Here is a 57,671-nt window from a genome sequence, read left to right as displayed (position 1 = left end):
ATCCGATGAGCCCGGACCCCCCGTAGCTGAAAAACGGCAGGGGGATCCCGATGGTTGGCAGCACCCCGATCACCATGCCGATATTGATAAAATAGTGGATCAGCAGGATGGAGATCACCCCGTAGCCGTACATCCGGCTAAAGGGGTTTTTCTGTCGTTCCGACAAGTAGACCAGCCGCAACAGCAGGATGGTGAAGAGGATCACCACTGTGGCCGTGCCGATAAAGCCCCATTCCTCGCCTACCGTGGTGAAAATATAATCGGTGTGCTGTTCAGGAACGAAATCGCCCTTGGTCCGGGTGCCCTCCAGGAACCCCTTCCCGAAAAACCCGCCGGATTCGATGGCCTTCTCGGACTGGTACGTATTGTAACCGATGGTTTTGCGGATTTCCTCGAGTTTGTCGGGGTCTTTTTCCAGGCGCAACCAGAGGCTGAAACGGTCGCGGTGCCGTTGTTCGAACACGTTCTCAAAAACGAAGTTTACGGAGAGGGAGAGGACGATGGCGGCTGCATAGACGCCAACCAGCGGGAAGACCGGTACCTTCAGAGACGGCTTTTTCACCATGAAGAACCCGATGATCAGTAATGCCAGGCCGATAGCCACCCACACGGTGCCGAACATGAGCGTGCAGACAAATACGAGGATGGCTGCCAGGGCCAGGCCCAGGTAGCCGAGCGGCAGGCCCTCCCGGAACAAAACAAAGACGAGGGAGAAGAATACCAGGGCGCTTCCGGGGTCGGGTTGCGGGATAATCAGCAGGGCCGGGATGGCGATGATCAGCAGGGCAAACAACTGGTGCCTGCGCTGCTTGATGTCCGTCTGGATATCGCTCAGGTATTTGGCCAGGGCCAGGGCGGTGGCGGCCTTGGCGAGTTCGGAAGGCTGCAGGTTGAAGAAGCCCAGGTTGTACCAGGAGGTGGCGCCTGCAATGGTTTTTCCAAACACGAACAGGCCCAGGAGCAGTACCAGGGAGACCACATAGAATACGCTGGAGAACCGTTCGTAAAAACTGGCCTCCAGGGCCATGATAACGGGGATGATCCCCAGGGAGAGGAGGATAAAGACCATTTGCTTGCCGTACAACTGGCCCATATCGAAAATCGAGCTCTCGGTTTCGTTAAATGTGCTGGAATAGATGTTCACCCAGCCGATGGCCACCAGGAGCAGGAACAGGAACACCGTCAGCCAGTCTACCCTCCGGAGGGCCCCGCTACCAGACATATTCGTTGATCTCAAATTCCTCCCCGCTGTACGGCTTGGCGTATTCGTGCTCCAGCGTCTTCTCGAGCATCCGTTTTTCCAGGTCCGTCCGGCTGATTTCGCCCTTGAGGTATTTTTCGATCAGCAGGGAGGCGATGTGGCCGGCATAGCGCGCCCCGTAGTACCCGTGTTCTATGTAGACGGCCAGGGCAATTTTTGGATTGTCCACCGGGGCAAAGGCGACGAAAATGGAGTGGTCGGTGAGCTGGGTCCGCACCCCGTCTATTTTTGTGTAGTTCTCTACAGTCCCGGTTTTCCCGGCGATGTCCACCCCCGGGATTCTCAGCCATTTGGCCGTGCCTTTTTCGTAGACGTCTGCCATCCCCCGGATCACCGGTTCAAAATGCTGGGGGTCGATTGTCGTGTAATGTTTTTCGGTGAATTTCGGGATATCGATGGACTGCCCCCCCACTGCCTTGATCAGATGGGGCGTGTAAAACCAGCCGCGATTCGCAATGGCCGCGGTCATGTTGGCCAGTTGGATGGGCGTGGCAGCTACCTCGCCCTGCCCGATGGAGTTGGAAATGATATAGGTGGAACTCCACCTTCCGTCCCCGTACACCCGGTCGTAGTATTCCTTGTTGGGAATCCGTCCCCTCGCCCCGGTGGGGAGGTCGTACCCCAAAAAGTCCCCGAGGCCGAAGCTCCTCATATGCTTCTCCCAGACGTCCATGGCGGCATCCGTGGTTTCGAAATTGTCGTAGAATTTCCGGAAGGTCCCCGCAAAATAGGCGTTGCAGGATTTGTAGATGCCGCTATTCATCGTCCGCAGGCCACCCCCGCAGTGGCACCCCCGCAACTTGTTGCCCACGTAAAAGCCGTTGTAGCACCGGAAGGTGGTTTCCGGGGAAATCACCCCTTCCTGCAGGGCGACCAGCGCATTGAGGGTCTTAAACGGCGACCCGGGCGAGGGTTGCGCCAGGATGGCCCGGTCCCAGGTAGGCTTGGAGATGGTGTCGTAATGCAGGGCGCTGTAATTCTTGGAGCGCTCCCGTCCCACCAACAGGGCGGGGTCGTAGGTAGGCCCGGAAATCAGGGCCAGGACTTCGCCCGTGGCGGGTTCGATGGCGACGATGCCGCCCCGCTTGCCGTTCATCAGGCGTTCCCCGTATTCCTGCAACTGCTTGTCCAGGGTAATGCGGATTTCCGTACCCGGCTGGGGCAGCGTATCCAGCGCCCCGTCCTTGTAAGGGCCGATCTCCCTGTTAAACCGGTCTTTCTGGATGACTTTTACGCCTTTACGGCCGCGCAGGATTTCCTCGTATTGTTTCTCGATGCCGGTCCGCCCCGTGAGTTCGCCCTGTTCGTAATACGGGTTCTTTTGCAGGTCCCATTCGTTGACCTCGCTGATATACCCGAGTACATTGGCCGCAGCCTTTGTCCGATAGTCCCTCAGGGAGCGCTTCTCGATGTAGAACCCCTTGTATTTCCGCATCTTTTCCTGCAGCCCGGCATAGTCCTCCTTAGACAACTGGGGCACCATTACCGAGGGCAGGCGGGGAGAGTACACCCGGGCCTTTTCCAGCTGGGAGACAAACCGATCCCGGTCGATTCCCAGCAGGGAGCAGAATTCCAGGGTATCCAGGGGCTCCACCTCCCGGGGGATCACCATCACGTCATACGCGGGCTGGTTGGCCACCAAAAGCTCGCCGTTCCGGTCGTAGATGTAGCCCCGTTCCGGGTAGTCGTATACCACCTTGATGGCCGGGTCTTCCAGGATCTGGTCCGGGGAAAAACGGAAAAGCTGCAAATAGGACAGCCTGCCGATAAAAGTCAGCCCGATCAGGATAATGATGGAAGACAGAACCAGCTTCTTCATCTTCGGCGGATGCGGTTATTAATTAGTATCTATTGCGGGTGGCAGCGAGGTTTCGGATCACTCCCTTCGGATGGCAAACAAAGTTGCCAGCAACACCGAGAACACGAACGTGCTGAGCCCCGTGAGAACCACCCGTTTCAAAATTAACAGCAAATTCGACAAACTAAAAATTTCGAACGCAAAGAATACCAGGTGGTGTACCACTACCAATAACGCTAAAAACGTGAATTGTTGTACCCGGGTGGAGTTGGAAAGGCGGAAATTCTGGAATTCCATGTTGACCCCGAAAACAAACCGCATGAGCGGATATCGGAGGAAGGCCGTTGTCAGGGCGGCAATCGTATGCAGGGCCATGGTGTCCGAGAACAGGTCTACCGCAAAGCCCAGCAGGAAGGCGGCCAGTACGAGCGTGGTGCGGTTTTCCCGGACGGGGTACCAGTAGAGGAACAGGACATAGACCATCGGATTGACATACCCGAAGAGGTTCATGCGGTTAAAGACCAGTACCTGGACCAGGACCAGCGCAATGAATCGGATACCGGTAAGCAGGTAGTTATAAGTCATTGGCCACGTCGGATTCCAGTTGGAGGATTTCATCCCGATCCCGGTTGCGGATCAGGTAGACTTGTTTCAGGTTGGTCATGTCGTTGAACAGCCGGACGTCAATCTGGTAAAAGCTCTGCGATTCGGTCAGGGAGAATGCCTCGATGGTGCCGATCGGGATGTTTTCCGGGAAGATACTCGACATGGCCCCGGTGACAATCGTATCCCCTTCGCGAAGCGGCACCAAACGGGGGATGTCCTCGAGTTGCACGAGTTGGTAATCCCGGCCGTCCCAGGTCAGCGAGCCAAAGTAATCCGTCCCGGCGATCTTGGCGTTGATATTCGATTTGGCATTGAGGATACTCTGAACCGAGGCGTAGTTCCTGCTGGCTTTTTCCACAATCCCGAGGATGCCCCGGGAGGTGATCACCCCCATGTCCTGGGAGACGCTGTCCGAGCGCCCCTTGTCGATGGTGATGTAGTTGTTCGCCTCGGAATAGCTGTTTTTGATGATGGAGGCAGTCATCACCTGATAGTGTAATTCGGCAGTATCCAATTCCATGGAATCCCGGGTTTCGGTATTGAACAACAGCATGCGCAACCTGCGGTTCTCCTCCAGGAGCTTGTCGTTCTCCTGCTCCAGCCCAAAGTAATCCGTCACGGAGTTGGAGGCATTGTAAACCGACCCGGTGAGCCAGTTGGCCGAGTTGAAGTATCGGGAACGGTGCAGGGCGTTGTTTTGAGCGGTTAGCAAAAGGGCTACAGCCAGCAGGAACAGGTAAAGCAGGGAGGATCGGTTCCGGAGGATGAAATTGATTATCCGCTGCATGCTGCTTTATTGAACTGCCGGGGCCCGGCCCCGGCCCGTTTTATTTGATGAGGATGCTTTTGTAGCGCTCCAGGTTTTTCAGGGCGATCCCGGTGCCCCGGACCACGGCGCGGAGCGGGTCCTCGGCAATGTAGACCGGCAGGTCCGTTTTCTGGGAAAGCCGCCGGTCGAGCCCGCGGAGCATCGAACCGCCACCTGCCAGGTAGATCCCGGTGTTGTAGATATCCGCCGCCAGCTCGGGCGGGGTTTGCGACAGGGTTTCCATCACGGCGTCTTCCACACGCAGGATCGACTTGTCGAGCGCCTTGGCGATTTCCCGGTAGGAAATCGATACCTGTTTGGGTTTCCCGGTCAGCAGGTCGCGGCCCTGTACGGACATCTCGTCCGGGGGCGACTGCAGGTCTTCCGTAGCCGACCCGATTTGGATTTTAATGTTCTCGGCCGTGCTCTCCCCCACATAGAGGTTGTGCTGCGTCCGCATGTAATAGATAATGTCGTTGGTAAAGACGTCCCCGGCAATTTTAACCGATTTGTCGCAGACGATCCCCCCGAGGGCAATCACGGCAATTTCGGTGGTCCCCCCTCCGATGTCGACGATCATGTTCCCCTTGGGCTGCATGATATCCAGTCCGATCCCGATGGCAGCCGCCATGGGCTCATGGATCAGGTAGACCTCCTTGCCGTTGACCCGCTCGGCGGATTCTTTGACGGCGCGCATCTCCACTTCGGTAATCCCCGACGGGATACAGATAACCATGCGCAGGGCAGGCGGGAACCATTTCTTCTTCAGGGCCGGGATGTTCTTGATGAACATATTGATCATCTTCTCCGAGGCGTCAAAATCGGCGATAACCCCGTCCTTGAGCGGCCGGATGGTCTTGATGTTCTCATGGGTTTTCCCCTGCATCATGTTCGCCTCTCGGCCCACTGCGATGATTTTCCCGGAAATCCGGTCCCGGGCCACGATGGAGGGGCTGTCCACCACCACCTTGTCGTCGTGTATGATCAGGGTGTTGGCGGTACCGAGGTCAATGGCTATTTCCTCGGTCAAGAAATCAAAAAAACCCATTGGCTAGCTGTTTGGTTTCCCGTCGAACGGGCAAATTTTATCGATAAAAGTAGTAAAATTAATGCTTAAAATGACGCGTGCCGGTCATTACCATCGCAATTCCATTTTCGTTGCAATAATCGATACTCAACTGGTCCTTGATTGAGCCCCCCGGCTGGATCACGGCAGTTACCCCGGCCTTCCCGGCAATTTCCACACAATCCGGGAACGGGAAGAAGGCATCGCTGGCCATCACGGCCCCCTGGAGGTCAAAGCCAAAGCTGCCAGCCTTGTGGATGGCCTGGTTCAGGGCGTCCACGCGGGAAGTCTGGCCGGTTCCGCTGGCGCAGAGTTGCCGGTTTTTTGCCAGGACAATTGTATTGGACTTCGTATGCTTGCAGATGCGGGATGCAAAAAGCAAATCGTCCAGCTCGGAGGAGGTGGGGCGTTTCCCGGTTACGTAGTCCAGGTCTTCGGCCTGGTCGGTTTTGGAATCTTTGTCCTGGTAGAGGATGCCGTTCAGGCAGGTGCGGACCTGGCCTTCAGGCAGCGGCAGGGGTTTCTGAACCAGGAGGATCCGGTTTTTCTTCCCTTTCAGGATGGCCAGGGCATCCGCATCAAACGCGGGGGCGATGACCACTTCGCAGAAGAGTTCGTGGACCTGGGTGGCCGTGTCGGCATCCATCGGGCGGTTGCAGATCAGGATGCCCCCGAAGGCGGATACGGGGTCGCCTGCCAGGGCATCCCGGTAGGCATCGCTGAGCGTGTCCCGGGTGGCCAGGCCGCAGGCGTTGTTGTGTTTCAGGATCGCAAAGGTGGGGTCGTCTTCCCGGAATTCCTCCATCAGGTTCACCGCTGCATCGATATCCAGGAGGTTGTTGTAGGAGAGTGCCTTGCCGTGCAGCTGGTCAAAGAGGGCCTCGAAATCCCCGTAAAAAATGCCCTGTTGGTGCGGGTTTTCCCCATAGCGCAAAACGCGCCCTTCCGGGACGCTGATTTTCAGGGATTGCTTCCCCGCCTCCCGGTTGAAGTAATTGAAGATGGCCGTATCGTAATGGGAAGAAACCTGAAACGCGTTGGCTGCAAAGGCCTGCCGTTGTTCCAGGGTAGTGGTTCCGCCGCCTTCCTCGAGCACCTCCAGCAGGGGGGCGTAATCGGACATGGCCGACACGCAGAGAACGTCTTTGTAGTTCTTGGCGGCCGCCCGGATGAGCGAGATGCCCCCGATGTCGATTTTTTCGATGATCTCCTGGCGGGAGCCCCCGTCGGCAACTGTTTTTTCGAATGGATAGAGGTCCACGATCACGATGTCCATCCGGGGAATCTCATACTGTTCCAGTTGCTCCCTGTCGGATTCCAGTTCGCGCCTGCCGAGGATGCCTCCGAAGACTTTCGGGTGGAGCGTTTTAACCCGGCCGCCGAGGATGGAGGGGTAGCCTGTGACATCTTCTACAGCCGTAACGGGGATGCCCAGTTTCCGGATAAATGCCTCAGTGCCGCCCGTGGAATACAGGGCGATGCCGAGTTCGTGCAATTTGCGGACCACGGGTTCGAGCCCGTCCTTGTGAAAAACCGAGACCAGGGCCGAAGCCGCTTTTCGGGAAGTACTCATCTGTGCTGGATTATAAGGGTTTAGGTGAGCAAAAGTACGTTCTTTGCCTTGAACATGCCGGCCGGTTTATCAACAAAACCGGGAAAGTTTTAAAGAATGCGCAAGCCTCCGGAGCCAGCGAAGGCCTCACAGGATCCGGGATACTTCCGCACAGATCGTTTCCAGGAATTTTTCGTCTTCCGGGCCAAAGGGGTCCGGGGTGTGGGAATCGATATCGATCTGCCCGATATTTTCCCCGTCCACAAAGATGGGCACGACGATTTCCGCCTTAACATGGATGCTGCAGGCGATATAGTTGTCCTGGGCGCCGACGTCCGGCACCACGAAATTTTCGTTGCTCAGGGCTACCTGCCCGCAAATTCCCTTGCCAAAAGGGATGATCGTATGGTCCGTAGGGTCCCCTGCATAGGGGCCCAGTTTCAGTTCGGGCCGGTCCCCGTTCCGGAAGTAGAAGCCCACCCAGTCGTAGTGCGGGACGCAGTCCTGCAGCAAGTCGCAGACTCCCTGCAAACGGGCTATCGGCGGTTGATTTGTATCCCGGAGGATTTCCAGGGCATCTTGCAATAGGGATTCGTTCATTGGGCTTGCTGATTAAAGGCCGACAAGTTACAAAATCGGGTATAAAAAAACCGGCAGATCGGGCTGCCGGTTTTTGTGAATTCCCAAAGGGGAATGGTTTCAGTCGGAAACGGGTTACATCATGCCGGGCATGCCGCCGCCTCCGCCCATGGGCGGTCCGGCAGGGGCGTCCTCCTTGATGTCCGTCAGGGCGCATTCGGTGGTCAGGATCATGCCTGCAACCGATGCGGCATTTTCCAGGGCAATACGCGTCACCTTCTTGGGATCGATGATCCCGGCCTTCATCATTTCCACGTATTTCTCGCTCTTGGCGTCGTAGCCAAAGTCTCCTTTCCCCTCGTGTACCTTGGCAACTACCACGGAGCCTTCGCCCCCGGCGTTTTCCACGATGGTGCGAAGCGGGGACTCGATGGCCCGGGCGACAATCTGCAGCCCGGTGGCTTCGTCGGCGTTTTCGGTTTTCACCTTGGACAGTACCGAAAAGGCGCGTACCAGGGCAACGCCCCCACCGGCGACAATGCCTTCCTCAACGGCGGCACGGGTGGCGTGCAACGCGTCGTCCACACGGTCCTTCTTCTCTTTCATCTCCACTTCGGAAGCGGCCCCTACGTAGAGGACGGCCACCCCGCCGGCCAGTTTGGCCAGGCGTTCCTGCAGTTTCTCGCGGTCGTAGTCCGAGGTAGTGGTCTCGATCTGCGATTTGATCTGGTTGACACGGGCCTTGATGTCCTTGGCAGAACCGGAACCGTTGACAATCGTCGTATTGTCCTTGTCAATGGAGACCTTTTCGCAGGTGCCGAGCATATCCAGGCTGGCGTTTTCAAGGGTGAAGCCGCGCTCCTCAGAGATTACGGTTCCGCCCGTCAATATGGCGATATCTTCCAGCATGGCTTTGCGGCGGTCGCCGAATCCGGGAGCCTTCACAGCGGCGATCTTCAGGCTGCCGCGCAGTTTGTTGACCACCAGGGTGGCCAGGGCTTCCCCATCCACATCCTCTGCGATGATCAGCAGGGGCTTTCCGGACTGTGCTACCGGTTCCAGCACGGGCAGCAGGTCCTTCATGGTGGAAATCTTCTTGTCAAAGAGCAGGATGTACGGGTTGTCCAGCTCGGAGATCATCTTCTCGGAGTCCGTTACGAAATACGGGGAGAGGTATCCGCGGTCGAATTGCATTCCCTCTACCACGTCCACATACGTGTCGGTTCCTTTGGCCTCCTCAACGGTAATCACCCCTTCCTTGCCAACTTTGTTGAACGCCTCGGCGATCAGTTCCCCGATCGTCTCGTCGTTGTTGGAGGAAATGGCGGCTACCTGCTTGATCTTTTCGCTGGAGTCGCCTACTTTTTTGGCTTGCTTGGCAAGGTTCTCGACGATTGCCTCTACGGCCTTGTCAATACCGCGCTTGAGGTCCATGGGGTTGGCGCCGGCTGCCACGTTCTTGAGGCCTTCCTTGACGATGGATTGTGCCAGGACAGTGGCAGTAGTGGTTCCGTCGCCTGCCAGGTCATTGGTTTTGGAGGCAACCTCCTTGACCATCTGGGCACCCATGTTCTCCAGGGCATCTTCCAGTTCGATTTCCTTAGCTACGGTAACCCCGTCCTTGGTGACCACCGGGGCCCCGAAGGATTTGCTGATGATTACGTTCCGGCCTTTTGGCCCGAGGGTTACTTTAACGGCGTTGGCCAGGGCGTCTACCCCGCGCTTCAGCCCGTCCCTTGCTTCAATATCAAAAGTTATGTCTTTTGCCATAATGCGAATGTTGATTTTTGGATTCAGCCGGAGTCGGCCCCGCGGGCCGGCCGGCCGTGGTGTTTAATTTATATGATTGCTAAAATATCGCTCTCGCGCATCATGAGGTAGTCGGCCCCGTCGAATTTCAGCTCGGTGCCGGAGTACTTGCCGTACAATACGGTGTCGCCCACCGAAACGGTCATTTTTTCGTCCTTGGTGCCCGGGCCTACCGCAACGACTTTGCCTTTCTGCGGTTTTTCCTTTGCCGTGTCCGGGATAATGATCCCCGAGGCCGTCTTGGTTTCGGCTTCCATGGGTGCTACAAGGACCCGGTCCGCCAGTGGTTTGATGTTTACTTTAGCCATATTGATCGATTTTTTAGATTTTAAGTTTCGCCCTTCCACAGGGCAGAAATTGTGCCATGCGGCAAAAACTGACAGTTTGTGAAATGAAAAATGCCAGCTTGTCATACAAACTGGCATTTCCCATAGTTTCGGGTGTGTTTTTACTGTAGCGTATCGAGCGGGCTGGCAGGTTCGCCGGCCGGCGCTTCGGGGATGGACTCCAGGTCCCCCTCGGGTACAGCTTCAATGCCGTCTTCCTGCAGGAGTCTCGATTCGGCCTCCTGGAAATTGGTTTTCAGGGTCACATTGGAGAGCAGGATCAGGACGATCAGGACCGTCGCCAGCGTCCAGGTACTCTTGTCCAGGAAGTCGCCGGTTTTCTTGACCCCGCCAACCACCTGGTTCCCGCCACCGCCAAAGGAGGAGGAGAGGCCCCCGCCTTTCGGGTTCTGTACCATGATCACCAGCATCAGCAGCAGGCAGACGATAATGATCAGGACCAGGAATATGGAAAATGTGCTCATTATTTCTTGGGTTTATCTTTCCGCAGTTTTTCCACCGCTTTAATTTGGTCCGCAAAGAAACCACTTTTTTCCGGATATTTCAAACTTAAGATCCGGTAGGCCTGTATCGCTTTTTTGTGCTTTCCCTGTTCCAGGTAAACCCGGGCCAGGGTCTCGGTCATCAGCTCTTCCTTGTCGATTTTAACGGACTGGGAAATGTTTACTTTTTCCGCTTCGGCGGCTGCCTGCGGGACGATTTTCGGGTTGTCCCGGATAAAGCGGTCTATCCGGTCGAATTTCTGTTTCCGCGACGCGTCTTCAGCCGGTTTCGGGTCGGGATTCGCCGGCGACGCGGCGTCACCCCCCGGGGCTTTGGACGCTGCGTCCTCATCCCCTGCAGCGGGGGTAGTTGGCTCTTTGCGCTTGCCGGGCCCCAGGCTGGTGATCTGCAGCCACTCCGAGAAGGAATAGCGCTCTCCCTTGTGAAAGTCCAGGGGGCGGCCCATCCCCAGTTTTTCACGGGCCGCTACCCGATCGGCCTCCAGTTCCCTGTCTACCTCCGGGTCTTTGGAGCGGAAGAGTTTCGGGTCGAGGATTTGTTCGGCTTCCGCGGTGGACCGGGGTAGTGCCCCGTCTTCCCCCTCGTCCACCATCCCGGCATCCCTTCCGGGTTCAGGGGCCACCTCCTCGGATTCGATTTCCCGATCCGACAGGGAAGTCTTGCCCGAAATCGCATCCGCAATTTCATTTTGCAGGAAGGCTTCGGAAGTGATGAAATCGAAGAGTACTTCCCGGTCGGCCGTACAGGCAGCCGTGACTTTCAGGGCCTGGTTGTATTTGTAGCTGTTGAGGTTCCGCAGCCCCTTGAGGTGGAGGGCCCGGGCCGCCTGGAACCAGGGGTAGGTTTTCAGGACTTCTTCGAGCTGCCGGGTCTGGACGGGGGTTTTTAATTTCCCGGGTTGCTGCAGCAGGTATGTGAAATCGGGTACTTGCATCTCCTACCAGTTAGCGAGGGATCGGGTGAATATGTCCTGGTTGATCCGCTCAAAGATCTCCTGGTGGGCGGCGTCCCGGATGCTGGCCAGCTGGGTGGCAGCCGGGTAATCGTAGAAGAAGGAAAACCGCTGTTCAAAGTCCACGTTGTCTTTGGTTCGGTTGAAAAAGCGCACGTTGACGGTCATCGTCAGCCGGTTTTGGGCAGCGCGTTGCTCCGCAGTGGCAGACATGGGCTGCACGCGGTACTCGACGATTTCCCCCTCGTAAACCAAATCGGCATTGGAGCCTACCAGGTCCAGGTTGGTCTGGTTGAGGATCAGGTCCTGGAGGGAAAGCGTGTAGTCCCGGTCGAGCCCCGGGTGGAAAACCGACCCGGGGCTCTGGGTGGCGTAATTCTGGAAATAGTTCACCTGAAAAGTCTCCGCTTCGCCGACGTCCCCCCCGGTAAAGGAGTAGGCCCCGCAACCCAAAAGTGCCAGGGCCAGGAGGGCCAGGCCAAATTGCTTCATCCGCTTCATGCTAGAGGTCGTATTGCTTGATCTTGCGGTAGAGGGTCCGCTCGGAAATCCCCAGCTCGGCAGCCGCGGCTTTGCGCTTGCCTTTGTTCCGCTCCAGGGATTTTGCGATCAGTTCGATTTCCTTTTCCTGTAAAGATAGGGTTTCTTCCTCTTCGATTTCCTCCGCAAAATGGTACTTGTCCTGGGGTGGGGCGGCAGGGGGTGTGCGCTCGGGTTCCTGGCCGGCAGGGGGCAGGATGGCCACGGCGGTTTCCTCATCCAGGATCTCCCCGTCCTCGGACCCGTAAATCTTGCGGATCAGTTGTTCCTGTTCTTCCTGGACTTTTTCACTGTTGTCGTGTTTGAGCATTTCCAGGGTGAGCTTCTTCAGGTCGTTCAGGTCCGACTTCATGTCAAAGAGTACCTTGTAGAGGATTTCCCGCTCGTTGGAGAAGTCGCCTTCGCGCCGCCGTTGTTCCACCACGGCCGGAAGCCGGCTCCCGCCGGATTCGGGCAGGTAGGACCGGAGCGTCTCCGCCGACACGGAGCGGTCTTTCTCCAAAACGGAAATCTGCTCGGCGATATTCCGGAGCTGCCGGATGTTTCCCGGCCAGCGGTAATTCTCCAGTACGGGCACGGCGTCGTCTTCCAGGCGGATGGTCGGCATCTTGTATTTCTGCCCGAAATCCGAGGCGAATTTCCGGAACAGCAGGTGGATGTCGTTCCGGCGGTCGCGCAGGGCGGGGATATGGATTTCCACGGTGCTCAGCCGGTAGAACAGGTCTTCGCGGAACTTTTCCTTTTCGATGGCTTCCCGCATATTCATATTGGTCGCGGCCACAATCCGCACGTCCGTGGACTGGACCCGGGAAGACCCCACTTTCAGGAATTCCCCGTTCTCCAACACCCGCAGCAGCCGCACCTGGGTGGTCAGCGGCAGTTCGCCCACCTCGTCCAGGAAAATCGTCCCCCCGTCGGCCACTTCAAAGTAGCCGCTCCGGGTCTGGGTGGCCCCGGTAAACGCCCCTTTCTCGTGCCCGAAAAGTTCGCTGTCTATGGTGCCTTCGGGGATGGCCCCGCAGTTTACCGCAATATACTTGGCGTGCTTGCGGTGGGAGAGCGAATGGATGATCTTGGGGATGGATTCCTTTCCCACGCCGCTTTCGCCCGTGACCAGCACGGAGATATCCGTGGGGGCAACCTGGATCGCTTTTTCCAGGGCCCGGTTGAGCTTTACATCGTTGCCGATCAGCTCAAAACGCTGTTTGATGGCTTGTACGTTCTCCATTTCAGTTCATATTGGAATAACCGGTTGCCGTACCCAGGAGCGTGGCCGAAGTGCAATCCTCGATTCGCACATTGACGAATTCGCCCACCCGGTAGTTTTCTTTCGGGAAAACCACCACGGTATTCTGGGTATTCCGCCCCATCCAGTGGGCATCCGATTTGCGGGAGGGGCCTTCGATAAGCACTTCCTCCACGCGGCCGATATGCGCCTGGTTGCGCTCCAGGCTGTGCGCCTGCTGCTTGTCGATGATTTCCCGCAGTCGCCGTTTCTTCACCGCATCGGGGACGTCGTCCGCCATTTTCCGGGCTGCCAGCGTTCCGGGCCGCTCCGAATAGGCAAACATGAAGCCGAAGTCGTATTTTACATAGTCCATCAGGGACAGGGTCTGCTGGTGGTCTTCCTCCGTTTCCGTCGGGAAGCCGGCAATCATGTCCTGGCTGATGCCGCAATCCGGGATGAGCCGCCGGATATTGTCGATGAGCCCGAAATATTCCTCCCGGGTATGCAAACGGTTCATGGCTTTCAGGATCCGGTCGCTACCGCTTTGCACGGGCAGGTGGATATAGTTGCAGATATTGTCGAAGCGGGCCATCGTCTCAATGACGTCCAGGGTCATATCCTGGGGGTTCGATGTCGAAAAGCGGAACCGCATGCCCGGGTAGGCCGTGGCGGCCATCTCCAGCAACCCGGCAAAATTCACGGCTGTGGCTTGCTGCATGGGGCTCGCCTTGTCAAAATCCTTTTTGAGGCCCCCTCCGTACCAGAGGTAACTGTCTACGTTCTGCCCCAACAGGGTCACCTCCTTATAGCCATTGGCCCACAAATCCCCGACCTCCCGGAGGATGGATTGCGGATCCCGGCTGCGTTCCCGGCCGCGGGTAAACGGGACCACGCAGAACGTGCACATATTGTCGCACCCCCGGGTGATGGAAACAAAGGCGGTAACCCCGTTGCTGCCCAGGCGGACCGGCGATACATCCGCATAGGTTTCCTCTTTGGAGAGGATGACATTTACGGCGTTCTGCCCGCTGTCCACTTCCCGCACCAGGTTGGGGAGGTCCTTGTAGGCATCCGGGCCCACCACCATGTCCACGATCTTTTCCTCCTCCAGGAACTGGCTCTTCAGCCGTTCGGCCATACAGCCGAGCACCCCCACCTTGACGCCGGGGTTGCTCTTTTTCAGGCCGTTGAAGTGGACGAGCCGCTTGCGGACGGTTTGTTCGGCCTTTTCCCGGATGGAGCAGGTATTGACCAGGATCAGGTCTGCTTCCTCCAGGCGGCTGGTCGTATTGAATCCTTCCTGGCCCAGGATGGACGCGACGATTTCGCTGTCCGAAAAATTCATCTGGCAGCCGTAACTCTCGATATACAGTTTGCGGGCATTCCCATCCTTGCCCCGCATTTCCAGGGCCGTTCCCTGTTCCGCTTCATTTATTGTCTTTTCCATGCATCTGAATTTCCTTCTCACCGGAAGGGCAGCAAAGATACTAGGAACTTGGGAATATGACAATTTGGCAGCGTTTAAAATTTCCTAAAAAAACGCAACCTGAAACGCCCCTGCGTATCTTTGGGATAACAGCCCTTTAAACCAATTGCCCGATGAAAACCTCCCGCCTCCTTCTGATCCTGGCAGGCTTCCTCCTGCTGAATTCCTGTGAAAAAGACAATGATTCCGAATTCGCCGACTACCTGGTGGCCACCCCGCTGACGATGTCCGTGGAACAGTTCGAAGCGGCGGTGGACATCTTCCCGCCCCAACCCCTGACAGTTTCCGGAAAAATCTACGCCTTCGGCGACCGGATCTTCGTCAACGAACCCTTCAAGGGAGTCCACCTGATCGACAACCGGGACCCCTCGGCCCCCCGGAAGACCGGGTTTATCAATATTCCCGGGAATGTCGATATCGCCGTCAGGGACAACTACCTGTTTGCCGACAGCCTCTCGGACCTGGTGGTGCTCGACATTTCCAACCCGGACAACATCCGTCCGGTGGCCCGGTTAAAGGGCGTCCTGCAGGACCACGTGCCCTGGCCGTTTGAGGCAGACATCGTGGAGTACGACGGTTGGAATGCCCAGGATGAGATCCTGGTGGGTTGGGAAATGCGGACCGAGCGGCTGTCGGTTTCCGAGGTCGAAGGCAGGAACCGGGGGCAGGTAGATTTCCTGGAAGCGGCCGCGGACAATGCCTCCGGGACCGGACAGGGCGGTTCCCTGGCGCGGTTCAAGATCGTTGAAGACTTCCTTTACGCCGTGGACAGCCACACCATTAATGTATTCGATATTTCCAACCTCGAAGCGCCGGTGGCCGGGGACGACGTATTTGCAGGGTTCGATATCGAGACCATTTTTAACCGGGGGGATCACCTCTTTCTGGGCAGTATGCGCGGGATGTACATTTTCGATATTTCCAACCCTGCAGCTCCGGCCTTCGTCTCAGAATTCCAGCACGGCACGGCCTGCGACCCGGTGGTGGTGGACGGGGACTACGCCTTTGTAACCCTGCGGGGCGGGAATGGCTGCGGTGCCACGGAAAGCGGTTTGTTTATTGTGGACATCAGCGATATCCACACCCCAGAGCTCCTCATCAGCTATCCGATGGACGAGCCGTACGGCCTGGGTATCCGGGGCGAGCAGCTTTTTATTTGTGACGGGGCCTCCGGCCTGAAAGTCTACGACAAGTCCAACGTGACGGACCTGCAGCAACTGGCCGTATTCGACGATGTGAATCCGTACGATGTGATCCCGCTCGAGGACCACCTGCTGATGGTGGGGGAGGGATTGCTCAGCCAATACCGCTACACGGAAGCGGGCCTCGAATTCCTCAGCGCGCTGTCCCTGGCTGATTGAGAGTACCCTATCGCTCTGTGCCCGGAAACGATGACGTTTCGCAAATGATTTACCTCTCCTGTTCGCCCCGGAGTTGCTTCCCGAATTGTTCGGCAAACTGGTAACCGAACCTATAGGGAGGGTAAACAGCTGCAGCTTTACTGGGGCAACTCTCACAAGATATAATATATTGATATATCCTGTAAGGCCGGGTTTGGTTTGCGGCCCTTCGGGAAAGGATACCCGCCGCCGGGAATGTCATTTTCCGCATCCCCCGATACGGCCGGCAGGTGCGGATATTAAAAAATTCGGCTACTTTTGTGATCCTAATTTATAAGGAATGGCAAAAAACCTGGTAATCGTGGAGTCGCCTGCAAAGGCAAAAACCATTGAAAAATTCCTGGGGAAGGACTTCAAGGTAACCTCCAGTTTCGGGCATATTGCCGACCTGCCCTCGCGGGAACTCGGGGTGGATGTAGACAAGGACTTCAGTCCGAAATACGTGGTCGATAAGGAGAAGAAGGCACTGGTCAAGAAGTTGAAGGAACTCGCCTCGAAGGCGGAAACCATCTGGCTGGCCAGCGATGAGGACCGGGAAGGGGAGGCCATTTCCTGGCACCTGGCCGAGACCCTGAAACTGGACGCCGACAAGACCCGGAGGATTGTCTTTAATTCCATTACCAAATCGGCTATCCAGAAGGCCATTGAGAACCCGAGGAAAATCAACTACGACCTGGTCAACGCCCAGCAGGCGCGGCGGATCCTGGACCGTCTGGTAGGGTATGAATTGTCGCCCGTCCTCTGGAAGAAAATCAAGCCGGGCCTCTCCGCTGGCCGGGTGCAGTCGGTGGCCGTACGCCTGATTGTGGAACGGGAGCGGGCCATCGAGGAATTCGAACCGCAGAGCAGCTTCAAGGTTGCCGCCGAATTCCGGACGGAAAACGGGGCCACCCTGCCCGCCAAACTCAATGAGAGCTTCGATACCGAAGCGGAGGCTCAGGAATTCCTGGCGGGGCTGGCCAACGCCTCCTTTGCCGTGGACAGCCTGGACACCAAACCTGCTAAGAAATCCCCGGCTGCGCCGTTTACCACTTCCACCCTCCAGCAGGAAGCTTCCCGCAAACTCTATTTTTCGGTCTCCCGTACCATGCAGGTCGCCCAGCGGCTCTACGAAGCGGGGCTTATTACCTACATGCGTACGGACAGCGTGAGTTTGTCCGGGGAGGCCATTGCGGCTGCCAAGGAAGAAATTGTAGGGAATTACGGGGAAAAGTACAGCAAAGTCCGGAAGTTCCAGTCAAAATCCAAAGGGGCCCAGGAGGCGCACGAGGCCATCCGTCCCACCGATATGGGGCTGCAGCGCCCCAACGTAGAGCGCGACCAGGCCCGGTTATACGAGCTGATCCGCATGCGGACCCTGGCCTCGCAGATGAGTGACGCCCAGCTGGAGCGCACCCAGGTAAAGATCCGCAACGACCGGGACGACCGCCTCTTCAGCGCGAACGGGGAGGTGATTAAATTTGACGGGTTCCTGAAAGTGTATCTGGAAGGCAAAGACGAAGAGGACGCCGAAGAACAGGACGGCATGCTCCCGGCCATGCAGGTAGACGAGGCGCTGACCAACAACTACATCACAGCCACCCAGCGGTTTACCCGACCGCCGTACCGGTATACGGAGGCTTCCCTGGTCAAAAAGCTGGAGGAACTCGGGATTGGCCGCCCCTCCACGTATGCCCCGACCATTTCCACGATCCAGAATCGCGGGTATGTCGAAAAAGGCACAGTGGACGGCACGGAGCGGGAGTACCTGCAACTCACCCTGGAAGGAGGCGGCGTGAAGCGGAAGGAATTGAGCGAAACCGTGGGATCGGACAAGGGCAAGCTCGTGCCGACGGATATCGGGATGATCGTCAACGATTTCCTGGTGAGCCATTTTGCCAATATCCTGGATTACAATTTTACCGCCAAGGTGGAAAAGGACTTTGACGACATTGCCACAGGGGAGGAAGACTGGCAGGATGTGCTTCGGGATTTCTATAAGGATTTCCACCCGAATGTGCTCGATGTCGAGGAGAATGCAGACCGCGCCAGCGGGGAACGCGTTTTGGGAACCGACCCGGAGACCGGGCGGCAGGTGGCCGTGCGTTTGGGCCGGTTTGGCCCCATGGTACAGATCGGGACAGCGGACGAGGAGGAGAAGCCCCAGTTTGCCAGTTTGCTCCCGGACCAGTCCCTGGCCACCATCACCTATGACGAGGCGATGGAGTTATTTAAGCTGCCCCGGAAACTGGGCACCTTTGAAGGGGATGAGGTGGAGGCCAATGTGGGCCGGTATGGCCCGTATGTGCGCTACGGCAAAAAATTCGTTTCCCTGGACGAGGGTGAAAGCGTCTTTGACGTGGACATGGAGCGGGCTGCCGAGCTGATCCGCGCCAAGAAAAAACAGGACGCCCCGATTGCCTCCTATGAGGATAAGCCGGTGACCAAGGGCAAGGGCCGGTTTGGGCCGTTCATCAAATGGGACGGCATGTTTATCAACGTTCCCAAGAAATACGATTTCGACAACCTGAGCCAGGCGGATATCGAAGAACTGATCGAAGCCAAGAAGAAGAAAGAGGCCGAGAAGCTCGTCCGGGAGTGGCCCGAGGAGGACATCCGGATTGAGAAGGGCCGCTGGGGACGCCATACGGTGATCAAGGGCCGCAAAAAGGTAGACTTGTCCAAGGACGTGGACCCGCAGGCGGTGACTCTCGAGGAAGCACAGGAACTGCTCAGCAAGAAGAAAACGCGTAAAAAATCCTAAAAACAGACCCGGGGTTCTATGGCATTCGATTTCTTACTTCCGGTTCCCCAGCGCGTATTGGCCCACTGTGAATTGCTGCCCGCCCAGGCACTGGGACGCACCATTTACAAGCATACGGAAAAGGAGGGGTTGCCCGTCCTGGCAGGGGCCACCTTTGCCCTCCTGGGCGTGTACGAATCCCGCAATGCCTTTATCAAGAAAACGAGCCGCCTGGAACTCGAGGAGATCCGCATGCAGTTTTACCGGCTTATGGAGGGGAACTGGAATGGCACCATCATCGATTTGGGGGACATCGACGAGGGGGAGACCGTTAAAGACACCTATTTTGTGGTCCGGGAAATCATCGCCGAGCTGCTCGAGGAGAAGATCATCCCGATTGTGATCGGCGCTACCCAGGATATTACATACCCGGCCTACCGGGCCTTTGACAAGATTATCGACATGGTCAACCTGGTGGCCGTGGACAGCCGTTTCGACTTCGGGGCGGAGGAGGAACTGATCTCCTCCAATTCCTATATGAGCAAGATCATCACGGACAAGCCCAACAACCTGTTTAATTTTTCGAATATCGGGTACCAGAGTTATTTCAATGCCCAGGAGGAGATCGACCTGATGGAGCGGCTGTTTTTCGACGCCTACCGCCTGGGGGAAATTACCTCCGACGTGGGCCTGGCCGAACCGGTGTTGCGCAATGCGCACCTTGTCAGTATTGACGCCCGGGCCATCCGGGCCTCCGAAATGGGTCTGCCCGACACGTTTTCGCCCAACGGTTTCACGGGGAGGGAGATCTGTGCCATTGCCCGGTATGCGGGTATGGGCGACAAGATTTCCGCCTTCGGGATCTTTGAGATGGAAAACAACGTCCAGTCCTTCCAGCTGGTCGCCCAGATTATCTGGTATTTCATGGAAGGCCACAACTTCCGGGTGGACGAACAACCGGACAGCGGCAGCAAGGATTTCAACAAGTTCATCGTCCCCTGCCAATCCGAACAACTTCACTTCTACAACAGTACGCTTACGGGGCGCTGGTGGGTGGAGGTCCCAAACCTCCTCGGCGCGCATACTAAACCCGATTCGCCGGCGTTATTACCATGCACCGAACAGGACTATCTGGACGCCTGCGATCAGAATATTCCGGACCGGTGGTTTAAAGCCTATAAAAAAGGTTTTAACTAAAGCCGTTTAATTGCACGAGATTAGGCCGGTACGTACAATAAATTATTCAATTTTCTGTTTTAGTGAATAATCGAAGATAGTACCGTACAGTCTTAACCGAAATTAACCTAAAGTATGAAGAAGCTATTGTTAACGTCTATAGCGTTTGTTTTTTTGCTCAGCAGCTGCGGTTCCAAATCCAAAGGGGAACTGGTAGGCGTTAAAGGCAAAAAGTGGTACCCGGAAAAACCCTACGGGATGGAACTGATTCCCAGGGGTGCTTTCATTATGGGAAAGAGTGAAGAAGACATGGCCAATGTAATGAACGCTCCTACCAAAACAGTTACTGTCCGGTCCTTTTATATGGACGATACGGAAATTACCAATAGCGAGTACCGGCAGTTTGTAGAGTGGGTCAAGGATTCCATTGTACGGACCAAGCTGGCCATCCTGGCCGACGAGCTGGGGATGGGTCCGGAGGATGACGGAATCGGCCGTTACGCCTTTAAGGATGCAGATACTGCCAACCTCTCGGTTTATGACAAGTACATGCTCGATAACTACGCCGGTTTTGGCGAGGACTATTACGAGGGCCGCGCCCTGAACAAGGACGAGGACCTGATCTGGGATACCCGGGATTACCCGGACGTCTATTACGCAGAGGTGATGGATTCCATGTACCTCCCGGAGGAAGAAACCTACAACGGGCAGCGGACTATCGACGTGACGAAACTCAACTACAAGTATACCTGGATGGATATCGAAGCTGCCGCCCGCGCCAAGGAAGGCCGCCGGAAGGACTTCATCCGTCAGGAAATCACCGCGATCTACCCGGATACCACGGTATGGATCCGCGATTTTGAATACTCCTATAATGAACCGATGCACAACGATTACTTCTGGCACGATGCCTACAGCGACTATCCGGTTGTAGGGGTATCCTGGAGCCAGGCCAAGGCGTTCTGCAACTGGCGGACCAAATTCAAGAACGACGACCAGCGTGCCCGCGGCAAGCAATTCGTCAACCAGTTCCGCCTCCCGACGGAGGCCGAATGGGAATACGCGGCCCGCGGAGGCATCGAAGGGGGTACGTATCCCTGGGGTGGCCCGTACGTGATCAGCGACACGGGTTGCTTTATGGCGAATTTCAAGCCCCAGCGCGGGGACTATGCGGCCGATGCCGCCCTTTACACCGTGGAGGCCAAATCTTATGAACCCAACGATTTCAACCTGTACAATATGGCCGGTAATGTATCGGAGTGGACAAACTCCAGCTACTACCCGGGGTCCTATGAATACGCTTCAACCATGAACCCGAATGCCGACAGCCAGAACAATACGCGGAAAGTGATCCGGGGCGGTTCCTGGAAAGACGTGGCGTATTTCCTGCAGGTGAGTACCCGGGATTACGAATACAAGGATTCCGCCCGAAGCTACATTGGCTTCCGGACCGTCCAGGATTACATGGGGGAGGAAGATTCCACCCAGTAAACCGCTTTTTAACACCATGCTTATCAAACCTTAACCCAATACTTATTTAACTTTAAACTTCTTTTAAATTCTTAATTATGGCACAGTCAAAATCAACAAAAAAGCTCTTTAACATGGCCTACGGCCTGGGTGCTTCGGTGGTAATCATCGGGGCGCTGTTCAAGATCCTGCACTGGGAATTCGGCCCGCTTACCGGTGGGTTGCTCCTCGCAGTCGGTCTGATCACGGAAGCCCTCATTTTTGCAATCAGCGCATTTGAGCCGGTGGACGACGAATACGATTGGTCTTTGGTCTACCCGGAACTCGCCGGAGCCCAGAGCAACAACCGTAAGAAACAAGCCGAAGAAGCCCAAGAGGCGGAAGGACTCCTCTCCAGGAAACTGGATGAGCTCCTCAAGGAAGCCAACATCGACGCCAGCCTGTTCAGCAGCCTGGGCGAGAGCATCCGCAACTTCGAAGGCGCTGCCAAGGGGATTGCCCCTACGGCCGATGCTATTGAGCACACCAAGAAATACTCCGAAGAACTTTCCCAGGCCGCTTCCCAGATGGAATCGCTCAACAGCCTGTACAAAGTTCAGCTCGAGAGTGCCAGCCGCCAGGCTTCCATCAACGAGGAAGTGGTGCAGAACGCCGGTGCCCTCAAAGAGCAAATGGAGTCCCTGGCCAGCAACCTGTCTTCGCTTAACGGCGTTTACGGCGGCATGCTGACTGCCATGAACAGAAACTAATTAGGTTGTCGTTCTAAATCCCAAATCAAAGTAACTGTTAACAACTAATTAGATATAATGGCATCAGGAAAACAAACGCCACGTCAGAAGATGATCAACCTTATGTACTTGATCTTCATTGCGATGCTGGCATTGAATATGAGCAAGGAAGTGCTGGCTGCCTTCGGTCTTATGAACGAAAAGCTGGAGACTTCCAATTCCAAGGCCACCGAAAACAACGAAGCGTTTTTGGCGAGCCTGGAAACCAAAGCGTCGGAGGACGCTGCCAAATATGCGGAGCTCTATCAGGACGCTCAGCAGATTAAGCAGCTGTCCCAGGAGTACTACACCTACCTCGAGGATTTGAAGGCGAGCATGGTGGAGGACATCGAGGACCCGACGGATTACACGGTAATGGACAAGTCCGATTACCTGGACCAGAAATTCTTCCAGGGCGATAACCTGGCCCCCCAGGGCAAGGAGTTCATGGAGCGCATCGAGGCCTACCGCACCCAGGTGCTGGGCATCCTCGGCGACGGCTTCCCGGAAGTTCAGGACGCGGTGAAGACGCGCTTCAAGACCGGAGATGAAAACGGCAAGGTAGAGCGCCGCGACGGGGTCAAAGTAGACTGGATCAACTACCACTACGAAGGCTTCCCGCTGATCGCTTCCCTGACCAAGATCACCTCCCTGCAATCCGACATCAAGGCCACCGAGGAGGCGGCCCTGAAGGCGATGCTGCAAGGCGAGCTGACTTCCCAGGTGTCCCTGACGAATTTCTCCACGCTGCTGGAGTCCGAGAAATCGGCCTTTTATGCCGGGGAGAAGTTTAACGGAAGCATTGTCCTGGGTAAAACCGACAAGACCGCCAAGCCTGTACGGGCCGAACTGACCCTGGACGGGCGCAAGCTCGCCGAAGGGAAGGATTACCAGCTCAAGGAAGGCGGCGTGGAAATGCTGATCGGAGCCGGCAGCCCCGGCGACCACGAGATTGCCGGTACCCTGATCTATATGCAGGACGGGGAGGAGACCGAGGTGCCTGTTAAAAACAGCTTCTCCACAATCTCCAAGCCGAATGCGGCTGTGATCTCTGCCGACAAGATGAACGTGGTATACCGCGGTGTTGCCAACCCGATGACGATCTCCATCCCGGGGATCCCGGACAACAAAGTGTCTGCTTCGGCCCCCGGCCTGAGCAAGCGCAGCGGCAGCAACTACGTGATGAACCCGGGTACGGGCCGTACGGTAACCATTACCGCTTCCGGTACGCTGCCCGACGGCCAGCGGATCTCGACCAACAGCGAATTCCGCATCAAGGATATCCCGAGGCCTTCCGGTACCATCCGGGGTGAGAGCGGCAGCGTGAAAATGCCCCGCAACAACCTGGAAATCGCCACCATCGGCGCCATGCTGGAAGACTTTGACTTTGACCTGAATATGGCCATCAGCGGCTTTAAGCTGAAAGTTCCCGGACAGCCCACCGTTGAGGTGAACGGCAACAAACTGGACGCGCGTGCCAAGGCAGCGTTGCGTCGGGCCGGGCGGGGTGATGCCATCCAGATCTTTGATATCGAGGCGTACATTACCAACAACCGGAGTTATAAGTTGAAGAAGGTATCTCCCGTGGTTGTGGAGATCACCAACTAGATTGAGAATTTAATTGAAAATCCGCGCAGCTCGGCACCAGGCCGGCTGCGCGGTAATTAAAGACCTAAATACTACAATACAATGAATTGGAAAAAAGCACTAGTACTCGGGGCGGTTGCCGCTCTTCCGGTGTCCGGGTGGGCGCAAGCCAACATCCTGAACGCCAAGAAGCCGGAAGAAATCGGCATGCGAACCGAGGCCCAGAAGGCGATGGATAACGATGCGCCCCTGGATTACGGATACGTGGACGACCGCGATATCCTGTGGTCCAAGACCGTATGGGAAGTCATCGACCTGGACGAGCGGGTGAATTTCCCGCTGTACTACCCGACGGACACCGTGGATATCGGCTCGGACCGCCGCTCCCTTTACGATGTTCTGATCAAGAATATCAAAAACGGGAAACTCACCGACGTTTACGTGGATTCCTATTTTACGGAGAAGCGGAACTTCAGCGACCTGCAGGCGACCCTCCAGAAGGTGGATACCACCGACCTGGGGTACGAGCAGGTAAACGCCGGGGAGCAGGTTTCGGCCGAGTACATCAACCGCCGGAACATCACGGCAGCCGACATCGAGGAATACCGCATCAAGGGGATGTGGTACTTCGACAAGCGGCAGGGGGAACTCAAGTACCGCCTGCTGGGGATTGCCCCGGTTGCTCCGGACGTGAACTTCATCGACGACGATTCGATGGCGCCGGAGGATGCGCTGGTGCCCCTGTTCTGGGTTTGGTACCCGAGCGCCCGGCAGATCCTGCACGAGGCCAAGGTATTCAACCAGGGAAATTCGGCACAACCGCTTTCCTTTGACATGTTGCTCAACGCCCGCAGGTTCAACGGGATGATCTATAAGGAAGACAACGTGCACGGAGACCGCGAGATACGCGATTACATTGCCGACAACGCGCTGTTCCAGCTCCTGGAGTCGCAGCGTATCAAAGAGCAGATCCGAAATCGCGAACAAGATATGTGGGCCTATTAAAAACGCCCTTTCCAATTCACATGTAGGACAGCCCCGGCCAGATAAGCCGGGGCTGTTTTTTTATCCGCCTTCCCTACCTTTGCAGCTATGTTTGATTACCTGATTGTCGGCTCGGGCCTGGCCGGGGTGGCCATGGCCGAAACCCTCCGGGAACGGGGCCGCACTATTTGCCTGTTCGACGACGCCTCCCGCAAGGCGTCCCTGGTGGCGGCGGGCCTGTACAACCCCGTGGTGCTCAAGCGGCTGAACCTCACCTGGAAAGGGGAGGAGCTCATGGATTTTTCCCTGCCGTTTTACGAGAAGCTCCAGCAACGGCTAAAGGGGCATTTCGATGAAAAGCTGCCCATCCTCAGGCGCCTGGCATCGGCGGAAGAACAGAATGCCTGGTTTGAAGCTGCAGACCGGCCGGGCTTGTCCCGCTTCCTGTCCACACGCCTGGTTCGAAATGTCCATGATGGCTTGCAGGCCCCCCATGGCTTCGGGGAGGTCCTGGAAACCGGCCGGTTGCACACGGCCCGCCTGCTCCATGCCTACCGGGAAGAGTTACATGAAAAAGGCCGGCTCCGGGCCGAGTCATTTGTTCACGGCGCCCTGGAATTAAACCGGGACCACCTGGCGTACAAGGGTATCCGGGCCCGAAGGATCATCTTCTGCGAGGGATTCGGGATGCGCGGCAACCCGTTTTTTGATTACCTGCCCCTGCAGGGCAGCAAGGGCGAACTCCTCACGGTGCGGATACCCGGTTTGGGGGAAACCCGGATCGTCAAATCGGATATCTTCCTGATCCCCCTGGGGGCAGACCGGTACAAGGTAGGCGCCACCTACGCCCGGAACGATTTTGACCCGGAACCCACGGCCCGTGCCCGGGAGGAACTCACCGCCAAACTCCGCAAAATCGTCAACCGGGACTTTGAAGTGGAGGGGCAATCCGCGGGTATCCGGCCAACAGTCCCGGACCGCCGTCCCCTGGTGGGCCGCCACCCGGAACACGATGCGCTATTTGCACTCAACGGGATGGGGTCGCGGGGCGTCTTGCTGGCCCCTTACGCAGCTGCCTGCCTGGCCGATTTCATGGAGGAGGGACGCCCCCTCCCGCCGGAGATGGACCTGTCCCGGTACGCGAAATTTTACGGCCGGACGGCTCCCTGATTCCCTTATTTTTCGGACTTTTGCAGGCGGACAGGGCATAGCGCCCGAAGGCGGACAGGGCGTAGCGCCCGACTAACAAGGCCATGAACCCATGATCAATGTACACAAGCTTACCGTCAGTTTTGCCGGGGAAGACCTCTTCTCCGAGGTTTCCTTCCGCCTGGGGGCGGGGGACCGGGTGGGTCTGATCGGGAAGAACGGTGCCGGGAAATCCACCCTCCTGCGCCTGCTGAGCGGGGAAACCCAGCCCACCTCGGGTACGATCGCCAGGGAAAAGGGCCTGCGCGTCGGATACCTGAAACAGGATATCGATTTTGAAAAGGGACGGACGGTCCTGGAAGAGGCCTACCAGGCCTTTGGGGAAATCAAGGCGCTGGAGAAGGAGCTGGAGCGCGTTAACCAGGCCCTGGCGGAACGGGACGATTACGAAAGCGAGGCCTATCACGACCTGATGGTCTCCCTGAGCGACACCACCCAGCGCTACGACCTGATCGGCGGGTACCGGTACGAAGGGGAAACGGAAAAAATCCTGCTGGGTCTCGGCTTTAAACGCTCCGATTTCAACGCTCCAACCGAAACGTTTTCGGGCGGCTGGCGGATGCGGATTGAACTGGCCAAGCTCCTGTTGCAGGAAAACGACCTGTTGCTCCTGGACGAGCCGACGAACCACCTGGACATCGATTCCATTATCTGGCTGGAGGAATTCCTCCAGCAATTCCAGGGGGCCGTACTGCTCGTGTCCCACGACAAGATGTTCCTGGACCGGGTTACCAACCGGACCATCGAGATTTCCCTGGGCCGCATCTACGATTACCAGAAGCCCTATTCCGAATTTTTGGAGCTCCGGGAGGAAATCCGCGAGCAGCAGCTCAACGCCCAGAAAAACCAACAGCGGGAGATTGAACAGGCCGAGCGGCTTATTGAGCGGTTCCGGGCCAAGTCCTCCAAGGCCTCCATGGCCCAGTCGCTGATCAAGAAGCTGGACAAGATGGAACGGATCGAGGTAGACCGGGAGGAAACCGGGGTCATGTCGCTTCGTTTCCCGTTGTCGGTCCGTCCCGGCAAGGTCATTGCAGAGCTGGAGGGCCTCTCCAAGGCCTATGGGGACAACCAGGTACTCCGGGATATCGACCTGCTGATTGAGCGGGGGAAGAAGATTGCCTTCGTGGGACAGAACGGGCAGGGCAAGACCACCCTGGCGCGGATACTGGTTGGGGAACTGGACCACAAGGGGACCTGCAAGTTGGGCCATAATGTCCAACTGGGTTATTTTGCCCAGAACCAGGCAGAATTCCTGGACGGGGAAAAAACCGTTGAAGAAACCATGGTGGATGCGGCGGACGAAAAATCCCGTCCCCGGGTCCGGGACATCCTGGGATCCTTCCTCTTCCGGGGCGAGGAGGTGGAGAAGCCCGTAAAAGTCCTTTCCGGGGGGGAGCGGAACCGGCTTGCCCTGGCGCGCATGCTGTTGCAGCCCTTTAACGTCCTGGTCATGGATGAGCCCACCAACCACCTGGACATCGCTTCCAAGCGGGTGCTCAAAGAGGCCCTCCAGCATTTTGAAGGCACCCTGATCCTGGTTTCCCACGACCGGGACTTCCTGCAGGGGCTCACCGGGGAGGTCTATGAGTTTCGCGATGGCGGCATCAAACCCTACCTGGGGGATATCGATTTCTATCTGGAGCAACGGCAGGCCGAGGATTTCCGGGCCATTGAAAAGCGAAGCCCGGAATCCCCGGAGGGAAAGAAGCAGGCGGGCACTCCAAATGACGGCAACGGGGGTGCTGCCGGCGGGGCGGATGCACACGCCAACCGGAAACGGAAAAAATCCCTGGGCAATAAACTGGGCAACCTGGAATCCCGGATTCACTCCCTCGAAAAGGAAATCGGGGAAATCGACAACCAGCTGTTGATGGACTACGATGCTACGATTGCCCATCCCGGCTTTTTTGACGACTACCAGCAGAAAAAGCAGGATCTGGAAAAGCTGATGAAGCAGTGGGAAGCCGTGGCAGCGGAGATCGAGGCACTCGGGTAAGCAGCTCGGTATATTGCTAAACCACAGAAATCCGGGTTTTCACAACAAAATACGCCCGTTTGTCGAATATTTGGGGTTCTTACAGCTCTGAATGTGTAATATTGTAAGTAAATTCTTTAATCAGGTGATGAAAAGACTCCTTACAGTTGTATGCCTTTTAGTCGGCCTGGTAGCCCTCGCAGAGGTGCCCGGGTCCGAGAAGCAGATCCTGGTGGACCTCTATGAGTCTACCAATGGAAAGCACTGGGTTCGCAAATGGAACCTGAAGGAACCCGTGGACACGTGGTACGGCGTTACGGTCCGCGACAACCGGGTTGTCGGGATTGAATTATTCCACAACAACCTGATGGGCCCGCTGCCGGAAAGCCTCGGGCAGCTCCAACAGCTGGAAACCCTGAACGTGGCCTTCAACAACCTGACGGGCCAGCTCCCGGCAACTATCTTTAAGCTTCGGAAACTCCGCGTACTGAAACTGGAGATGAACCGCCTGAAGGGCGAATTGCCCGAAACCGTCGGGAATTTGACCGAGCTCCGGGAATTATCCGTTTTCAATAACTTTTTGTCCGGCCGGATTCCCAATGGGATCGGTTCGCTGAAGCGCCTGGAGGTACTCAACCTGTCGAGCAACCAGTTTTTTGGCCGTATCCCGGAATCCATCGGGGAACTCAACAACCTGCGGGCCCTGGGCTTGTTTGAAAACCAATTATACGGCGATATTCCCGAAAGTATGGGGAACCTGGCCCAACTCAAGGAACTCGTGCTGTCCAATAACCGTCTGGGAGGTGCCATCCCGGAATCGTTTGGCCGGCTGGCGAGCCTGGAGGTCCTTCAACTCCAGAACAACGAATTCAATTCCTATCGGAACCTGGCGAACATGCAGACGGATAAGCTTCTCGTGTTCGACTACGACGAGGAGGAATCCGAGATCGACTTCAAAAACTTCGACTTTTCGCGGACCCGCATGGCCGACACGAAATTTGAGGACGACGTAGACAAGTAGCAGTTTAAGGTTAATACATTGAAATGCAGTTGTTTGGGTGCCATGGGCACCCTTTTTTTATTACTTCCATTTAAGATATATTTAACGGAGGACGATTAAACTAATGGATAGTTTTGCGGTCTAATCCCTTGTCTAATCAACCCTCATGGATAAAAGAAAAATTATTTTATCGGTCCTCGGCATCCTGCTGATCGCGCTCTCGATCTATGCGGCGCAGGCGATTATCAGCAGCCGGACCACACCGACACCCCGGCCCAGTAAGGTGGTCAAGACCGTTTTTGTCGATACCGTGCGCAATACGTCCGTACCGATCATCGTCCCGGCCAACGGCACCCTTGTGGCCAGGAACCGCGTGGAGCTTTATTCGGAGGTGCAGGGTGTTTTCCAGCGCAGCAGCAAGCTCTTCAAGCCCGGGCAGAAATACAGCCGGGGTGAGCGCATCATTACCATCGATGCGGCCGAATACCGCGCAGGCGTCCAATCCGCCAAAAGCAACCTGTATAACCTGATAACCTCTGTCATGCCGGACCTTCGGCTGGACTACCCGGAGGTGAGTCCGAAATGGCAGGCCTACCTGACGAGTTTCGACCTGAACGAAACCACGCCACCTTTGCCCGACATGCCGGACGAGAAGGAACGCTATTTTATTTCCGGCCGCGGCATCCTCACCAGCTATTACAATGTGAAAAACATGGAGGAGCGCCTGGCCAAGTACACCATCCGCGCCCCGTTCAACGGGGTGCTCACGGAAGCCCTGGTTACCGAAGGTACGCTGATACGTTCCGGACAGAAGCTCGGGGAATTCATCGATACGGGCGTGTACGAGCTGGAAGTGGCCATCAGCAAAACGTTCAGCGATCTGCTGGAGATCGGCGAGGAAGTGGAGCTCTCCAACCTGGAAGGGAGCCGTACCTATTCCGGCACGGTTTCCCGCATCAATGCACGGGTAGACCAGAATTCCCAGACCATTACCGCATTTATTGAAGTCCGGGAGCCCTCGCTTAAGGAAGGGATGTACCTGGAAGCCAACCTGAACGCCAAGAAGGAGCAGGATGCCATTGAGATCGACCGGGGTCTGCTGCTCGACAACGACCAGATATTCATCGTCAGGGACTCTATCCTGGACCTGATCGACGTCAACCCGGTTTACTTTACTGACAAATCCGTTGTACTCAAGGATGTCCCCGAAGGGGCAACCATTGTCTCCCGCCCGGTGGTGGGAGCCTACGCGGGGATGCTGGTAAAGGTTTATGAGGGGAACACCCAGACCAATTAACCGTATACCACCACCCGATGCGCAACCTTATCTCTTATTTCATCAAGTACCACGTGGCCGTGGACGTGCTGATCATCGCCTGTGTGATCTTCGGGATCTACGGGGCAAAAAACCTGAACTCCTCCTTTTTTCCACTGGTGGAGTCCCGGAACATTTCCATCAACATTGCCTACCCGGGGGCTTCCCCCCAGGAGGTGGAAGAGGGGATTGTCCTGAAGATCGAGGACAACCTCAAGGGCCTGGAAGGGGTGGAGCGGGTGACCTCGACGTCCCGGGAAAACAGCGGGACCATCAACGTCGAGATCGAAAAGGGGCGGAACATCGACTTTATGCTCCTGGAGGTCAAAAACGCGGTGGACCAGGTGCCTACCTTTCCATCGGGCATGGAGCCTCTGATCGTCTCCAAACTCCGGCCTGTCCGCCAGACCATCAGTTTTGCCATCAGTGGGGAGCAGATTCCGCTCGGCACGCTTAAGCAAATCGGCCGGCAGATTGAGAATGATATCCGCGGGATGGAAGGCATTTCCCAAATCAGCATTTCAGGATTCCCTGAGGAGGAGATCGAGATTGCCGTGGACGAAAAGAGCCTGCTGGCTTACAACCTGACCTTTACCGAGGTTTCCCAGGCCATTGCCAATGCAAACATCCTGGTTACCGGCGGGAATATCAAAACAGATACGGAGGAATACCTTATCAGGGCCAACAACCGGGCGTATTACGGGGATGAACTCTCCCACCTGATCATCCGGGGGGATGCCTCGGGAACGACCGTCCGCCTGCGGGACGTTGCCACCATCCGCGACCGGTTTGCCGAAAGCCCGAATGCCGCCTATTTTGATGGCAACCTCGCGGTTGACGTTTCCATCACCAGTACGAATACAGAAGACCTCATCACCTCTGCGGAGAAGGTCAAGGAATATATTGCGGACTATAACCAAAAGCACAACAACGTAAAGCTCAGCGTCGTCAGCGACCAGTCTACCACGCTGAACCAGCGCACCCAATTGCTGACCGAGAATGCCATTATGGGGATGATCCTCGTGCTGATCTTTCTCTCCCTTTTCCTGAACACGCGCCTGGCATTCTGGGTAGCCTTCGGCCTCCCGATCTCCTTTCTGGGTATGTTTATTTTCGCCCCGTTTTTCGACGTAACCATCAACGTTCTGTCCCTCTTTGGGATGATCATCGTGATCGGGATTTTGGTGGATGACGGTATTGTGATTGCCGAGAATATTTACCAGCATTACGAAAAAGGGAAAAAACCGATACAGGCAGCCATAGACGGCACTATGGAGGTAATCCCTCCAATCGTCTCTGCGATCATTACCACGATACTGGCCTTTTCCATTTTCTTTTTCCTGGACGGGCGGCTCGGCGAATTTTTCGGAGAGGTATCCGTTATCGTAATCCTCACCCTGGCTGTTTCGCTGGTAGAGGCATTGATTATCCTGCCGGCCCACCTGGCGCATTCCAAGGCGTTGCAACCGCATAGCAAGAAGCCCAAAAGCCGCATGGGGCAAGCTTTTGCCAAGTTGCGTGAAATCAACCGCATGGGCGACCGCCTGATGATGTGGATGCGGGATACGGTCTATGTGCCCGTCCTGAGTTTTGCCCTGAGACAGAAGATCCTGACCTTTGCATTTTTTATCGTTGCGTTTGTCCTGACCCTCGGCTCCATCGGGGGCGGGATCGTTCGGACCGCCTTTTTCCCAAACATCGCCAGTGACCGGGTTTCCGTGGAACTCGTTATGCCCAACGGGACCAATGAACGGGTCACGGACTCCATCATCGACATGATCGAAGAGAAGGCGCTCATTGTCAACCGGGAACTCACCGAACAGTATTTGCCGAATTCGGATAAGGAGATGTTCGAGAACATCATCAAGAGTGTCGGCCCGGGATCCTCCCAGGCATCCCTGACCATCAACCTGCTGCCCGGGGAGGAACGCCCCGATGCGGTAGGGTCGGATATCGTATCCAACCGGCTCCGGGAACTCGTGGGCCCGGTTACCGGGGTGGAAAGCCTGATCTTCGGATCCGGCGGCCGCTTCGGGGGTTCGCCCGTATCGGTTTCCCTCCTGGGGAACAACATTGAAGAGCTCAAGGGTGCCAAGGCGGAGCTTAAAAGCGCCATGGAAAACAATTCCCTGCTCAAGGACGTCTCGGACAACGACCCGGCGGGGATCAAGGAAATCCGGCTCGACCTGAAAGAGAACGCCTATCTGCTGGGGCTGGATTTGCGGACGGTGATGAACCAGGTGCGCGCCGGATTTTTTGGCGCCCCGGTACAGCGGTTTCAGCGCGGGCAGGACGAGGTGCGGGTATGGGTCCGATACGACCGGACGAACCGATCCTCCATCAACGATATGGACGAGATGCGGATCGTAACCCCGACCGGCGAGCGGGTTCCCCTCAAGGAAATTGCCGACTACGAAATCGTCCGGGGGGATGTGGCCATCAACCACCTGGACGGGCGGCGCGAGATACAAATTTCGGCGGATATCGCCGACGACGAGACCACCACGGCAACGGATATGTTGGCCTGGGTGCGGGGGGACGTCATGCCGGACATCCTGTCGCGCTATCCCACCGTTTCCGTCTCTTATGAAGGACAGAACCGGGAAGCCGCCAAGACTACCGATTCCATGCAGACCGCCGGCCTGATTGTGCTCCTGCTTATATACATCACCATTGCCTTTACCTTCCGCAGCCTGAGCCAGCCGATCATGCTGATCCTGCTGGTGCCATTCAGCCTCACAGCAGTTGCCTGGGGCCATTGGATCCACGGCTTTCCGCTCAACATGCTTTCCTTCCTGGGCATTATAGCCCTGATCGGCATCATGGTAAACGACGGCCTGGTACTGATCAGTAAATTCAATGGCAACCTGCGAAACGGCATGAAATTCGACGATGCCATTTTCGAGGCGGGCAAATCCCGATTCCGGGCTATTTTCCTCACCTCGATCACCACCATCGCCGGTCTGGCACCCCTCTTGCTGGAAAAGAGCCGGCAGGCCCAATTCCTCAAGCCCATGGCGATTTCAATCGCCTACGGAATCGGGTTTGCAACAGTGCTGACCCTATTGCTGCTACCGCTTTTCCTCTCGTTCAACAACCGGGTAAAAGTAAGCGCCAAATGGCTCAAGACCGGCGAACCTGTCTCCAAGGAGGAGGTGGAACGCGCCATCAAGGAACAACAACAGGAGGAAGACCACCGGGACGGACAGGCTGCCATCCAGGGACAGGCATCCCGGAAAGGTACTTCCCGCACATCGACCGAAAAAGTCGCCGAATATTAATTTGCATAGATGACACTACGTTTTACGATTCTACTCGTTGGCCTCTGCTGGCTGCTTCCCGCTAAGGCCCAGGATTCGCTTTTGACCCGGGAAGACGCCGTGGCCCTCGCCCTGGAAAACAACTTCGGGATCCAGGTGGCCCGCAACCAGGTGGAGATTGCCGGGAACAACGCAAGCATCCTGAACTCCGGGTACCTGCCAACCCTGACCGGCCAGGCCGGTGCAAATTACAGCCGGAACGATTCGCGTACGGAATTCCCGGGGCAGGTGGATGAAGAAGGAAACCCGCTGGCGGACGTAGAACTGAACAATGCGGAAACCCAGCAATACTCCGGCTCGCTCAACCTCAATTACACGCTCTTTGACGGGATGGGCCGGTTCTACAACTACAAGAGCCTCAAGGAACAGTACCGGCTCAGCGAACTCCAGGCCCGGGAGACTATAGAGAATACCGTTTTGCAGCTTTTCAGCGTGTATTTTGAAGTAGCCCGGCTCACTGAAAATGTGAACATATTTTCCGAGGCATTGCGCATATCCCGAGACCGGATCACCCGGGCGGAATACGCCTTTGAATTCGGCCAGAACACGAAGCTGGATATCCTCAACGCGCAGGTGGACGTGACCAACGACAGTATCAACCTGTTGAACGCCCGCCAGCAGCTGGCCAACGCCAGGCGCGACCTTAATGTCGTGATGAGCCGGGATCTCAATGAGGTGTTCCGGGTGGATACGATGATCCGGTTTACGCCCATGCCGCAGGTAGAAGGGTTTATCGAATCGGCCATGGAAAACAACGTGGCCATCCTGCAAACCGAGCGGAACCTGGCCATCAACGAATACGACATCAAAATCAACCGGTCCGGTTACCTCCCGACCATCGGGCTCAGCGGGTCCTACGGCTGGAACCGGAGCCAGAACCCCCCGCGGATCTTCGGAAACTTCCAGGCGCCCGGGACAAACAGTATCAGCTACAACCTGGCCCTGGGGGCAAGCCTTACCTGGAACCTCTTTGACGGGGGCGGCACCACGGTTCGGGTGAAAAATGCCCGGATCGCCTATGAGAACCAGGAACTGTTGCAGCGACAGGTGGAACTCGAGGTAACCCGCGATATCCAGAACGCCCTGGCCATTTACGAGAACCGGCTGGAGATCTTCCATATCCAGGAACAGAACGTATTGACCAACCAGAACAATTTCGAGCGTTCCCGGGAGCAATTCCAACTCGGGCGGATCACCTCCATCGAATTCCGTCAGGCCCAGATCAACCTGCTCAACGCCCAGACCAATAAGAACCTGGCCAAGTACGACGCAAAACTGGCGGAATTGCAGCTGTTGCAACTTACCGGGCAGCTGCTGAACCTGGAGTTTTAAATACTGCGGGTATTTTGCGCAGGGATCGCGTATATTGAACACAGGGGAAAGGCCGGGGGTATTCCCCATACGGTAAGGCCCCCATTACAATCCGTATCTTTGCGGCATGGAAGAGCACTTCTTTCAATGCCCGTACTGTTGGGAAACGATTTCGTTTCTCATCGACACCTCCGTGTCCTCCCAAACCTATATTGAAGACTGTGAGGTTTGTTGCAATCCCATTGAGATTACAGTGGCGTGCGACGGCGCGGGCATCCGGTCCTTTGAGGCCCGTGTGCTGGGGCAATGAACCGGCCAGGGGCTACTGCTCCCAAAACAGTTTATCACCCTTTTTTTCTATACAGTTGCTTTGCCGTACTTTAGACACTTGTTAATCCCCGAAAGCTACGTATGATGATGAGACTTTTCCGAAATATCCGCCTGCTTGTCCTGGCAGGAGCGTTAATACTTGCCGCCTGCCGCGACGCGGACGGTCCGCCTTCCCACCGCGGAGATGCCCAGCAGGCGGATCAGGCAGCCGGGGCACAGCTGCCGGAAAAAGCCAGGGCCGGATCCCCGGAGGCGCACCAAAACAGCGTACACCCGGATTCGGTTCCCGAAGGCATGGTGTATATCCCGTCGGGATCGTTCCTGATGGGCGGAAAATCCGACCAGGCCAGCCCGGATGAATTGCCGCGGCGTTCCGTACAGGTGGCCGGGTTTTTTATGGACCGCACGGAAGTGACCAACCGGGAATTTGCTGCATTTGTAGATGCCACCGGCTATGAAACTGTTGCGGAAAAGCCCATTGATTGGGAAGCGATGAAAACCCAGCTGCCCCCCGGCACCCCCAAACCGCCCGATTCCCTGCTCCAGGCGGGTTCCCTGGTATTCCATGCCACCGACCGTCCGGTAGACCTCCGCGACCTGAGCCAGTGGTGGCACTGGACCCTGGGCGCCAACTGGAAGCACCCGGAGGGCCCGGAAAGCGACCTTGAAGGGCGGATGGACCACCCGGTGGTACATATTGCCCTGGACGACGCCCTGGCCTATGCCCGATGGGCAGGAAAACGGCTGCCGACTGAAGCGGAGTGGGAATGGGCCTCGATGGGCGGCCTGGAGGACCCCAAATACCCCTGGGGAAATGCGCCTATTTCGGAATCTGCCGACAAGGCCAATTTCTGGCAGGGGATATTTCCCTATAGCAACGAGCAGGCCGATGGCTATCTGCGAACCGCCCCGGTGGGCACTTACCCGGCCAACGGATACGGCCTGGTGGATATGGCCGGGAATGTGTGGGAATGGTGCCAGGATAAATACCGTTCGGATACCTACCAGCTGGAGACCACCCCCACGGACCGCATGAACCCGCGGGGGCCGGATACTTCTTTCGACCCCAGCGAACCCCTCGCCGAGAAATACGTGATCCGCGGGGGCTCTTACCTGTGTAATGACAGTTATTGCAGCGGTTACCGGGTTTCCAGGCGGATGCGCGCCACCCGGGATTCCGCCTTTGGCCACACCGGCTTTCGCTGTGTAAAGGACGCGGAGTAGGTAGTTCCGCAGATCCATATCCGTTGCAGGGGGAAGCTAACCGGATGCATCAATGGGGCCACCGGTTCAGGTGCGGACCATGTAGTATTTTTTAATCTGTTTTTTCACATAGAGAAACCGGGCGATCCCGATGGCCAGGAGTATGGGGGAGAGGGATAGCAGGAAGTAACCGAGCTCGGCGATTTCCTCCAGAACTGTGAGTTTCAGAATGGCCACCCCGGAACTCAGGAATACAATAAATGTCCTGAAATAGGCCAGGAAGGTCCGTTCGTTGGCCAGGCGGGTCCGTTCTACGGCCAGGTCGTCCGAGCGGCTGAGGTCTAATCGTTTCTTTTTTGCCATGCTAACGGGATTTGGTTGTCAGCTCAAAGTTAACAGGTTAGGACAATTCCCTGGCAACCCTGCCGGTATTCAACCGGTAAATCAACCCAACCAGCAGTACCACACCGCCCCCCAGGGCCCATGGGAAGTACGCTTTAAAGCGTTCATTGCGCTCCGGGTCCCTCCAGGCAGTTATTTCGTAGTCGAAGGCCAGGAAATTCGAAAGGACCAGCAACAGGGAAACGGCCAGGAAGCAGAGGACGACGGTCAGCAACGGTCGGGACCAGTCCCTTCGCCTGAGCATCCCGATGGCGCCGAAAAGCCAGAGCAGGTTCAGGAGGGTGAAAAGGGCGGCAAACAGCCGCAGGTTCGAATAAAAAACAACCTCCAGCATGTTGTGGGCCGGAAAGGTGGCGCTGTCTACAACGCCCTCCGCATACAGCTTGAATAGAAGCACATTGGGCAGGATGCTGATAAACAGGAAGAGGGATGACGCCAGTACAAAAAGCCAACCCCAGAACCGGATAAACCGGGACCCGGAGGATCTTGCCGGAATGTCGCTTTGGGATGTACGCATCATAATCGCCCTGCATAATTACTATTTTCCTGTTGAGCGGCACGAGGAGCAGGCTGGAATTAACGTTCCTTTAAGGTCAAAATAGGATAGAAACCGGGTAAAATCGCTATTTCACGGGAAGGAAGGCCCGCTTAGTTTTGCAGAAAAACTAAATGGCTATGTCGAATATCAAATGGAATTACTGGATCCCCGTACTGGGCGTGGCGGCCATTTTGCAAAACCATGGATCCTACCTCAACAACCGGGAAGAACGTCTCCTGGTTCTTTTTCATGTCCTGACCGCCTTCTTTGGCCTGGCAGCCCTGTTCCTGTCGTTTATCTAGACGAAAAGCCGGACCAGCAGATACAATACAGAGGGGCAGAGCAGGCACCCGATCCCGGTATAGAACGTAGCGGTAAGCGCTCCGTAGGGTACCAGGCGGGCATCCGTAGCCGCCAGCCCGGCCACCACACCGCTGGTGGTTCCGATGAGCCCTCCGAAGACCATGGCCGAATGCGGGTTGTTCAGGCCGATATATCGGGCGATAAAAGGGGTGCCGATAGTGGCCGCCAGGGTTTTGACCACCCCCGCTGCCACGGAAATGGCGATGACATCCGACGTGGCCCCCAGTGCGGTCCCGGTTACCGGGCCCACAATATACGTGCAGGCGCCGGCGGCGATGGTGGTAATATCCACCGGATTGGAATACCCGAGGGCCAGGGCCACCATCGCCCCGGCGACAAATGCGATCAACACGCCGGAGAGCAGCGCAACCACCCCGGCCTTGCCTGCCTGCTTGATGGTTTCCAGGTCGGCCCCCATTGCAGTGGCTACCACGGCAAAATCCCGGAACATGGAACCCCCGAGGACGGCCATTCCGGCAAACAACGGGTGGTCTGCTATCCCGCGCTCCCCTCCCAGGAAGGCCAGTCCCAACCCAATAAGTATCGCCAGGGCGGCCCCGGGCAGCCTGCCTCGGGTCAGGTATCGGGAAATGGCGTAGGCAGCCCCCATAATCAGGCCCACCACCAGGAAGGCCAGGATCAGGCCGTTCCTCTCAATCAGCGTTTCTACCCAGTCCATTATTTCAGCGGATTTTGGCCGCGATCGGACGGCCGGCCGATGCGCGAAAGCAGAGGTACGAGCAGGAACCCGGCTATGGTGGCGCCGAGGCCGGCGAGTACCGCCACCCAACCGCCCCCAAAGGCGGCGTGGACGTTCAGGGTAGCTGCCATGGCAACAATGATGGGGATATACATGGCGCTCCAGAAGGCGATTCCGGATTCGGAGGTATCGGAAAACCAGCCCCTCCTGCGCAGGTACAGGCTAACGAGCATCAAGAGGAACATCGCAAAGCCCACCCCGCCTATATCCCCGGGGATACCGATCAACTCGCCCAGGAGCTGGCCGAGGAATTTCCCGGCCAGGAAGCAACCGCACAACAAAGCAACCCCATATATCTTCATCCGGTGGTATCTGACGGTTTAAAAGAATCCTTCAGGGCATTTTTGGTAACCTTCCCCAGCACATTCCGGGGCAATTCATCCACAAACAGGTACAGGCGGGGGGTTTTGTATCCCGGCAGACGCGTTTTTAACCATTCCGTTAGTTGTTCGGTGTCCGGTTGCCGGGTACCTGGGACGATGGCGGCCCCGATAACCTCCCCCCACTCCAGGTCGGGGACCCCAACCACGCCGCAATCTTTTACCTCAGGATGGGTCCGGAGTACTTCTTCGATTTCCAGGGCGGATATTTTATACCCCCCGGATTTGATGATGTCCACGGAATTCCGGCCGAGGATCCGGTAACTCCCGTCGTCCCACTGGGCGATGTCGCCCGTGCGGAACCAACCGTCCTGGGTGAATGCCTCTGCAGTTGCCTCCGGCCGGCCCCAGTACTCCCGAAAGACATTGGCGCCCTTTACCTGGATTTCCCCGGGACTCCCGTGGGGTACCTCCTGGTTTTCTTCATCTACCAGCCGGACCGATACCCCCGGCAAGGGCTGCCCGATATAACCCGGCCGTCGCAGCCCGTCATAGGGGTTGCTGATGGCCATGCCCATTTCGGTCATCCCATACCGCTCCAGCAAGGTATGCCCGCTGATCTCTCGCCACTGTTCCAGTACGCTGACCGGCAGGGCCGCAGAGCCCGAAACCATCAACCTGAATTTTTGCAATTGCCCGCTGATGGCTTCCCGCTCTTTTTCCGGCAGGGTTTGGTAGTGCGCAATCAGCTTAAAATAAATGGTGGGCACGGCCATAAACAGGTTTACCTGCCCCCTCAGAAAGGCCTCAAATACCTTCCCGGGTTTGAATTTTGGCAGGAATTCGCAACATGCGCCGCTCCAAAGGGCGCAGCAGAGCATATTGACAATCCCGTGTACGTGGTGCAGCGGGAGTACATTGAGGATGTGGTCGTCGGCCTGCCATTTCCAGGCTTCTGTCAGGGCGGTAATCTGCGCTTCCAACCCGGCGTGAGTGGTAACCACCCCCTTGGGCGACCCGGTGGTCCCGCTGGTGTAGAGGATCATCGCGCGCCGTTCCGGCCCGAGTGTTGGCAGACGGCCCTGTTCCGCCCCGAGTGCGGTGTAGGGAACCAACTTGCTGATGGCTCCCAGGGGTTCGAGGAACTCCCGGTATTCCTCCGTGCAAATGACTGCATCTGCCCCGGTATCCCGGACAACGTATTCCATGGATGGCAACGGGTGTTTCTCGCACAGGGGCACCGCAATGCCGCCCGCCCGCCAGATCCCCCATTGGATACAGACGTAGGCAAACCCCGGCGGGGCCAAAAAGGCAATTCGCGCCTCTTCCAAATCCGCTGCCCCACCCAGCAGGCCCAGGGCCAGTTTGCGGGATTCCGACAGCAGTTGGCCGTATGAATAGCTGCTTCCCGCGCACTGAATGGCTGTTCGGTCCGGGTGCTGCCGGGCGCGCTCAATCAATGGGAGTGATAGATTGTTTTCCATGGTCTGGCGGCATTGATGTGGGTCTAAAGTACTAAATTCCCTGTTGCCGAACCGGCGTTGAACCAACGGGGTTTTGCAACCCAAAAATATTAGTACCTTTTAGGACCATAGACCATAGACCATAGACCATAGACCAATGAAAACATCTAAAGGGCCCGCCAAAGGCCCGAACACCAACAAAAGGCGCGATTTCCTGAAGAAAAGCGCCCTGGCATCTTCTGTATTTATCGTACCCCGCCATGTGCTGGGCGGCCCTGGGTTTATCGCCCCGAGCGACCAACTGAACCTGGCAGCCATCGGTGCAGGGGGCAAGGGACGCAGCGATATTATGAACGCATCCGTTGGGGGGCGCGAGCGGGTAGTTGCCCTTTGCGACGTGGATTTCTCCGGCTCGGCGGCCGCCTCGGTGGAATCCTTCCCCAAGGCAAAGCTCTTCAGCGATTACCGGCGGATGCTGGATAAGAAAAAGAACATCGACGCGGTGACCATCTCCACCCCGGACCATATACATGGACCGGCCGCAAAAGCGGCCATGGAGCGGGGTATCCACGTGTATGTGCAGAAACCGATGACCCATAACATCCGGGAGGCCCGGATGCTCACCGAGATGGCGCGGGAGAATAAGATCGTCAGCCAGATGGGGAACCAGGGCGGCTCCAACCCGCTGCTCGGGATGGTCCAGGAGTGGGTGGATTCGGGCCGGCTTGGCAAGATCCACAAGGTAGAAGTCTGGACCAACCGGCCGGTCTGGCCCCAGGGCTTTGCCATGCCTGCCCCGGACCCTTCTCAAAAGCCCGAGGCTTTGGACTGGGACCTCTGGCTGGGGCCGGCCCCCGAGACCCCCTATATCCCGAATATCCACCCGTTTAACTGGCGGGGTTGGTGGGATTACGGCACGGGCGCTTTGGGCGACGTGGGTTGCCACCTGATCGACATCCCCTTCCGCACCCTGGGCCTGAAATACCCCAAGGATGCAGAATGTAGCGTGGGTACGGTATTTACCCAGATGTGGACCCCGGATTACCACCCGGAAGGCTGCCCGCCCTCGTCCTTTATTACGTTACATTTCGACGCCACCGAAAAGACAGGTTCACCTATCGAGATGACCTGGAGCGACGGGGGGATCCGACCGTCCCACCCGGAAATCATCCCGGCCGACCAGGACATCGGCGGCCACGGCAGTGCCAACGGCGTACTGATCCACGGAGAGAATGGGATCATCTCCACGAATATCAACGACAGTTCGCCCCTGATGCCCAAGCTGTACCTGAACGACGGCACGACGGAATTCGGCCCGGAAGTGGAGGAGAACGAAGAGCCGGAATACGGACACCAGCGCAAGTGGGTGGATGCCTGCAAGGCGGGCTTCGGCAGCGAGGAGCACCTGGCCCTCACCTCGTCCTTTGACTATGCCGGCCCCATGACGGAAACGGTGCTCATGGGGAACCTGGCTATCCGCAGCTACATGCTCCGGCGGGAGGTGACCGGCGAGAACGGCCGGCCCCGGCAGGAGTTCTACGGACGCAGGAAATTGCTTTGGGACGGCGAGAATATGAAGATCACCAACCTGGAGGAGGCCAACCAGTTTGTCACCCGTACCTACCGGGAGGGGTGGGAGATGTAGGCGATTTGCCAATTTGCCAATTTGCCAATTGGGCAATGAATCAATTTGGAAATGAGTCAATTTGGAAATTTGGCTATGGGCAATGCTGCCCCGGGACGGAGGGGATTTTCGCAATTAACTTCGTAAAAAAGCATGTAGTTTTAACTTTACCTGTATGTCCAGTCAGGAGCCTTCCAATGGAATTTTATTAAGTAAAGCATGAAGACATCACAAACAAGGGACCTCTCCGAAACCCGGGGTTTGGTGGGAGACCTGTTCCCGGAACTACCCGCGGGGGAGGCCTGGGAGCGCTACCGGCTTGCGGATGCGCAGCTTGCCTTTTTTGAGGAAAACGGCTTTCTGAGCGGGGTAAAGATCCTGGATGACGACCAGGTGGATGCCCTCCGGCTGGAGCTTGAGCAACTTATGGACCCGGGCCACCCGGGGCATCATCTGTTTTATGAGTTCCATTCGAATGAATCGTCGGATCCGGATACCGTGCTCTTCCATTCCCTGGGGCATTGGCGCATAACCCCCGGGTTTCACGACGTATTGTGGAACCCCCGGTTTGTGGTCCCTGCCAGCCAGCTGCTGGGCGGCAAAGCTGTCCGATTCTGGCACGACCAGCTGTTTTGCAAACCCGCCCGGCACGGGGGCGTGGTGGCCTGGCACCAGGACTACAGTTACTGGACCCGCACCACTCCCCTGCAACACCTCACTTGTTGGGTAGGCCTGGACGATGCCACAGCGGATAACGGGTGCCTGCAATACATCCCCGGCAGCCATAAATGGGACTTGCTGGAAAAGATCGAACTGGCCGGTTCCATGGACAGCCTCCGGGACCTGCTGAACCCCGGGCAAATCGCACAATACGAAAACCGGGTGGCAGCGGAGATGCCGGCGGGATACGCCACGTTCCACCACCCCAAGATGGTCCACGGCTCCTATGAAAACCGATCGGACAAGCCCCGGCGGGCTTTTGTCCTGAACGTCTTTGCCGACGGTACCCGTTCCAATTCCGATGAGGTTTTACTCAATGGGGTGCCCCCGATTAAAAAAGGGGAACCCATGGGCGGCAGGTTCTTTCCGCTGTTGTTTAAACCACCGGCTGCGCATGGGGAGTAACCCGGCGTAACGGGATTCGCAAACCGGCCGGCCGGCGTTGTTTTGAGAACCGGCCTATAAGGCCCGCTTCAAGCCGTCGATAAGCTGAGCGACCTCTTCGGGGCTCGTGTAGTGCACAAAGGAAAGGCGTATCACCCCCGGGTCGGTTGGAAGTTTCATATCCTTAAGCGGCCGGACGGCATAGAAGTGTCCCATCCCGGTCATCAGCTGGTATTTTGTAAGGGCTTCATAAACCTGGCCCACGGTCTTTTCCAGGGGCAGAATGGAGACGATGGGCGCCCGGTCTTCCAGGGTGTTTGGCCCGACAATCCGGACGTCCTCCCTGCCGGTCAGGAATTCCAACAGGGGTTGCAACAGGCCCTTTTCATGGTCGCGGAACATGCGGTTCAACAGATCCCGGCGTTTTGGGGGCTCCGCCTCGTCGCGGAAATGATGGTCGTAAAGGGCGTCAAAATAATCGGCCATCCCAGCTGCGGCCGCTACCTGCGCGTGGTCCGGTCCGGCCGGGGTAATCTTATGGCGGAGGCTGTCTTTCTTAAAAAAGTGCGCCTGGTTCTCCATTTTTTCCAGCAGGTTGCGTTCCACATACATGACCCCCAGGTGGGGCCCGAAGGTTTTGTAAGCGGAAAACATGTAAATGTCCGCTCCAAGGCCCTTCACATCCGGAATCTCGTGGGGGGCCCAACCAACCCCGTCCACCACGGTGCGCACCCCGCGGCTTCGGGCCATTTCGGAGATTTTCCGAACCGGGTTAACATGGCCGATAACATTGGAACAATGCGGGTAGGCTACCATCCGGGTCTTGTCCGTAAACAAGCGGCTGAGCACCTCCGGGTCGAGGACCCCGGTAACCGGGTCCACATGCCATTCCACAATGTTCAGGCCGCGTTCCCCGAGCCGTCGCCAGGCGCCGGCATTTGCCTCGTGGTCCTGGCAGGAGACGATGATTTCATCCCCGTCATCCCACAGCGGGCGCAGCGCATTGGCCAATACATAAACGTTCTGGGTGGTGGAGGGGCCGAAATGGACTTCCAGCGGGTCGGCACCCATATATTCGGCGATCCGCCTGTAGGCCTCGTCCATCAACTGGCCGGCCCGGGTGGAGGCAGGATAGGGATAGTAGGGCTGTACCTTATTCCCGGTATAGAACCGCGTTAACCGGTCTACCACCTGCCGGCAAGGGTAGGAGCCCCCGGCATTTTCAAAGAAGGCCCAGCCTTTCAGCCCGGGTTGGGAGAACGCCGGAAATTGGGAGCGGGTAAAATCCAGGTCTAGCGTCATGTTTTTTCTTTGATGTTTCTCCGGGTAAGGTATAAAAAAGTTTTGGGGAGTGGCCCGGCAGAAATACGCTTTGATGCGCATCCGGTTAATCCGTATCTTGACAGGATGAACAAGTTAATCGAACAAATTATGAAAATGATCGTAGCATCTACCCGACGAAAATTATCGCTTTCGGGTTTGGCAAAGGGGATTTCGCGAAACGGCGTGTTTGCGCTGGCATTCCTGATTTCCTTTCTGGCGAGTGGACAGGAGATTTCACAGGCTGCCCCGGTGGTCTCCCCGGAATTGGCTGCTGACAACTCGGTGACTTTCCGGATTGCGGCACCCCAGGCAGTTGAGGTCCAACTTAGCGGGAACTGGATGCCCGCAGCCCCTACCCCCGAGGGAGGCTTTGCCCAGGAAATGACCCCCCTGGAAAAGGGACAGGACGGCATTTGGACCGTGACCGTCCCAGCCATGGAACCCGAATTGTACGCCTATGCCTTTATGGTGGACGGGGTGCGTACCCTGGATCCTGCCAACAAGAACATCGTACGGGACGGCCGCTTCAGCACGGCCAGCGTGCTTTACGTGCCCGGAGAAGCTTCAGACCTTTACTGGGCAAAAACCGGGCCCAAGGGCAGCGTGCACCAGGTCTGGTATGAGTCGCCCACCCTGGGCCTGACCCGCCGAATGTTTGTCTATACCCCGCCCGGGTATGCGGAAAGCAACGAAAATTTCCCGGTGCTCTACCTGCTCCACGGCGGCGGCGGGGATGAGGAAGCCTGGCCCACCCTGGGGGCGGCCCAGAACATCCTGGACAACCTGATCAATGCGGGTGAGGCCAAACCCATGCTGGTGGTGATGACCAACGGGAATCCGGAACAGGCGGCCGCCTTTACCGTCAGTCCGAAACTGGATACAGAGGCCCAAGGTATCGGAGGCATGGCGAGCATGTTGTTTGAAAAGAGCCTGGTGAGCGATGTGATCCCCTATATCGAAGCGAATTACCAGGTAAAGACGGGTAAGGAGAACCGGGCGCTTACCGGCCTTTCCATGGGTGGGTTGCAAACGATGAATACCACATTTGAAAACCCGGGGATGTTTGATTACATCGGGGTGATGAGCATGGGGTTTGCCGACCTGAGCCGATTCGGGATCGAGATTGACCATTCCAAAAGGGAGCAGCAAATCAAAGCGCTGGCAGCGGCCGACCCAGAATTGTACTGGATTGCCTGCGGCAAGGACGATTTCCTATATGAAAGCGTGGTGACCATGCGGGAGAAGCTGGACGAACTGGACTTTGATTATGTATACCGCGAAAGCCCCGGGGGCCATACCTGGACGAATTGGCGGATCTACCTCTCGGAGTTTGCGCCCATGTTGTTTAGATAATTCCCGGATTTTGAAGCGGAGGCGCACACGCGAAATTGGGTTTCGGGTAACCAAATTACCCGTTTATGCGCTCTTATTCGGGCTTGTGCTTATCTGGCCTTCCGGAGGCGGGGTTGCCAATGCGCAGGAGACCCCGGATACGGGCCTGTCAGTTCCCCCGGGTCAATTGGCGGAGAAGATCCCGTACGGCCCGGACCAATCGGAAAGCTACGCGGCCTACCTGGCCGAATCGGCAGCGCCCAATCAGTTGCTCCCGGTATTATTCGTATTCGATCCGGCAGCCCGGGGTGCCCTCGCCGTTGAAACCTTCGGGGAAATTGCGGAGGTCCACGGGATGCTGCTTGTGGGTTCCAACGAGGCCAGAAACGGGCCCTACGAGCGGAATTTTGACATTGTAAACCGGCTTTTTTCAGAAATATTCAATAAGTACCCCATTGACGGGGAAAGGGTTTTTTTAACCGGGTTCAGCGGGGGGTCGCGCCTGGCGGCCTCCGTGGCTATCCTAACCGGGCAAATTGCCGGGGTTATCGGGTGCGGCGCAGCCTTTGACAGCACGGCAGGATATATCCCCCCTCCGGGCGCCGATTTTCTCTACGCGGGGGTTGTCGGTTACCAGGACATGAATTTTCTGGAAATGGGCTATGCGGAGGAGTGGCTGGACCGACTGGCGATTACGAACAAAAGGGTCACATTTGAAGGGGGGCACCGCTGGCCGGACCCGGGGGAGCTCCTCCGGGCCATGGACTGGATGATGCTGGCAGGGCATACCCAAAAGGGGTTTCCTCTTGAGAAACCCCGTATTGATGCCGGGTTGAAGCGCGCCCTTGAGGCTGCTCAGGCCTACAAACGCGCGGGCCGATTGGTGGATGCCATTCGGGAATACCGGGATATTCAGGAGCTTTATGCCAACCTGTATGCCCTGGATTCCATTCCCGGGGCTATTGATGAAATCCGGGATTCTGACACCTACCGGGAATTGGTAAATCGCATGGAGGGCCTTGCCGGGGAGGAAGAAGCATGGACCACCCGATTCCGCGGGTTGGCCGAAGCCATCCTGCAACGGGGCAGCGACAGGGAGTATGGCAAATGGGAAGCTGCCTGGGGCCGGTTCCGGAAAAAGTACGACGCGGATACTGCCCCGCTAATTGCCGACATGCAGAAACGTGTGGAAGGCTTTGTTTTTGCTTTTTGCATTGAACGCGCCAACGCCCTTCGGACAGACGGCAATTACGACGAATCCCTGAAGTTGAGTCGGTTGCTGACAATCGCTTTCCCCGACCGGCCCTATGCCTGGATCCGTGCAGCTGAAGACCATGCCCGCCTGGAAAACGAACAGGAGGTGTTCCATGCGCTCGGCAAGGCAGTCTCCCTGGGGTTTTCCGATCGGGCAGCCCTGGAAGCCCGTGCCGCCTTTGCTCCTTACATCGGGAGGGATGCCTGGCATTCGCTTTTTGGCGGTGTGGCGGATGTGCCGGATTGATTTGGGGTGCCTTGGCTGTAAGAAGTTCTCAGCGCCCGGGAAAATGTTATTCTATGGATTGGAAATAGTACATTTATGAATGCCCCGGACCAAATGGATAATCGTATGAAAAAATATCAATCGTTGTACGCGTGGATGATTGGCCTGTTTGCAATTGTACAGGTCAGTATTTTCTATTATTACTGGCCCCGTTTCACCACCCAGACGTGGGAGATTCATTTTCATTATTGGCTGGTAACCGCCTGGTACCTGATGCTGATTATACAGCCTTACCTTATTTCAAGGGGAAATATCCAGAGACACCGGACGCTCGGCATCATCGGGTTTGTCCTTGCCGGCGGTGTCATTTTTACCGGTATGAGCCTGCTGGACGTCCCCCTGAAACTCGCTGAAGCCCACGACCCGACACGGCCGGGCCCGCCGATTTCGTTTTATTACGGGACGCTCATTATCGAAGCTGTATCCATGCTCGCATTCGGCTTCGCCATCTTAAAGAGTATCCTGCACCGCAAGGAAATCCACGAGCATTCCTGGTGGCTGATTGCCGGGGCTTTTTATATGATGCCCCCGGCACTGGGGCGCGGCATGATTGTCTTTTGGCGTCGCATGCTGCCTCCCGAGAATTTCAAGCCACTATTCGCGTTGGTCAGCACGGAACTGATCTATCTTGGATTGTTCCTGTGGTTTGCCTCGAGGTTTGGAAAATTCCGGCATGCGGCTACAGCCATTGGCCTGCTGCTAATCGTCTTCCGCATGTTGCGGGTTCCCATGGGCGCTTCTGAAGCGATCCAGGAATTCCTGCATAACTGGATTCAATGGCGATGAGCCGCTGATTGCGTCAATTCCCGTGGCCTCCCGGTCAACGGGAATTCCATAGCTTTTGTATATTATAATAGCCCGCATGAGCGGGAATAATTAATTGTAAACCCGAAAGCGACGCACAATGACGTTACTTACCAAAAAAGCATTTACGCAACTGAGCGGGGTACATGCCCCAACCTGTATTTCAATATTTATCCCGACCCACCGGGCCGGGCAGGAAGTCCTGGAGAAAAAGGATCAGCTGGCCCTGAAGAACCAACTCAAGGAGGTTTCACATAATCTCGCGGGACAGGGCTATTCGGATCAGGAGGTGAAATCCATGCTGGAGCCGGCCGCCCAGCTGCTCGAGGATACCGAATTTTGGCGCCACCAGTCCGATGGGCTCGCCCTGTTTATCTCGGAGGGTTTTTTTCAAAAATTTACTTTGCCCCTCGAATTTGAAGCAGCCCACCACATCGGCAACAGTTTCCACCTGGTACCGCTAATGCCTTTATTGACGGGCGATGGCCGGTTCTTCATCCTGGCACTCGGCCTGGAAGGGGTAAAGTTCTACGAGGGGACGAAGTATTCCATAGCCCGGATCATTGTATACGACCTGACACCGGCCCGCCTGGAGGATCGGGTGGGGTACGATTACGAGGAAAAATTCCTCCAGTTCCGCTCCCAACAGGAAGGGGCCGGACACGCCATGTTCCACGGACATGGGGAAGGGGAGGCCGACCATAAAAACGAGATTCTCCGTTACTTCCGGGCGGTGGATGAGGGGTTGATGCAAATCCTGCACGATGAACGGCAACCCCTGGTGCTGGCATCGCTGGATTACCTGGCCCCCATTTACCGGGAAGCGAACAATTACAACCACCTGTTTGAATCGCATATTTCCGGCAATCCCGGGGACGACGACCTGATGTCCCTTCACGGCAAAGCCTGGGAACTGGTGGCCCCGCATTTTGAAAGCGGTCGGCGGGAGAAAGCCGGCGCCTACCAGCAAGCTCTTGGCACCGGGAAAGCGTCACCGGATTTAAGGGATATCCTGCCCGCAGCCATGGACGGCCGTATCGACGCACTTTTCTTACGCGAAGGGGAAGACGTACAGGGGCTGTACAACCAGGAGGACCGGGAGTTGGAAATTCATGAATCGCTGCGGGAAACAAGTGTTTCCCTGTTCAACCTGGCAGCCGTTGAAACCTACCTGCAGGGCGGCGATGTCTTTGTTGTGCCGGAAAAGGAAATGCCGGACGATCATTCGGCTGTTTGTGCATTGTACCGGTATTGAATGTTGGGGATAGCCGACTGAAGTGCAAAGAAATTCGAGAAATACATATAAAGTTAGGAATCCTTACTATATTTGTTGCAAAGAGTAAGGAACCCTAACAAATTCTATTATGCAAAAGTCTATTTTTTATCACGCGGGTTGCCCCGTCTGTGTAAGTGCGGAAGCGGACATCCTCAACCTGATCGGAGCTGAGAATGTCGAAGTCGTCAACATCGGGACTGATAAGTCCCGGATTCCGGAGGCAGAGAAGGCCGGAGCCAAATCGGTACCCGTACTGGTAACCCCAAACGGCCATGCCCTGCATATCAACTATGGCGCTTCCATTGCCGAGGTGAAGGGCTGATTTGCCCCGATTAATTAGGAATGCTAACTTTGCCTGCCGGATGTTATCCGGCGGGCATTATTATGAAGGATACAAGCATTTTCAACCCGGATTTCCAGAACGAGCAGGTTTCCAGTAAAATCGTTGCCGGATTGGAGCGCATATCGGAGGTCTTCAAGGTACTGCTCTGGCAAAAAGCCAAATCCATCGGGCTGAGCCCCATCCAGATCCAAATCCTGATATTCGTAGCTTACCATAAACCGGCCCTGTGCAATGTGAGCCACTTATCGCAGGAGTTCAACGTAACCAAGCCCACGGTGAGCGATGCGGTCAAAGTCCTGGAGAAAAAAGGGTTGATCCACAAAATTTCTTCGCCTTCAGACAACAGGAGCTATACCATCGGCCTCACGGTGGCGGGCAAACAGGTCGTAGAGGATACCCAGGATTTCGCCCAACCCCTGAAAAACGAGTTGAAAGATCATACCCATGCAGATCTCGAAGGACTTTTTCAATCCCTGAGCACGCTGATTTACCGTCTGAACAGGTCCGGATTACTCACCGTCCAGCGTACCTGTTACGGTTGTAAGTTCTACGAGAAAACACCCGATGCACACTATTGCCATTTACTCGAAAAAAGCCTTTTCGATCAGGATATCCGGCTGGACTGCCCGGAATTTGAGGCCGGAGCCTGAAGCTGACGAAGGCACCCGCAATTCTTGTATTACCCATATTTTGCGCAACTTTTAACATCTCATGTAACCCAGGTTACTGTGGTCGCGACCAGCTTCCCATACCTTTATTTCAAAGTTGAAATTGGAATTTTCAGATTTTGCCAATGACAAATGGCTCGTCATGTATTCGATCCCGGCCTGAGACCCTTGCTGAAATGGATGCCAGGATTAGCGGCGAATCTGTGGAATAGGTTGGTTGTTTGTTTTAGGAGACGGTCCGCTCACCGGGCCGTTTCCTTTATTTACTGCAACTTCAAATCATTAGAATGAGGACACTTGGGCTTATAGGTGGTACTTCCTGGCATTCAACCATTGAATACTACCGCTGTATCAATGAACAGGTTGGAAGGAAAATTGGCCGGCATGCCAATCCGCCCCTGATCCTGCACAGTATCAACATTGAATTGATGCGGGAACAGGACCCCCGGAAAATCAACGCCAAGTACCTGGATGTAGCCCAAAAATTGGAGCAGGCTGGTGCCGGCGCCATTGTCATCTGTGCCAATACCCCGCATATGGCCTTTGAATACGTGCAACCCAAAATCGGCATCCCTTTCCTGCATATTGCGGATGCCACGGGCAGGGAGGCGGAACGATTGGGATTGAAGAAATTGGGGCTGTTGGGGAATCGACCGACGATGACGGGGGATTTTATTTCCGGATACCTCAGGTCAAAATACCGTATGGAAACCCTGATTCCGGAAGCCCGGTACATTGGGCAGGCTCATGACTACGTGTCCAAAGAGCTTACCCAGGGCGAATTTTCGAACCGCGCCAGGAAATTTTTCCTCACTCAAATAGAACTTCTCAGGGCCCGGGGCGCGGAAGGGATCATTTTAGGTTGTACCGAACTACCATTATTGCTAAAAGAGGACGATATTGACATCCCCTTGTTGGCAACGACCCACCTGCACATTGGGATGGCGGTAGCATTTATCCTCGCCGAATGACAAGATTTAAAACTGAAACCATGTATATTAAACAATTTGAGTACAAACCGCTGGCGCATTATTCCTACGCCCTGATCAGCGACGGGGAAATGGCTGTGGTAGACCCGGAGCGCGACCCGCTGCAGTATTACAAAATTGCAGAGGAACACGGTGCCCGAATCACGGCGGTAATCGAGACCCACCCGCATGCGGATTTTGTGAGTTCCCACCTGCAGATACACCAGGAGACGGGCGCAACCATTTACAACAGCGAAAAACTGGGAGCGGATTATCCGCATAAGGGATTTGATCAGGGGGATGTCCTCCAAATCGGTAAGGCCACCCTGCGGGCCATCAATACGCCGGGCCATTCGCCGGACAGCATCACCCTGGTTGCCGAAGAAGGCGGAAAGACAGCACTATTTACCGGAGATACACTCTTTATTGGCGACGTGGGCCGCCCGGACCTGCGGGAGAAGGCCGGAAACATGCGGGCAAAAAGACAGGAACTCGCCGAGATGATGTACCATACGATACAGCATAAATTCAAGGACTTACCGGATGACGCTCTGGTCTATCCTGCGCATGGCGCCGGATCGCTTTGCGGTAAAAATTTAAGCAGTGACAAAAGCAGTACACTCGGCAATGAACGCATGGGCAACTGGGCCTTTAAGGATCAGAGTAAGGAGGAATTCATCAGTACTTTGCTCGACAGCCAACCGTTTATTCCAGGCTATTTTGGTTTTAATGTCGATGTGAATAAAACCGGAGCCGGGAACCTGAGGGAGGCCCTGGCTGCCGTACCGTTCAGGATGCATGGGTCTGAGAAAGGCCTTATTGTGGATACGCGGGCTGAAGAGGATTTTAAAAGCGGCCACCTGGAGGGGAGTATCAACATACAGGCCACTTCCATGGATGACAAGTTCGAGACCTGGTTGGGGTCTATTGTGGAGCCCCGGGAGGAATTCCATCTGGTGATTGACCGGTCTGCAGATTTGGGAGCGATATTGAACCGGGTGTCGAAAATTGGGTACGAAAAACAGTTGCAATCGGTATTCACCCTGAACGGGAGGAATTTGGTTGAGAGCAGGTCGCTGGACCTGCAGGATTTTGAGGCCCATCCGGAGCGATATACCGTCATCGATGTCCGGAACGCCAGCGAGGTGGAGGAAGGCAAGATCTTTGACCATGCGCTCTCCCACCCCCTGAATGAATTGCGCGGTACGGCCGGTAAAATCCCAACGGATAAACCGGTGGTGGTGCACTGTGCCGGGGGATATCGCAGCGCTGCGGGGAGCAGTATTCTTTCCAGGGAACTCGAAAGCGTCCGGGTATTCGACCTGGGTGAAGATATCAAGAAGTTCACGCCATCATAAAGCGGCCATGGGGGGCTTTACAAGGAAAGCCGGTCGGGTGGATGACTGGATTGCTTTCTCGGCTGGCGCCTCGAAAGCGGCCACCCATGCCCCACAGGACTGGATTGCTTTCTCACTGCGTTCGAAAGCGGCCACCCATGCCCCACAGGACTGGATTGCTTTCTCACTGCGTTCGAAAGCGGCCAGAATGGGGGAGCTTAACAAAGAAAGCCATCCGCCCCGCTGGCGCGCGGCGTTGCCTTTTTCCTCTGTCCGCATGCTCAAGCGAGCTTGGCATGCTCCCAAAGAAAAAAGCCACCGACTCTGTCGATGGCTTTCTTTGTAGCGGGGACTGGACTCGAACCAGCGACCTTCGGGTTATGAGCCCGACGAGCTACCTACTGCTCTACCCCGCGATGTGGACGGCAAATATACGACGATTTATTGGTTTAATCAAAAGTTGGCTGGGGGAAATATTTATCCTGCCGCCGGGTGCTTTTGCGAAATTCCCTAACTTCGGCCATTGAGGAATTTCGGATGGAAGTTATCAATGAATTCATAGCGGGCCTGATCCCCTATACGGAATGGCCCATGTTCCTGCTGCTTATCGGCGGGGGGTTGTTTTTGGTGTTTTATTCCGGCTTCGCCCCGTACCGGTATTTCCGCCACGCCCTGGCGATAACCGCGGGAAAATACGACGATAAAAAGGCCCAGGGGGAGGTCAGTTCCTTCCAGGCATTGTCCGCTGCGGTGGCGGCCACCGTGGGATTGGGGAATATTTCCGGGGTGGCTATTGCCATCCACGACGGGGGGCCGGGCGTGGTCTTCTGGATCTGGATGACAGCGCTGATCGGCATGTGTATCAAATACTATTCGTGCAGCCTGGCCATCATGTACCGGGGTACGGATTCCGATGGAAAATTGCAGGGAGGCCCGATGTTTTACATTACCCAGGGAATGGGGCCAAAGGCGAAGCCCCTGGCGGTCTTCTTCTGCATCTGCGGCCTCTTTGGGTTCCTCGGGGTATTTACCGCCAACCAGTTCACCGAAACGTTTATGAGCGTTGTGGAACCCACGGAAACCCTGTGGGCCACGTCGGAATTCAACTGGAAGCTGCTGATCGGTATTGTACTGGCCATAATTACCTCCTTCGTGATTTTCGGGGGGCTCACCAAGATCGCAAAGGTGGCCTCGGCCATCGTCCCTTTCATGGTATTGCTTTACCTGGTGGCGGTTATCGTGGTGATGGTCCTGAATTCCGATCAGGTTTGGCCGGCCCTCCGCATGATCCTCCGGGAAGCCTGGAATTTTGAGACCGCCGTCACGGGCGGTTTCTGGGGATTGGTCATTATCGGGATCCGCCGGGCGATGTTCTCCAACGAGGCCGGTTTGGGGAGTGCACCCATGTACCACGGCCAAAGCCGGAACGACGAGCCCATCAAGGAAGGGTTGGTCGCCATGCTCGGGCCGTTTATCGACACCATCCTCGTCTGCACCTTTACCGCTGTGGTCATTATCCTGAGCGGGGCCTATCTGGAAGACGGGAGCGGGATTGTTATGACCCTCAGTGCCTTCCGCACCACGCTGTTCGGATACGGGGACGAATTGCTGATGCTGATCGTAACCGCCTTCGCGCTTTCAACCCTCTTCACGTATTCGTATTACGGGGTCAAGAGCCTTTCGTTCCTGACCACCGCGCGGATCGGGAAGTACTACAACTGGTATTTTGTCGTCATGATCGTCTTTGCCGCTGTGGCTTCCCTGGAGCTCGTCAAAAACCTCATCGACCTGTCGTACGCCCTGATGGTTATCCCAAATATGATCGCCGTACTGTGGCTCGCCCCCCGGGTGAACGCCGCGGCAAAAAAATATTTTAAGCAGTTGCGCCATGAAAGAGCATAAGGCCGGATTTGTCAATATTATCGGGAACCCGAATGTGGGGAAATCCACCCTGATGAACGCCCTGGTCGGGGAGCGGCTGTCGATTATCACCTCCAAGGCCCAGACTACCCGCCACCGGATCCTGGGGATCGTCAACGGGGACGACTTCCAGATCGTATTTTCGGATACCCCCGGAATTATCAAACCCGCATACGGGTTGCAGGAATCCATGATGGACTTCGTTCGCCTGGCCCTAGTGGATGCGGATGTTCTCCTCTACATGGTGGAAGTGGGGGAGAAGGGCCTGAAGGACGAGGCATTTGCCGAAAAGATCCGGAGCAGCCAGATCCCGGTTTTGCTCCTGATCAATAAAATAGACACCTCGGACCAGGGGCAGCTGGAGGAGCAGGTAGCTTTTTGGACGGAGCAATTCCCCAACGCGGAAATCATCCCGATTTCGGCCCTGGAGCGTTTTGGGGTGCCGGAGGTGCTGGACCGCATCCTGGCACTGCTCCCGGAGGCACCTCCCTATTTCCCCAAGGACCAGCTCACCGACCGGCCGGAACGCTTTTTCGTCAATGAGATCATCCGGGAAAAGATCCTGCTGCACTACAAAAAAGAAATCCCCTATGCCGTCGAAATCGAAACGGAACGGTTTGAGGAAACCGACGAGATCATCCGTATCGGGGCGGTGATCATGGTGGAGCGGGCCACGCAAAAAGGCATCCTGATCGGGCACAAGGGCAGCGCGCTGAAGCGTGTGGGAACGGAGGCCCGCAAGGACCTGGAAACGTTTTTCGACAAGAAAGTCTTCCTGGAGTTGTTTGTCAAGGTAAACAAGAATTGGCGTAACGACGCGCGGCAATTGCGCCGGTTTGGGTATGATTCCAAGTAGCCCGCAGCAATCCGAAAACTCCCCGGGTTCCGGGAGCCCGTATTTTATCGATATGAGCTATCCCGTTCCTCCTACAGGCATCTGAGTCAAAAATTCCTACGTTTTAAGAAAAAACACCCGGGAGCGCTCAGCTGCTTTTTATATCTTTGAATTATCGACGAAATGTTGCATTTCATCGATGAAATACCTAAAAGCCCCCGATCCCATGAAAAACATCATCATTTTTGGTGCGTCCGGTCATGGCAGCGTCGTTCTGGACATCCTGGAGTCCGAGGGGCTGTACCAGCCGGTTGGCTTCCTGGATTCCTACAAACCCAAGGGAACCAAAAAGAACGGATACGAGGTACTGGGTACCTCCTACGACCTTCCCTACCTCATCGAGACGTTTAATATTCACGGCGGCATTGTGGCTATTGGGGATAACTGGATCCGGCGGACCATCGTCAAGCGTATCCTGAGCATCGTTCCGTCTTTCCGCTTTGTAAGCGCTGTACACCCGTCTGCCAGTATCGGCAAGGATGTGCAGATTGGCCAGGGTTCCGTGATTATGCCGGGGGTCATCGTCAATGCAAATTCCCGCGTGGGACAGCATTGCATCCTCAATACCCTGTCATCCCTCGGACACGACGGGTTGATGGACGATTTTTCGAGCCTTGCCCCGCGGGTCGGTACCGGGGGCAATTTCAAACTGGGCTATTGTTCGGCTGTATCCCTGGGGGCCAACGTCGTTGAAAACATCCAGGTAGCTGAGCATGCGGTGATTGGTGCCGGTTCACTGGTAATGAATGACATCCCCTCCAACGCGGTGGCTTTTGGCAGCCCGGCCCGCGTGGTGCGGTCCCGGGAGATCGGAGAGAGCTACCTCACCGGCAACAGGTACCGGCAGCGGAGTACCGTGACCGGAGACCTGTAAGCCGCTTCGCCACCACCTGCACCCACCCGTTTCATATCTACCCCTTTAACACTACCTTTGTGGCCTGAAGCACGCCTATGTCTGCCATTGTAGCAATTGTGGGACGTCCCAATGTTGGGAAGTCAACTTTTTTTAACCGGATGATCCAGCGCCGGGAGGCCATTGTGGATGCCGTGAGCGGGGTTACCCGAGACCGGCACTACGGCAAGAGCGATTGGAACGGGAAGGAATTTTCCCTGATCGATACGGGGGGATATGTCGTCGGCAGCGACGATGTATTTGAAAAGGAAATCGACAAGCAGGTCCTCCTGGCCGTCGATGAGGCCGATGCCATCTTGTTCATGGTGGATGCGGTCACCGGCGTTACCGGGATGGACGAGGAGGTGGCACGCATGCTCCGGAAGGTGGACAAACCCATATTCCTGGTGGTCAACAAGGTGGATAATGCCGCCCGCCTGGAGGATGCCGTGGAATTTTACTCCCTCGGCCTTGGGGAATACTACCCCGTCTCCAGTATCAATGGGAGCGGTACCGGCGAATTGCTGGATGCCCTGGTCCCCGTGCTGCCGGAGCGCCCCCCCAGGGAGGAAGCCCTGCCGCGGTTTGCGGTGGTTGGCCGCCCGAATGCCGGGAAATCCTCCTTTATCAATGCGCTGATTGGGGAAGAGCGCTATATCGTTACGGATATCGCGGGCACCACCCGGGATAGTATCGATACCCGATACAACCGCTTCGGTTTTGAATTCAACCTGGTGGATACGGCGGGTATCCGGCGAAAATCCAAGGTGAAGGAAGACCTGGAATTTTATTCGGTCATGCGCTCGGTTAGGGCCATCGAGCATTCCGATGTCTGCCTGATCCTGGTAGATGCCACGCGGGGCTTTGATGGCCAGGTACAGAATATCTTCTGGCTGGCCCAGCGCAACCACAAAGGGATCGTCATCCTGGTGAACAAATGGGACCTGGTGGAAAAGGAAACGGGCTCCGTCAAGGAATACACCAGAATGATCAAGGAAGCCACGTCCCCCTTTACGGACATCCCCATCGTATTTATTTCCGCCCTGAACAAGCAGCGCATCTTCAAGGCCATCGAGACGGCCGTGACCGTCTACGAGAACCGGTCCCGGCGGATTCCCACACGGAAGCTCAACGACCTGATGCTGCCCATTATCGAGAAGTACCCGCCCCCGGCAATCAAGGGGAAGTACGTCAAGATCAAGTTTTGCACCCAGCTCCCCACGCCATTCCCGCAATTTGCATTCTTCTGCAACCTGCCGCAATACGTCAAGGACCCCTATAAGCGATTTTTGGAAAACAAATTGCGCGAACAGTTCGACTTCACAGGTGTGCCCATGGACATTTTTATGAGGAAGAAGTAGTTTGCCAACTGCCGGTGAAGTGCGCTCCTGTCTGGCTACCCCGGGCAGGCTTGTTGCGCCTCCGCCCGGCAATCGATGATTAACAGGCTTACCATCCCCCGGAGGCACCGCCGCCCCCGAAGCCACCGCC

Annotated in this window: 50 protein-coding genes and 1 tRNA gene (1 of these 51 running past the window's edge); 30 read left to right on the top strand and 21 right to left on the bottom strand. The window is 56.3% G+C overall.

Going from position 1 to position 57,671, the window contains the following annotated elements; all coding sequences use genetic code 11:
• From rodA to miaB, 14 genes are all read right to left on the bottom strand, one after another.
• Nucleotides 1–1,222, bottom strand: the 5' portion of a protein-coding gene (rodA, locus tag AC3DKS_RS13800; protein WP_015753768.1) for a rod shape-determining protein RodA. The gene continues 62 nt to the left of window position 1, outside the view; the window shows 1,222 of its 1,284 coding nt (coding positions 1–1,222); it begins with the start codon at nucleotides 1,220–1,222; its stop codon lies off the left edge, out of view.
• Nucleotides 1,212–3,080, bottom strand: coding sequence for a peptidoglycan D,D-transpeptidase FtsI family protein (locus tag AC3DKS_RS13795; RefSeq protein WP_272608363.1), 1,869 nt, complete (start codon nucleotides 3,078–3,080; stop codon nucleotides 1,212–1,214). Before AC3DKS_RS13795 ends, rodA begins: the two co-directional genes overlap by 11 nt.
• 57 nt (nucleotides 3,081–3,137) lie before the next feature.
• Nucleotides 3,138–3,644, bottom strand: coding sequence for a hypothetical protein (locus tag AC3DKS_RS13790; protein ID WP_015753770.1), 507 nt, complete (start codon nucleotides 3,642–3,644; stop codon nucleotides 3,138–3,140).
• Nucleotides 3,634–4,452 (bottom strand): rod shape-determining protein MreC, encoded by an 819-nt coding sequence (gene mreC / locus AC3DKS_RS13785; protein ID WP_272608365.1) that lies wholly within the window; start codon nucleotides 4,450–4,452, stop codon nucleotides 3,634–3,636. Before mreC ends, AC3DKS_RS13790 begins: the two co-directional genes overlap by 11 nt.
• Nucleotides 4,453–4,492: 40 nt before the next feature.
• Nucleotides 4,493–5,521: a rod shape-determining protein gene (locus tag AC3DKS_RS13780; protein ID WP_015753772.1), complete on the bottom strand. Its 1,029-nt coding sequence runs from the start codon at nucleotides 5,519–5,521 to the stop codon at nucleotides 4,493–4,495.
• 58 nt (nucleotides 5,522–5,579) lie between these two features.
• Nucleotides 5,580–7,112 carry a bifunctional phosphoribosylaminoimidazolecarboxamide formyltransferase/IMP cyclohydrolase gene (gene purH, locus AC3DKS_RS13775; RefSeq protein WP_272608367.1) on the bottom strand — a complete coding sequence of 511 codons (1,533 nt, stop codon included), beginning with the start codon at nucleotides 7,110–7,112 and terminating at the stop codon, nucleotides 5,580–5,582.
• A gap of 126 nt (nucleotides 7,113–7,238) precedes the next feature.
• Nucleotides 7,239–7,691, bottom strand: a complete 453-nt coding sequence (locus tag AC3DKS_RS13770) for a GAF domain-containing protein (RefSeq protein ID WP_272608369.1) — start codon at nucleotides 7,689–7,691, stop codon at nucleotides 7,239–7,241.
• Between the two features lie 114 nt (nucleotides 7,692–7,805).
• Entirely contained in the window at nucleotides 7,806–9,440 is a 1,635-nt protein-coding gene (groL, locus tag AC3DKS_RS13765; protein WP_015753775.1) for a chaperonin GroEL, read from the bottom strand.
• A 68-nt stretch (nucleotides 9,441–9,508) separates the two neighbouring features.
• Nucleotides 9,509–9,787 (bottom strand): co-chaperone GroES, encoded by a 279-nt coding sequence (locus AC3DKS_RS13760; RefSeq protein WP_015753776.1) that lies wholly within the window; start codon nucleotides 9,785–9,787, stop codon nucleotides 9,509–9,511.
• Nucleotides 9,788–9,927: 140 nt separating this feature from the next.
• A complete protein-coding gene (gene secG / locus AC3DKS_RS13755) occupies nucleotides 9,928–10,290 on the bottom strand; it encodes a preprotein translocase subunit SecG (protein WP_015753777.1) in 363 nt (120 codons plus the stop codon).
• Complete coding sequence (locus AC3DKS_RS13750; RefSeq protein ID WP_015753778.1) at nucleotides 10,290–11,264, bottom strand: hypothetical protein; 975 nt, start codon at nucleotides 11,262–11,264, stop codon at nucleotides 10,290–10,292. The genes secG and AC3DKS_RS13750 overlap by 1 nt, the downstream gene beginning before the upstream one ends.
• A 3-nt stretch (nucleotides 11,265–11,267) precedes the next feature.
• Complete coding sequence (lptE, locus tag AC3DKS_RS13745; RefSeq protein WP_272608373.1) at nucleotides 11,268–11,783, bottom strand: LptE family protein; 516 nt, start codon at nucleotides 11,781–11,783, stop codon at nucleotides 11,268–11,270.
• Between the two features lies 1 nt (nucleotide 11,784).
• Nucleotides 11,785–13,050: a sigma 54-interacting transcriptional regulator gene (locus AC3DKS_RS13740; RefSeq protein ID WP_272608375.1), complete on the bottom strand. Its 1,266-nt coding sequence runs from the start codon at nucleotides 13,048–13,050 to the stop codon at nucleotides 11,785–11,787.
• A 1-nt stretch (nucleotide 13,051) separates the two neighbouring features.
• Entirely contained in the window at nucleotides 13,052–14,497 is a 1,446-nt protein-coding gene (gene miaB, locus AC3DKS_RS13735) for a tRNA (N6-isopentenyl adenosine(37)-C2)-methylthiotransferase MiaB (RefSeq protein WP_015753781.1), read from the bottom strand.
• A gap of 152 nt (nucleotides 14,498–14,649) precedes the next feature.
• On the opposite strand from miaB, the gene AC3DKS_RS13730 reads away from it, so the two are divergent.
• From AC3DKS_RS13730 to AC3DKS_RS13660, 15 genes are all read left to right on the top strand, one after another.
• On the top strand, nucleotides 14,650–15,897 hold the full coding sequence (locus AC3DKS_RS13730) for an LVIVD repeat-containing protein (protein ID WP_272608378.1): 1,248 nt from the start codon (nucleotides 14,650–14,652) through the stop codon (nucleotides 15,895–15,897).
• A gap of 319 nt (nucleotides 15,898–16,216) precedes the next feature.
• Entirely contained in the window at nucleotides 16,217–18,679 is a 2,463-nt protein-coding gene (topA, locus tag AC3DKS_RS13725) for a type I DNA topoisomerase (RefSeq protein WP_272608380.1), read from the top strand.
• A gap of 18 nt (nucleotides 18,680–18,697) precedes the next feature.
• Nucleotides 18,698–19,855: a formimidoylglutamase gene (locus AC3DKS_RS13720; RefSeq protein WP_041327007.1), complete on the top strand. Its 1,158-nt coding sequence runs from the start codon at nucleotides 18,698–18,700 to the stop codon at nucleotides 19,853–19,855.
• 114 nt (nucleotides 19,856–19,969) lie between these two features.
• Nucleotides 19,970–21,325: a T9SS ring complex lipoprotein PorK/GldK gene (porK, locus tag AC3DKS_RS13715; protein ID WP_041327008.1), complete on the top strand. Its 1,356-nt coding sequence runs from the start codon at nucleotides 19,970–19,972 to the stop codon at nucleotides 21,323–21,325.
• Between the two features lie 77 nt (nucleotides 21,326–21,402).
• Nucleotides 21,403–22,053: a type IX secretion system motor protein PorL/GldL gene (gene porL, locus AC3DKS_RS13710; RefSeq protein ID WP_041327010.1), complete on the top strand. Its 651-nt coding sequence runs from the start codon at nucleotides 21,403–21,405 to the stop codon at nucleotides 22,051–22,053.
• 57 nt (nucleotides 22,054–22,110) lie between these two features.
• Complete coding sequence (porM, locus tag AC3DKS_RS13705; protein WP_041327011.1) at nucleotides 22,111–23,679, top strand: type IX secretion system motor protein PorM/GldM; 1,569 nt, start codon at nucleotides 22,111–22,113, stop codon at nucleotides 23,677–23,679.
• Between the two features lie 81 nt (nucleotides 23,680–23,760).
• Nucleotides 23,761–24,663, top strand: a complete 903-nt coding sequence (gene porN, locus AC3DKS_RS13700) for a type IX secretion system ring subunit PorN/GldN (protein ID WP_015753788.1) — start codon at nucleotides 23,761–23,763, stop codon at nucleotides 24,661–24,663.
• A gap of 87 nt (nucleotides 24,664–24,750) precedes the next feature.
• Complete coding sequence (locus AC3DKS_RS13695; RefSeq protein ID WP_015753789.1) at nucleotides 24,751–25,812, top strand: NAD(P)/FAD-dependent oxidoreductase; 1,062 nt, start codon at nucleotides 24,751–24,753, stop codon at nucleotides 25,810–25,812.
• A gap of 91 nt (nucleotides 25,813–25,903) precedes the next feature.
• Nucleotides 25,904–27,850, top strand: a complete 1,947-nt coding sequence (locus AC3DKS_RS13690) for an ABC-F family ATP-binding cassette domain-containing protein (protein WP_272608385.1) — start codon at nucleotides 25,904–25,906, stop codon at nucleotides 27,848–27,850.
• A gap of 127 nt (nucleotides 27,851–27,977) precedes the next feature.
• Nucleotides 27,978–28,850 carry a leucine-rich repeat domain-containing protein gene (locus AC3DKS_RS13685; protein WP_272608387.1) on the top strand — a complete coding sequence of 291 codons (873 nt, stop codon included), beginning with the start codon at nucleotides 27,978–27,980 and terminating at the stop codon, nucleotides 28,848–28,850.
• 145 nt (nucleotides 28,851–28,995) lie between these two features.
• On the top strand, nucleotides 28,996–30,126 hold the full coding sequence (locus AC3DKS_RS13680; protein ID WP_272608389.1) for an efflux RND transporter periplasmic adaptor subunit: 1,131 nt from the start codon (nucleotides 28,996–28,998) through the stop codon (nucleotides 30,124–30,126).
• A 17-nt stretch (nucleotides 30,127–30,143) separates the two neighbouring features.
• On the top strand, nucleotides 30,144–33,425 hold the full coding sequence (locus AC3DKS_RS13675) for an efflux RND transporter permease subunit (RefSeq protein WP_015753793.1): 3,282 nt from the start codon (nucleotides 30,144–30,146) through the stop codon (nucleotides 33,423–33,425).
• 9 nt (nucleotides 33,426–33,434) lie between these two features.
• A complete protein-coding gene (locus AC3DKS_RS13670; RefSeq protein WP_015753794.1) occupies nucleotides 33,435–34,796 on the top strand; it encodes a TolC family protein in 1,362 nt (453 codons plus the stop codon).
• A gap of 106 nt (nucleotides 34,797–34,902) precedes the next feature.
• A complete protein-coding gene (locus AC3DKS_RS13665; RefSeq protein ID WP_272608394.1) occupies nucleotides 34,903–35,085 on the top strand; it encodes a CPXCG motif-containing cysteine-rich protein in 183 nt (60 codons plus the stop codon).
• Between the two features lie 101 nt (nucleotides 35,086–35,186).
• Nucleotides 35,187–36,329 carry a formylglycine-generating enzyme family protein gene (locus AC3DKS_RS13660; protein ID WP_272608396.1) on the top strand — a complete coding sequence of 381 codons (1,143 nt, stop codon included), beginning with the start codon at nucleotides 35,187–35,189 and terminating at the stop codon, nucleotides 36,327–36,329.
• Between the two features lie 66 nt (nucleotides 36,330–36,395).
• Here AC3DKS_RS13660 and AC3DKS_RS13655 read toward each other — a convergent pair whose 3' ends face one another.
• Together AC3DKS_RS13655 and AC3DKS_RS13650 are read right to left on the bottom strand one after the other, a co-directional pair.
• The gene (locus AC3DKS_RS13655) at nucleotides 36,396–36,671 is read right to left on the bottom strand and encodes a DUF202 domain-containing protein (RefSeq protein ID WP_015753797.1); all 276 of its coding nucleotides are present in this window, start codon (nucleotides 36,669–36,671) and stop codon (nucleotides 36,396–36,398) included.
• 37 nt (nucleotides 36,672–36,708) lie between these two features.
• Nucleotides 36,709–37,230, bottom strand: coding sequence for a hypothetical protein (locus AC3DKS_RS13650; RefSeq protein ID WP_041327014.1), 522 nt, complete (start codon nucleotides 37,228–37,230; stop codon nucleotides 36,709–36,711).
• Between the two features lie 155 nt (nucleotides 37,231–37,385).
• Here AC3DKS_RS13650 and AC3DKS_RS13645 point away from each other — a divergent pair, with 155 nt between their 5' ends.
• Nucleotides 37,386–37,550: a hypothetical protein gene (locus AC3DKS_RS13645; RefSeq protein ID WP_015753799.1), complete on the top strand. Its 165-nt coding sequence runs from the start codon at nucleotides 37,386–37,388 to the stop codon at nucleotides 37,548–37,550.
• Here the strand turns inward: AC3DKS_RS13645 and madM are convergent.
• Genes madM through AC3DKS_RS13630 form a run of 3 tightly spaced genes read right to left on the bottom strand, consistent with a single transcriptional unit; the run spans nucleotide 37,547 to nucleotide 40,175 of the window.
• The gene (gene madM, locus AC3DKS_RS13640) at nucleotides 37,547–38,290 is read right to left on the bottom strand and encodes a malonate transporter subunit MadM (protein ID WP_272608400.1); all 744 of its coding nucleotides are present in this window, start codon (nucleotides 38,288–38,290) and stop codon (nucleotides 37,547–37,549) included. The genes AC3DKS_RS13645 and madM overlap by 4 nt on opposite strands.
• Nucleotides 38,290–38,673, bottom strand: a complete 384-nt coding sequence (madL, locus tag AC3DKS_RS13635) for a malonate transporter subunit MadL (RefSeq protein ID WP_015753801.1) — start codon at nucleotides 38,671–38,673, stop codon at nucleotides 38,290–38,292. Before madL ends, madM begins: the two co-directional genes overlap by 1 nt.
• A complete protein-coding gene (locus tag AC3DKS_RS13630; protein WP_272608402.1) occupies nucleotides 38,670–40,175 on the bottom strand; it encodes an acyl-CoA synthetase in 1,506 nt (501 codons plus the stop codon). Before AC3DKS_RS13630 ends, madL begins: the two co-directional genes overlap by 4 nt.
• A 136-nt stretch (nucleotides 40,176–40,311) precedes the next feature.
• Between AC3DKS_RS13630 and AC3DKS_RS13625 the strand changes: the two genes are divergently transcribed.
• Together AC3DKS_RS13625 and AC3DKS_RS13620 are read left to right on the top strand one after the other, a co-directional pair.
• The gene (locus AC3DKS_RS13625; RefSeq protein WP_015753803.1) at nucleotides 40,312–41,799 is read left to right on the top strand and encodes a Gfo/Idh/MocA family protein; all 1,488 of its coding nucleotides are present in this window, start codon (nucleotides 40,312–40,314) and stop codon (nucleotides 41,797–41,799) included.
• Nucleotides 41,800–41,997: 198 nt separating this feature from the next.
• Nucleotides 41,998–42,903, top strand: coding sequence for a phytanoyl-CoA dioxygenase family protein (locus tag AC3DKS_RS13620; protein WP_272608403.1), 906 nt, complete (start codon nucleotides 41,998–42,000; stop codon nucleotides 42,901–42,903).
• 54 nt (nucleotides 42,904–42,957) lie between these two features.
• Here AC3DKS_RS13620 and AC3DKS_RS13615 read toward each other — a convergent pair whose 3' ends face one another.
• Nucleotides 42,958–44,184: an aminotransferase class V-fold PLP-dependent enzyme gene (locus AC3DKS_RS13615; protein WP_272608405.1), complete on the bottom strand. Its 1,227-nt coding sequence runs from the start codon at nucleotides 44,182–44,184 to the stop codon at nucleotides 42,958–42,960.
• A gap of 129 nt (nucleotides 44,185–44,313) precedes the next feature.
• Here AC3DKS_RS13615 and AC3DKS_RS13610 point away from each other — a divergent pair, with 129 nt between their 5' ends.
• The 8 genes from AC3DKS_RS13610 to AC3DKS_RS13575 all read left to right on the top strand — a co-directional run bounded on the left by AC3DKS_RS13610 (nucleotide 44,314) and on the right by AC3DKS_RS13575 (nucleotide 52,494).
• Nucleotides 44,314–45,558 carry an esterase gene (locus tag AC3DKS_RS13610; RefSeq protein ID WP_272608407.1) on the top strand — a complete coding sequence of 415 codons (1,245 nt, stop codon included), beginning with the start codon at nucleotides 44,314–44,316 and terminating at the stop codon, nucleotides 45,556–45,558.
• Between the two features lie 10 nt (nucleotides 45,559–45,568).
• Entirely contained in the window at nucleotides 45,569–47,038 is a 1,470-nt protein-coding gene (locus tag AC3DKS_RS13605; RefSeq protein WP_272608409.1) for an alpha/beta hydrolase, read from the top strand.
• A gap of 105 nt (nucleotides 47,039–47,143) precedes the next feature.
• Nucleotides 47,144–47,863, top strand: a complete 720-nt coding sequence (locus AC3DKS_RS13600; protein WP_272608411.1) for a hypothetical protein — start codon at nucleotides 47,144–47,146, stop codon at nucleotides 47,861–47,863.
• Nucleotides 47,864–47,981: 118 nt separating this feature from the next.
• Nucleotides 47,982–49,136, top strand: coding sequence for a baeRF7 domain-containing protein (locus tag AC3DKS_RS13595; RefSeq protein WP_474731967.1), 1,155 nt, complete (start codon nucleotides 47,982–47,984; stop codon nucleotides 49,134–49,136).
• A gap of 109 nt (nucleotides 49,137–49,245) precedes the next feature.
• Nucleotides 49,246–49,479 (top strand): thioredoxin family protein, encoded by a 234-nt coding sequence (locus AC3DKS_RS13590; RefSeq protein WP_474731968.1) that lies wholly within the window; start codon nucleotides 49,246–49,248, stop codon nucleotides 49,477–49,479.
• Between the two features lie 62 nt (nucleotides 49,480–49,541).
• Nucleotides 49,542–50,150: a MarR family winged helix-turn-helix transcriptional regulator gene (locus tag AC3DKS_RS13585; RefSeq protein WP_474731971.1), complete on the top strand. Its 609-nt coding sequence runs from the start codon at nucleotides 49,542–49,544 to the stop codon at nucleotides 50,148–50,150.
• A gap of 305 nt (nucleotides 50,151–50,455) precedes the next feature.
• Nucleotides 50,456–51,139: an aspartate/glutamate racemase family protein gene (locus AC3DKS_RS13580; protein WP_474731972.1), complete on the top strand. Its 684-nt coding sequence runs from the start codon at nucleotides 50,456–50,458 to the stop codon at nucleotides 51,137–51,139.
• A gap of 20 nt (nucleotides 51,140–51,159) precedes the next feature.
• Nucleotides 51,160–52,494, top strand: a complete 1,335-nt coding sequence (locus tag AC3DKS_RS13575; RefSeq protein ID WP_272608420.1) for an MBL fold metallo-hydrolase — start codon at nucleotides 51,160–51,162, stop codon at nucleotides 52,492–52,494.
• A gap of 322 nt (nucleotides 52,495–52,816) precedes the next feature.
• On the opposite strand, the gene AC3DKS_RS13570 is transcribed toward AC3DKS_RS13575, so the two are convergent.
• Nucleotides 52,817–52,889: transfer RNA gene (locus AC3DKS_RS13570), tRNA-Met, on the bottom strand.
• A 121-nt stretch (nucleotides 52,890–53,010) separates the two neighbouring features.
• Here AC3DKS_RS13570 and AC3DKS_RS13565 point away from each other — a divergent pair.
• From AC3DKS_RS13565 to der, 4 genes are all read left to right on the top strand, one after another.
• The gene (locus tag AC3DKS_RS13565; RefSeq protein WP_041327530.1) at nucleotides 53,011–54,375 is read left to right on the top strand and encodes an alanine/glycine:cation symporter family protein; all 1,365 of its coding nucleotides are present in this window, start codon (nucleotides 53,011–53,013) and stop codon (nucleotides 54,373–54,375) included.
• The gene (gene era / locus AC3DKS_RS13560; RefSeq protein ID WP_015753818.1) at nucleotides 54,362–55,249 is read left to right on the top strand and encodes a GTPase Era; all 888 of its coding nucleotides are present in this window, start codon (nucleotides 54,362–54,364) and stop codon (nucleotides 55,247–55,249) included. The genes AC3DKS_RS13565 and era overlap by 14 nt, the downstream gene beginning before the upstream one ends.
• A gap of 205 nt (nucleotides 55,250–55,454) precedes the next feature.
• Nucleotides 55,455–56,162: an acetyltransferase gene (locus AC3DKS_RS13555; RefSeq protein ID WP_041327532.1), complete on the top strand. Its 708-nt coding sequence runs from the start codon at nucleotides 55,455–55,457 to the stop codon at nucleotides 56,160–56,162.
• A gap of 77 nt (nucleotides 56,163–56,239) precedes the next feature.
• On the top strand, nucleotides 56,240–57,541 hold the full coding sequence (gene der, locus AC3DKS_RS13550; protein ID WP_041327015.1) for a ribosome biogenesis GTPase Der: 1,302 nt from the start codon (nucleotides 56,240–56,242) through the stop codon (nucleotides 57,539–57,541).
• Nucleotides 57,542–57,671: the final 130 nt, after the last annotated feature.

This window comes from Robiginitalea sp. (assembly GCF_982776155.1).
This window is presented reverse-complemented; position numbering and strand designations above follow the sequence as displayed.

Bases quoted from the DNA above. Each gene is read 5' to 3' on its own strand.
- AC3DKS_RS13620 (WP_272608403.1), top strand. From the start codon at position 41,998: ATGAAGACATCACAAACAAGGGACCTCTCCGAAACCCGGGGTTTGGTG.
- AC3DKS_RS13555 (WP_041327532.1), top strand. From the start codon at position 55,455: ATGAAAAACATCATCATTTTTGGTGCGTCCGGTCATGGCAGCGTCGTT.
- mreC (WP_272608365.1), bottom strand. From the start codon at position 4,452: ATGCAGCGGATAATCAATTTCATCCTCCGGAACCGATCCTCCCTGCTT.
- era (WP_015753818.1), top strand. From the start codon at position 54,362: ATGAAAGAGCATAAGGCCGGATTTGTCAATATTATCGGGAACCCGAAT.
- purH (WP_272608367.1), bottom strand. From the start codon at position 7,112: ATGAGTACTTCCCGAAAAGCGGCTTCGGCCCTGGTCTCGGTTTTTCAC.
- AC3DKS_RS13590 (WP_474731968.1), top strand. From the start codon at position 49,246: ATGCAAAAGTCTATTTTTTATCACGCGGGTTGCCCCGTCTGTGTAAGT.
- AC3DKS_RS13655 (WP_015753797.1), bottom strand. From the start codon at position 36,671: ATGGCAAAAAAGAAACGATTAGACCTCAGCCGCTCGGACGACCTGGCC.
- AC3DKS_RS13730 (WP_272608378.1), top strand. From the start codon at position 14,650: ATGAAAACCTCCCGCCTCCTTCTGATCCTGGCAGGCTTCCTCCTGCTG.
- AC3DKS_RS13680 (WP_272608389.1), top strand. From the start codon at position 28,996: ATGGATAAAAGAAAAATTATTTTATCGGTCCTCGGCATCCTGCTGATC.
- AC3DKS_RS13670 (WP_015753794.1), top strand. From the start codon at position 33,435: ATGACACTACGTTTTACGATTCTACTCGTTGGCCTCTGCTGGCTGCTT.
- AC3DKS_RS13770 (WP_272608369.1), bottom strand. From the start codon at position 7,691: ATGAACGAATCCCTATTGCAAGATGCCCTGGAAATCCTCCGGGATACA.
- AC3DKS_RS13575 (WP_272608420.1), top strand. From the start codon at position 51,160: ATGTATATTAAACAATTTGAGTACAAACCGCTGGCGCATTATTCCTAC.
- AC3DKS_RS13565 (WP_041327530.1), top strand. From the start codon at position 53,011: ATGGAAGTTATCAATGAATTCATAGCGGGCCTGATCCCCTATACGGAA.
- AC3DKS_RS13720 (WP_041327007.1), top strand. From the start codon at position 18,698: ATGGCATTCGATTTCTTACTTCCGGTTCCCCAGCGCGTATTGGCCCAC.
- AC3DKS_RS13645 (WP_015753799.1), top strand. From the start codon at position 37,386: ATGTCGAATATCAAATGGAATTACTGGATCCCCGTACTGGGCGTGGCG.
- AC3DKS_RS13630 (WP_272608402.1), bottom strand. From the start codon at position 40,175: ATGGAAAACAATCTATCACTCCCATTGATTGAGCGCGCCCGGCAGCAC.
- AC3DKS_RS13695 (WP_015753789.1), top strand. From the start codon at position 24,751: ATGTTTGATTACCTGATTGTCGGCTCGGGCCTGGCCGGGGTGGCCATG.
- AC3DKS_RS13740 (WP_272608375.1), bottom strand. From the start codon at position 13,050: ATGGAGAACGTACAAGCCATCAAACAGCGTTTTGAGCTGATCGGCAAC.
- porK (WP_041327008.1), top strand. From the start codon at position 19,970: ATGAAGAAGCTATTGTTAACGTCTATAGCGTTTGTTTTTTTGCTCAGC.
- AC3DKS_RS13675 (WP_015753793.1), top strand. From the start codon at position 30,144: ATGCGCAACCTTATCTCTTATTTCATCAAGTACCACGTGGCCGTGGAC.
- AC3DKS_RS13625 (WP_015753803.1), top strand. From the start codon at position 40,312: ATGAAAACATCTAAAGGGCCCGCCAAAGGCCCGAACACCAACAAAAGG.
- miaB (WP_015753781.1), bottom strand. From the start codon at position 14,497: ATGGAAAAGACAATAAATGAAGCGGAACAGGGAACGGCCCTGGAAATG.
- AC3DKS_RS13585 (WP_474731971.1), top strand. From the start codon at position 49,542: ATGAAGGATACAAGCATTTTCAACCCGGATTTCCAGAACGAGCAGGTT.
- AC3DKS_RS13665 (WP_272608394.1), top strand. From the start codon at position 34,903: ATGGAAGAGCACTTCTTTCAATGCCCGTACTGTTGGGAAACGATTTCG.
- AC3DKS_RS13615 (WP_272608405.1), bottom strand. From the start codon at position 44,184: ATGACGCTAGACCTGGATTTTACCCGCTCCCAATTTCCGGCGTTCTCC.
- AC3DKS_RS13690 (WP_272608385.1), top strand. From the start codon at position 25,904: ATGATCAATGTACACAAGCTTACCGTCAGTTTTGCCGGGGAAGACCTC.
- AC3DKS_RS13795 (WP_272608363.1), bottom strand. From the start codon at position 3,080: ATGAAGAAGCTGGTTCTGTCTTCCATCATTATCCTGATCGGGCTGACT.
- der (WP_041327015.1), top strand. From the start codon at position 56,240: ATGTCTGCCATTGTAGCAATTGTGGGACGTCCCAATGTTGGGAAGTCA.
- secG (WP_015753777.1), bottom strand. From the start codon at position 10,290: ATGAGCACATTTTCCATATTCCTGGTCCTGATCATTATCGTCTGCCTG.
- madM (WP_272608400.1), bottom strand. From the start codon at position 38,290: ATGGACTGGGTAGAAACGCTGATTGAGAGGAACGGCCTGATCCTGGCC.
- porN (WP_015753788.1), top strand. From the start codon at position 23,761: ATGAATTGGAAAAAAGCACTAGTACTCGGGGCGGTTGCCGCTCTTCCG.
- topA (WP_272608380.1), top strand. From the start codon at position 16,217: ATGGCAAAAAACCTGGTAATCGTGGAGTCGCCTGCAAAGGCAAAAACC.
- madL (WP_015753801.1), bottom strand. From the start codon at position 38,673: ATGAAGATATATGGGGTTGCTTTGTTGTGCGGTTGCTTCCTGGCCGGG.
- AC3DKS_RS13580 (WP_474731972.1), top strand. From the start codon at position 50,456: ATGAGGACACTTGGGCTTATAGGTGGTACTTCCTGGCATTCAACCATT.
- porM (WP_041327011.1), top strand. From the start codon at position 22,111: ATGGCATCAGGAAAACAAACGCCACGTCAGAAGATGATCAACCTTATG.
- AC3DKS_RS13780 (WP_015753772.1), bottom strand. From the start codon at position 5,521: ATGGGTTTTTTTGATTTCTTGACCGAGGAAATAGCCATTGACCTCGGT.
- groL (WP_015753775.1), bottom strand. From the start codon at position 9,440: ATGGCAAAAGACATAACTTTTGATATTGAAGCAAGGGACGGGCTGAAG.
- AC3DKS_RS13610 (WP_272608407.1), top strand. From the start codon at position 44,314: ATGAAAATGATCGTAGCATCTACCCGACGAAAATTATCGCTTTCGGGT.
- AC3DKS_RS13660 (WP_272608396.1), top strand. From the start codon at position 35,187: ATGATGATGAGACTTTTCCGAAATATCCGCCTGCTTGTCCTGGCAGGA.
- AC3DKS_RS13790 (WP_015753770.1), bottom strand. From the start codon at position 3,644: ATGACTTATAACTACCTGCTTACCGGTATCCGATTCATTGCGCTGGTC.
- AC3DKS_RS13595 (WP_474731967.1), top strand. From the start codon at position 47,982: ATGACGTTACTTACCAAAAAAGCATTTACGCAACTGAGCGGGGTACAT.
- AC3DKS_RS13650 (WP_041327014.1), bottom strand. From the start codon at position 37,230: ATGATGCGTACATCCCAAAGCGACATTCCGGCAAGATCCTCCGGGTCC.
- AC3DKS_RS13600 (WP_272608411.1), top strand. From the start codon at position 47,144: ATGAAAAAATATCAATCGTTGTACGCGTGGATGATTGGCCTGTTTGCA.
- lptE (WP_272608373.1), bottom strand. From the start codon at position 11,783: ATGAAGCGGATGAAGCAATTTGGCCTGGCCCTCCTGGCCCTGGCACTT.
- AC3DKS_RS13760 (WP_015753776.1), bottom strand. From the start codon at position 9,787: ATGGCTAAAGTAAACATCAAACCACTGGCGGACCGGGTCCTTGTAGCA.
- AC3DKS_RS13685 (WP_272608387.1), top strand. From the start codon at position 27,978: ATGAAAAGACTCCTTACAGTTGTATGCCTTTTAGTCGGCCTGGTAGCC.
- AC3DKS_RS13750 (WP_015753778.1), bottom strand. From the start codon at position 11,264: ATGCAAGTACCCGATTTCACATACCTGCTGCAGCAACCCGGGAAATTA.
- porL (WP_041327010.1), top strand. From the start codon at position 21,403: ATGGCACAGTCAAAATCAACAAAAAAGCTCTTTAACATGGCCTACGGC.